The organism is Hymenobacter nitidus (assembly GCF_020447315.1).
In the GTDB taxonomy this organism is placed as follows: Bacteria; Bacteroidota; Bacteroidia; order Cytophagales; family Hymenobacteraceae; genus Hymenobacter; species Hymenobacter nitidus.
The window spans coordinates 460,366-518,036 of record NZ_JAJADQ010000004.1; the positions used below are offsets into that span (position 1 = coordinate 460,366).

Sequence of the window (57,671 nt, forward strand, 5' to 3'; positions counted from 1 at the left end):
TGCGGCAGCATCGGTCTTCAGCGAAGCCGAAAGGCCGCCCAGGTCGGCGGGCGTTTTGAGTACCAGCACCGAGTCCTGCTCATCGGCCAACACGTTCTGGCTGAAGCGCGTGAACAGGCCCGCTAGCTGCTGGTTGATGGCCGACAGGCGGGTTTTGGCCGCGGCGTCGAGCTTGGCGCCGGAGCGCACGAAGTTGTTGTAGTAAATCCAGGTGAGGCGCTGCTGCTCGGGCGTCAGCTTTTTCTTCTCGGGCGCGTTATACACCGCCTCGATGCGCTTGAACAGGGCCTCGTTCTGGTTGATCTGGTCGCCGAAAGCGGCCATGCGCGGGGCCATTTCCCGCTGGATGGCCTGCACGTCGGGCGTGCTCAGGCTACCCGACCAGATGCCGTACACGGTCTGCACCTCGTCGAGGCGCTGGCCGGCCCGCTCCAGGGCGGCAATGGTGTTGTCGAAGGTAGGGGCCTCCTTGCTGCTGGCAATGGCCTGGATTTCGGCCAGGTTCTGGGCCATGCCGGCTTCCAGGGCCGGCTTGAACTGCGAAACCTGAACTTTATCGAAGGCTGGCACGCCGCCGTAGGGCCCTTCCCAGGCCATGAGCAGCGGATTAGCCGCCGCGCTGGAGGCCGGGGCCGGGGTTTGGGCAACGCTGGAAGTGGGAGTCACGAAGGCAGCCAGGCTGAGGGTGAGAAAGGTATTGGCCAGTAAGAATTTACCGGAAGCAGACAGTTTGGGCATGGGCAACGGGCCGGTGGAGGGTGAATTAGAATTGGGAAGATAACACGGAAAGCCGGGTTGAGTTGCGCAAGGGGGGCAAGTCTGGAGACTTGCCGCGTGGGCCGGTGGGCCGACGCGGCTGCGCCGAAGTCTGTCGCCAGTGTAACCAGTGTACAGCAGCAACACACCGGTTTATCAATTATTGTTCCGGCCCGCCAACTGCCCTGGGTGTGGCGCTCCTGTCAGGTTCCGGGTCGGAAAAGTATGTCAGTCCGGCCGCCCTTGCCGACCTTTGCCCGCATGCACACCCTCGAACAGCTGCGCAGCGGCGCTTTAGTTGGCGCCACCCGCCTCGACCTTTCCTGCGGCCTGAGTGAATTCCCCCGCGAGATTTTTGAGCTGGCCGATACGCTGGAAGTCCTGAACCTGACCGGCAACCAGCTCGCCGCCCTGCCCGCCGATTTGCCCCGCCTCCATCGGCTGCGCATCCTGTTCTGCTCCGACAACCGCTTTACCGAAGTGCCCGAAGTGCTGGGTCAGTGCGAGCAGCTGAGCATGGTCGGCTTCAAGGCCAACCAGATTCACACCCTGCCCGGCGCGGCTCTGCCCCGGCATCTGCGCTGGCTGATTCTGACCGACAACCAGCTGCGGGAGCTGCCCCCGGAAATTGGGCAGTGCGCCCGGCTGCAGAAGCTGATGCTGGCCGGCAACCAGCTCACCAGCCTGCCCGAAACTCTGCGCCACTGCACCAGTCTGGAGCTGCTGCGCCTGGCCGCCAACCGCCTGCCGGAGTTGCCCGCCTGGCTGCTGGAGCTGCCCCGCCTGACCTGGCTGGCCTACGCCGGCAACCCATTCAGCGCCGCTGCCGAGGCCGAGGCCGAAGCCCGGCATCCCATCCGCCGCATTCCCTGGCCCGAGCTGGCGGTGAGCCGGGTGTTGGGCGAAGGCGCTTCGGGCGTGATTTCGCAGGCCCGCTGGCAACCGACTGCCGCCGCCGCCCGGGAAGTGGCCGTGAAAGTGTTCAAGGGCGCCGTAACCAGCGACGGACTGCCCCACAGCGAAATGGTGGCCTGCATCAGTGCCGGCGCCCACCCCCAGCTCACGACGGTGGAAGGCCGGATTACAGAGCACCCCGGCGGGGCCGAAGGGCTGGTGCTGGAACTCATAGCGCCCGAATTCCGGATTCTGGCCGGCCCGCCCAGCTTCAGCAGCTGCACCCGCGACGTGTATGCCGCCGGTACCCGCTTCAGCTTGAGCACCGTGCTCAATATTGCCCGCGGCATTGCCTCGGCGGCCGCCCACCTGCACCAGCGCGGTATTCTGCACGGCGATTTGTACGCCCACAATATTCTGACCACCGCCGCGGGCGAGTGCCTGCTCAGCGACTTTGGCGCGGCCAGCTTTTTCGACCCGGCTGAGGCGGCCGTGGCCCAGGCGTTGCAAAGTCTGGAAGTGCGGGCCTTTGGGTGCCTGCTGGAAGAGCTGCTGGCCCACTGCGAAGCCTTGGGCGAAGCGGAAACAGCCCCGCTGCAGGCGCTCGGCCAACGCTGCCTGGCCCCGGCGGCGCAGCGGCCCCGCTTTGCCGACATCCACCGGATGCTGGCCGCGGGGGTATAAAATGGCCGGGCGCCCGTAATCTGTTCTTTGCAACGCGCTGCTTGTCCTATCTTTGCACTATGAAATCCCCCCTGTTTCACGTTGGCCAGCCCGTGGTGTGCACCAACGACGACTTTATGCTGCTGCAAGTGCAGAACCCCAACATCCAGACGCCCAAGCGCGGCCCCATCTACACCGTGCGCCGCCTCTACGACACGCACAAAGGCTTTGGTATTACGCTGGCCGAAATCAGCAACGCGGAAGTGGCCCCGGGCTTTCCCGAGGCCAATTTCCACGAGAGCCGCTTTATGGCCCTGCCCCCGGTAGAAGAGCTGGAGCTGGCCGAGCTGCTGGAAGAAACCGTGCCCGCCTACTAGGCAGAAGCGTAGCGGCGCAGGAGCCAAAACCGGGAACAATCTGCTGCGGTGCCTACGTATGTAAAGGACTATCCTTAACATTCCGTAGACCCGATACGATGAAGCTGCCCGGCTTGAAGCTCCGACCCAAACGGGACGACGTTCCCGAAGACAATTACAGCAAATGGGGCTGGTACGCCATGGCCGTCCTTTCCCTGCTCTGGATTATCTATAACCTGATGGACGGCAAGTAGCTTTGCCCGAACTACCCGAAAAAAGCCCCGCTCATGCCCGTGAGCGGGGCTTTTTTTTGGGCGTAGCGCAGAAGGGCAGGCCGACGGGAAATCAATTCTGAATAAAATTCGGGCCGGGCTGTAACCTTTCGAAAAGCGGGCGGTGTCCAGGCGCAGAACCCCCACTTTCTCACGCTTCACACGCTTGCCTCGCGGCTGGCAGCGCCACCCCGGACTGGCGCCGCCGCTGCCCTTCAACTCCTGGCTTCAGAATGCTTCAGCGCCGCTTTTGCGGCTGCCGGGCTGCGCTTTGCCCTTGCGGCAGGGGCTTTCTGGGGCGCCCATCCACGACCAGCCTCTACTCACTTTCGCTATGACTCTCCCTTCTACGCTGCGGCTGTTGCTTTTCCTGCTGGGCTGCTTGCTCGGACTCATCTTGCCGGCTCAGGCCCAGAGCACAGCTCCGATTGCTGCGGCCGCGGCTACGGCGGCTCCCAAGCGCCAGCTGCAGGCTGTGCGCATTACCGAGGTCATCAAGCTCGATGGGGTGCTCGATGAGACGGTGTGGCAGCAGGCGCCCGTAGCCACCGACTTTGTGCAGCAGCGGCCCAACCCGGGCGTGCCCGAGCGCCACAAAACCGAGGTGCGCGTGCTCTACGACGACAATAACCTCTACATCGGGGCCGCGATGCACGACGTGTCGCCGGACTCGATTCTGCGCGAAATGACGGCCCGGGACCAGTTTGGCAACTCCGACCTGTTCTGCATCTTCCTCGATACCTACCACGACCAACTCAACGGCTACAACTTCGGCGTGACGCCGGCCGGCGTGCAGTACGACGCACGCTACTCGCCGGCGGGCGGGGAGGATTTCAACTGGAACGCCGTCTGGGATGCGCGCACCACTATTCGCGGCACCGACTGGTACGCCGAAATGCGGATTCCCTACTCGGCCATTCGCTTCAGCAAGCAGGCCGAGCAACTCTGGGGCCTCAACTTTGCCCGGCAGCGCAAGCGCGACAACGCCCAGTACTTCTGGAACGAGGTGAAGCCGGCCGTGAACGGCTTCGTGAACCAGTGGGGCGACCTGCGCGGCATCCGGGACGTGCAGCCGCCGTTGCGCCTCTCGCTCACACCCTACGTGAGCAGCTACGTGAACCACAACCCGCTCAGCGCCGAGGGCACGCGCCGCACGACTACCAGCTTCAACGGCGGGGCCGACATTAAGTGGGGCATCAACGAGAGCTTCACCCTGGACGCCACCCTGGTGCCCGACTTCGGGCAGGTGCAGAGCGACAATCAGGTGCTCAACCTCTCGCCTTTCGAGGTCCAGTTTGCCGAAAACCGGCAGTTCTTTACCGAAGGCACCGAGCTGTTCAGCAAGGGCAATCTGTTCTACTCGCGGCGCGTGGGCGCCACCCCCATCGGCTTTTATGAAGTGAAGGCCGGCCAGGGCGAAAAGCTGGTGCGCAACCCCTCGGAAACCCAGCTGCTGAACGCTACCAAGGTATCAGGACGGACGAAAAGCGGGCTGGGCATCGGCCTGTTCAACGCCGTGAGCAACGATATGTACGCCACCGTCCGCAACGACGAAACGGGGCAGGAGCGCCAGATAGCCACCCAGCCGCTGAGCAACTACAGCATTGCCGTGCTCGATCAGAGCCTGAAAAACAACTCCTATGTGTCGCTGATTAACACCAACGTCACCCGCTTTGGCCGCACCTACGACGCCAACGTGACCGGCGGCCTGTTCCGCTTCAACGACAAGCACAATGCTTATTCCATCGACGGCAGCCTGGTATACTCGCGCCGCCGCGGCACTGTGTTCGGCAAAGACGAGCAGGTCAGTGACCAGGACGGGTTTAAGTATGCCGTGGGCCTGGGCAAAATCAGCGGCAACCTGACCTGGGGCCTGAACCACACCATCGAGTCGGACCGCTACAACCCCAACGATTTGGGCATCCTGTTCGGCAACAACAAGATCAGCCAGGCCGCCGACGTGGCCTACCGCATCTATAAGCCCTTCTGGAAGGTGAACAACATGGCCTTTTTTGGTCAGGTAGGGCAGGCCCTGCTCTATAAGCCCACGCGCTACCAGAGCCTGTATTTCTATAATGGCTTCAACACGACCTTCACCAAGAGCTTCCTGCAAATCGGCTACGACTTGAGCTACAACGCCAAGACCCACGACTTCTTCGAGCCCCGCACCAGCCCGCTGGGCGAGTACTTCGTGCGGGTGCCGGCCTACACCGATTTCGTGGCGTTCCTGAACTCCGACACGCGCAAGCGGTTTTCCTACGGCCTGAATGCCGGCATCCAGCACTTTGCCCAGGACGCCCGCCTCGACCGGCCGCGCCGCATGCGCTACAGCTTCGGGGCCTACCCGCGCTACCGCGTCAATAATCACCTGACGTTTCGCTACAGCCTCGACTGGAGCCGCAGCAACAACCAAGTGGGCTACGTGAACGGCGGCCTCGACGAGGCGCAGCCCCTGGACCGGCCGTTTCTGGGCCAGGTGCTGCTGGGCCGCCGCGCCGTGAGCACCGTGGCCAACGTGGTGTCGGTGGCCTATACGTTCACCAACCGCATGTCGCTCACGCTGCGCACCCGCCACTACACCAGCAACGTGCGCTACTTCGACTTCGTGACCCTGGCGCCCGGCGGCCAGGAAACGCCCGCCGACTACCGGCGCACCCGCGACAATACCTACAATGCCTTCAACGTGGACGCGGTGTACGCGTGGTGGTTTGCGCCCGGCTCCCAGATCAGCGTGGTCTGGAAAAACGCCAACAGCCCCGACATTCAGGCCAACGAGTTTACGCCCCTCTACTTCAGCAACCTGAGCAACACCATCAACACGCCCCACAACAACTCGGTGTCGGTGAAAATCCTCTACTACCTCGACTACCTGGCGTTTCGGAAGCGGCGGGGGTAGAGTGAGGGTAGGAGGGTAGGAGGTGCCCGTTGTTGGAGTAAAAGCAGTATCTAGCAAGTAGTTTCCGCTGTGCTTTCCACGCCGCATTTTTGGGCGCTACTACCAACCTATTGTTTAACTCCTACTCCGAATTCGTATGCCCAACCTCTACTTCCCGGCCCGCTTCCTGCGCGGGCTGCTGCTTACCGCGCTGCTGACTCCCGGCGCGGCGTTTGGGCAAAGCCCGACGTGGCACCGGGCCGCGGCCGTAGTTCCGGCTACCCGCAGCTGGTCGCGGGTGGACGCCACAGCCGCCGACGGCCAGGGCTTCGTGTATCTGGCGGGCAGCTTTAGCGGCACCATTCAGCTCGACGGCACCACCCTCACCAGCAGTGCCCAGGCCGACGTGTTCATTGCCAAATGGAACAGCACGACCAACACCTTCGTCTGGGCCCAGCGGGCGGGCGGCCGCGGCAACGACAACGTCAGGGCGCTGGCCGTGCAGGGCAGCAGCGTGTACGTGGGCGGCAGCTTCGACACGGGCCGGGCCGGGTTCGGCAGTGATTCTCTCGACTGGGCGGGCGGCAAGGATGGCTTCGTGTGCAAGCTCACCGATGCGGGCACCAACGCTAGCTTTGCCTGGAGCAAAGGAGTGGGCAGCACCCGCGACGAAGAAGTAACGGCCCTGGCGGCCACTCCGACGGGCCTCTACCTGACGGGTATGTTCTCCAGCCCCACGCTAAGCCTGGAAGGCCGCTTGCTGACCAACGCCGCGCCCGTGAGCAGCCTGATGGCGCCCGATTTGTTTGTGGCCAAGCTCACCGACGCGGGCACCAGCGCCACTTACGCCTGGGCCGAGCGTACCGGCGGGCCCAGTACCGATGAAGTGTCGAGCATGGCCGTCGAGGGCAGCAACGTGTATCTGCACGGCTCCTTTTACGGCCTCACCAGCATTATCGGCACCACTACGCTCACCAACTCAGCCTCGTCATACGCCACTACCGCCGACCTATTCGTGGCCAAGCTCACCGACCAGAGCAGCGCCGCCGCCTGGGGCTGGGTGCTGCCCGTGAGCGGGCCAGAGTGGGAATATTCGGGCAGTATCGCCGCCTACGGCTCCAGTGTGTACGTTACGGGCACCTACGCCAACAAGAATACCATCCGGTTTGGCAACAGCAGCCTGACCGGCACCAACAACATGAACTGCTACGTAGCCAAGCTCACCGACGCGGGTGCCCAGGCCAGCTGGCAGTGGGTGCAGGGCCCCCGCGGCGACAGTAGCTGGGGCAATGCCATACAGGCTTCGGCCGCCGGGGTTTTCGTCGCGGGTATGTTCTCCGACGGAGCAGCGCGCAGCATCACCCTGGGCTCTACCGTGCTGGCTAGTCCTTGCTTCGGGTGCCGGGGCACGTTCGTTGCGGGGCTCACCGATATGGGCAGCTCCGGCCGCTTCAGCTGGGCCGTACAACCCGCCGGGGCTTCCTACTCCAGCGCCGCCGGCCTGGCCATCAGCGGCAATGAGCTGTATATCGGCGGGAATTTTCAGGCTCCGTTTGTGCAGTTCGGTACGCTCGGCCTGGCCGTTCCCCTCGCCAACGAACGGCCCAACGTCGGCTACGTGACGGTCCTACGCTCTATTACCACGTCCATGAAAGCCCCGGCCTGGGCAGCTGGCCTGGAGCTAACCCCGAACCCCGCCCACGGCCGCGCCATGGTGTCGTTGCCGGCGGTGCCCGGCGCTACCCGCGTTACGCTGCTGCTCACCGACGCCCTGGGCCGCACGGTACGAACGGCTACGGCCGCGCTGCCCGCCGCCGGCCTGCGCCACGAGCTGAATCTGCAGGGCCTGGCGCCCGGGCTGTATTCTTTGCGCGTGCAGGCCGGGCAGCAGCAGGCCGTCCGGGCGCTGCTGGTGGAGTAGTTACTCAGCTGTTGCGGTGGTGGGCGGAGCCGGGCAACGTTGCCTAACTCCCGTCCGGTTGCCCCTTTTTTACGTCAAAAAGCCCTTTGCTACGTTGCTGGCAAAGGGCTTTTGGGTTGTAAAGACTGCAGTAGGATAAGCCGTGCCGGGCTGTAACAGGCGCCACTGAGGCCGGGCGACAACCGCCACCGGGCAGTGGCGCCGCCCGGCAGGCAGTTTCGTGGTGGCCCGGGGAAGGAGGCCAGCGGGTTTTGCGTAGGTTTGAATTCCCGTCCCACCCTGGAAAGCCCACCTTTCCGTCCTACCCGCCGTTCTTCTTGCCACTACCCACTTCCCAACCCCGCCCCTGGATTCTGCCGGTTATCGTGCTGGCACAGTTTGCCGGCACCTCGCTCTGGTTTGCCGGCAACATCGTACTGCCCGATCTGCTGCGCGACGCCCACCTGGCCGGTACCTCGCTCAGCCTGATGGTGTCGGCCGTGCAGCTGGGCTTCATCGGGGGCACGCTCGGCTTTGCCCTGCTCACGCTGGCCGACCGGGTGCCACCGGCCCGCCTGTTTCTGCTGAGTGCCGTGGCCGGCAGCCTGGCCAATCTGGGCTTGCTGCTGCCGGGGCCCACGCCGGCACTGCTGCTGGGGCTGCGGTTTTGCACGGGGCTATGTCTGGCCGGCATCTACCCCGTGGGCATGAAAATAGCGGCCGACTACTACGCCGACGGGCTGGGCAAGGCGCTGGGGTTTCTGGTGGGCGCGCTGGTGCTGGGCACGGCTTTGCCCCATGGCCTGCGCTGGCTCACGGCGGGCGTGGCCTGGCAGCTGGTGGTGCTGGCTACCTCGGCCCTGGCCCTGGGCGGCGGACTGCTGCTCTGGCTGCTGGTACCCAACGGTCCGTTCCGGCGCGTGGGCAGCCGGCTGCAGCTAAGTGCGGTGCGCGGCATCTGGCAGGACCAGCCGTTTCGGGCCGCGGCCTTCGGGTACTTTGGCCATATGTGGGAGCTGTACACGTTCTGGGCTTTTGTGCCCCTGCTGCTGGCTACCTACGGCCGGCTGCACCCCGAAATAACGCTGTTGGGACCCGCTTTGGCTTTTTTGCTGATTGCGGCCGGGGCGCCGGCCTGCGTGGCCAGCGGCTATGTGGCCCGGCGCCTGGGCACGCTGCGCACGGCCCGCTTGGCTTTGTGGGTATCGGGCCTTGGCTGCCTGCTGAGCCCGGTGCTGCTGCTGTTGCCGCTACCGTACTTCGTGGCGGCCCTGGCGGTGTGGGGCATGGCCGTCGTGGCCGATTCGCCCCAGTTTTCGGCCCTGGTAGCCCAGCAGGCCCCCGCCGCCCTCAAAGGCACCGCCCTGACGATGGTAACCTGCCTGGGTTTCGCCCTGACCATTGTGAGCCTGCAAAGCTTTGCCGCGTTGCAGAATGTAGTGGAGGCGCGCTACCTGTTTCTGCTGCTGGCGCCCGGCCCGCTGCTGGGCCTGTGGGCCACGCGCAGCACGGGCCGAAGCGCCACTACGTAAGAAGCCCGGTCTGCTTATTTGCCGTGCGTTAGTTTTAGCACCTCACTGGTCTTGGCATTCAGAATAATTTCAAAAACGCCTCCATCACAGCCGGCCGGCAACGTTCCGCTGATGTACCAAAACCCGTCAATCCGATACACTTCGTAGGGCCGCTGCCGCACAATGTTGGCCTTGCCATACACCCTGAATACAATAGGCTCGGCTACGGCAACGGCCGTGGCCTGGTCGGGCAACAGAACGGACGAAAATCCGGATTTCTCCTGCCGCAGATACTGCACTCTTGCGCGGGCCTCGGCTTCCCCGGTTAGGGAGCGGCCCGGCAAGCTTTGGGCTGTGCAGTGAAAGGATAGCAAAATCAGAGCACAAATTCCTCGTGGCAGGCTTTTCATAGGGGCGAAATATAGGAAGTTTACTCCCTGTAGCCGCAGTTGCCTGACACCGTCACGGGAGCAGGCATTGGGCTATGGGCAAAGCCTCTCGCAAAAGGTTTTGCCCGCGAAGCCGCGCCCCGCGTAGTACTTTGCGTGGCCAACGGGAGACGAAGCGCACTGCTGCGCTGCACTGCCGGGGCCATTCATCCGTATTGTCTGCCATGAGCCTCGACCCCGCCACCTTCTTCCACCACGCCGCCGATAATGAGAAAACCATTGTCTATACCCAGACAGTGGACGGCGACATGGAGCCCCACGATGCGCTGCTCATTGCCCAGACCAACCGCCAGCGCCTATTCGTGACCCTGGAAAAGCGCCGCCGCTACGTCACCTACACCTTCGTGGATGACGCCACGGACGACGTGGAGCTGGACTTCGTGCAGGATTATCAGGAAGTGGAAGAGCTGCTGGAAGACGCCGGCCTCTACGGCAGCCACGACGGGGAAGTGGGCATTCTGTACCACAACCTGCTGTTTTTGCTGATGAACCCCTAAGCCGGTTGGTGCTTCGATGCTGCGCTGGATTGACGTGCTGACCTTCGCCAAATACGGCAACCCCGAGCCTAGCCACCGCGTGGAGAAAACCGAGGACGAGTGGGCCCGGGAGCTGCCGCCGGCCCGGTTTCGGGTCTTGCGCCAGCAGGCCACCGAGCCGCCCTACCGCAACGCCTACTGCCGCAGCTATGAGCCCGGCCTCCACCAGTGCGCCGGCTGCCACAGCCCCCTGTTCGACTCGGCCACCAAGTACCACGCCATATCCGGCTGGCCCAGCTTCACCCAGCCCCTGGCCCGCAATGCCATCCGCTACCTCTTCGACGAGAGCCACCACATGCAGCGCGTGGAGGTGCGCTGCAACGTGTGCGGCGGCCACCTGGGCCACGTGTTTCCGGACGGGCCCGCGCCCGGTGGGCTGCGCTACTGCATCAACTCGGAGAGCCTGGTGCGGGTGGCGGAAAACACAGGTTAGTCGAAGGGCGCTACGGACAGATTATGCGTCTGGCCTGTTATCCACCAACACTTAGGAGTAGCCCCGAAGCTTCCCGTTAACCCGTACGCGGTTTGCGTAGTATAGCCACCGATACACTCTCGGACTTTTTCGCGGCTCATGGCGACACCTTCTTCTGCATCTGATTCCCCCAACTTCACCGGTTTCGTGCGCGTGCGCGGCGCCCGGGAGCACAACCTCAAAAATGTCGACGTTGACATTCCGCGTGATGCCTTGGTGGTGTTTACCGGCGTGTCGGGCTCCGGCAAATCGTCCCTGGCCTTTGGCACGCTCTACGCCGAGGCCCAGCGCCGCTACTTAGAATCCGTTTCACCCTACGCCCGGCGCCTGTTTCACCAGATGGCCGTGCCCGAGGTGGATAGCATCGACGGGCTGCCCCCGGCCGTGGCCTTGCAGCAGCAGCGCGGCACGCCCACCACCCGCTCGTCGGTGGGCTCGGTCACCACGCTTTCCAACCTGTTGCGCATGCTCTATTCCCGGGCCGGCGACTATCCGGCCGGTCAGAGCATCGTGTACGCCGAAGGCTTTTCGCCCAACACGCCTGAGGGTGCCTGCCCGCAGTGCCACGGCCTGGGCCGCATCTACGAAGTGACGGAAGAAACCATGGTGCCCGACCCCACGCTCACCATCCGGGAAAGGGCCATTGCGGCCTGGCCCCAGGCCTGGGGCGGCCAGAACCAGCGCGACATCCTGGTGACTTTGGGCTACGACGTGGACACGCCCTGGCAGGATTTGCCGCGTAAAGACCGAGACTGGATTCTGTTTACCGACGAGCAGCCCGTGGTGCCGGTGTACCCCGGCTATTCGCCCCAGGAAACCCAGCGGGCCCTGAAGCGCCGCGAGCCGCCGAACTACATGGGTACCTTCACGGGCGTGAAGCGCCACGTGCTGCACACCTTTGCCACCACCCAGAGCGCCCTGATGAAAAAGCGGGTGCTGCAGTACATGCTCAGCACCGAGTGTCCCACCTGCCGGGGTAAGCGCCTGCGGCCCGAGTCCTTGGCCGTAACGTTTGCCGGCCTCGACATTGCCGACATGGCCCGCCTGCCGCTCAAGCGCGTGGCGACCCTGCTACGGCCCTACGCCGAGGGCACCGCCAAACGCCAGCGCCACGACGCGGCCCACCCCGAGCAAACCATCGTGGCCCAGCGCATTGCCGAAGACCTGTGCGCCCGCCTCACCGTGCTCCTCGACCTAGGCCTGGGCTACCTGGCCCTGGAACGCAGCACGCCCACGTTGTCGCCGGGCGAATTGCAGCGCCTGCGCCTGGCGACGCAGCTGTATTCCAACCTGTTTGGGGTGGTGTATGTGCTCGATGAGCCTTCGGCCGGCCTGCATCCTTCCGATACGGAGGCTTTGCTCAAAGCCCTGAAAAGCCTGAAAGCCGCCGGCAACTCGCTGTTTGTGGTAGAACACAACCTGGACGTCGTGCGGCAGGCCGACTGGCTCGTGGACGTGGGTCCGGCCGCCGGGGAGCAGGGCGGAGAAATACTCTACAGCGGGGCTCCGGCCGGGCTGGCTGACGTCGAGGCCTCCCAGACCAAGCGGTATTTGTTCAACGAAGCCGCCGCCGAAGTCCGCACGTCCCGCCAACCCACCGGCTGGCTTAAGCTGCAGGGCGTCACGCGCAACAACCTCGATAACCTGGCTGTAGCGTTTCCGCTGGGCGTTTTTACCACCGTCACGGGCGTGTCGGGCTCGGGTAAGTCGAGTCTGGTGAGCCAGGTGCTGGTGGAGCTGGTGGCCGAGCAGCTGGGGCAGGAGGTAGGTGCCGAGGAAGAAGAAGCCGACCCGCTGGAACGGGCCGCACCGCTGCCTACCGGCGGCAACATCGTGAGCGGTATGGAGCACATCAAGCGCCTCGTGCGCGTGGACCAGAAGCCCATCGGCCGCACGCCCCGCTCCAACATGGCCACCTACACCGGCCTGTTCGACCACGTGCGCAAGCTGTTTGCCGCCACGCCCGCCGCCAAAAAGCGCCGCTACGACGCCGGCCGGTTTTCCTTCAACGTAGCCAAGGGCCGCTGCGAAAACTGCCAGGGTGAAGGGTTCGTGATGGTAGAGCTGCTGTTTCTGCCCAGCGTGTACGCGCCCTGCCCGGTCTGTCACGGGGCCCGCTACAACGCCAAAACCCTGGAAATAACTTACCGCGACAAGAACATTGCCGAGGTGCTGGCCCTGAACGTGGACGATGCCTGGGCGTTTTTCGACGAGGAGCCGGCCGTGCAGCGTGCCCTCACGGTGCTGCGCGAAGTGGGCCTGGGCTACCTGCGCCTGGGCCAGCCGGCCACCGAGCTGAGCGGGGGCGAGGCCCAGCGCATCAAGCTGGCCACCGAGCTGCAACGCGCCCAGCGTGGCAATTCGCTCTACATTCTCGATGAGCCTACCACCGGCCTGCACCCCTCCGACGTGGAAAAGCTGCTCACCCAGCTCGACGGCCTGGTGGAAGCCGGCAACACGGTCATCGTGGTGGAGCACGACATGCGCGTGGTAGCCGCCTCCGACTGGGTGATGGACATCGGCCCCGGCGCCGGCGACGAAGGCGGCCATGTAGTAGCGGCGGGCACTCCGGCCGAGGTTGTGAATGTAAAGGAAAGCCGCACGGCCCCGCATCTGAAGCGGTTTTTGGGCGGCGAGAAGTAGCGGAGAAATTCAGAACAGTATGTTGTTGTTTATTCTGACATACGCAAAGCGAAGGACCTTATACCAATGGAACGACTTGCTTCCATGTGATAAGGTCCTTCGCTTTGCGTATGTCAGATGACAGATAACGAAGCGGTAGAGATGCTTCGACTGCGCTTTGCTACGCTCAGCATGACGGGCGTTTTCCAGCAACGACGCCCTGCGAAAGACCTCGGCTTGGCTTCTTGCTAACGTTCACCAAGGCTTATTTGCCAGCTTTGGCTTTGCCATGCGCGGTTCGGCAGTATCTTCCGTGTCCCATAGCACCCCTAACTGTCCCGAATGCCCGAGCTGCCCGCGTCGTCGAATCCCATTCTCATTATCGGGGCCGGTATCGGCGGCCTGAGTGCGGCTATGCGGCTGGCCCGGCTGGGCTACCCGGTGCGGCTGTTGGAGGCGCGGGAGCAGGGCGGCGGCTTGGCGTCGGGCTTCACGCTGGAGGGCTTTTCTTTCGATTCGGGCCCGTATATTCTGCTGGATCAGCCGGGGCTGGCCTGGGCGTTTGAGCAGCTGCAGATTTCGGCCGAAACCCTGCCGCTGCGGCCCATCGAGTCGGTGTACCACGTGCTGCAGGAAGACGGCAGCACCACCGCATTCGACCGTAGCCTCGCGACCACGGCGGCACGGTTTGAAGCCCAGCAGGCCGGCAGCGGGCCGCGCTACGAAGCCTTTGTGGCGCGCACCTTCAAGATTCACCAGGTCATGAAGCCGCTTACCTTCACCAACCACCCCACGCCGCTGGCGGTGCTGCGGGCCGGCGGGTGGCGCTACGTGCCGTTTTTGCTCAGCTCCCTGGGCTCGGTGCTGGAGCGGGCCCGCCTGCCGCTGGCCGTGCGCAAGGGCATCAGCATCTGGACCCACATTGCCGGGCAGCCCGTGGAGCAGGCCCCCAGCCCGATGGCCTTTGTACCGGGCCTGTTTCACCACGTGGGCTCGTTTTACCCCGTGGGCGGCATGCGCGCCATTCCCGAGCTGCTGGAAAAAACGGCGCGAGCGGCCGGCGTCAACATCTCCTACGGTACTAAAATAGCCCGCATCTGCACTAGCGCCGGCGCCGTAACCGGGGTCGAAACTACCGCCGGCGAGTTTATCCCGGCCCAGGCTATTATCTCCAACGCGGCGGGCATCGGCACTTATACCGAGCTGACGCAGGATATTGCCCCCAAGGAAAAACAGAAGCTCGAAGCCCTGCCGCTCCAGTCGCCGGGCGTGTGCGTGTACCTGGCCGTGAGGGGCCTCAATCCGCCGTACTACATTCGCTTCAAGCTGCGCGGCACCGGCTGCACCGCCTTCGTGCAGCCCGGCCTGATGGCGCCCGAGCTGGCCCGGGAGGGTTGGTATCCGGCCCGCCTCATTGCCCCGCTCGACCACGCCACGGCCGCCGCGCTGGGCCCGGCCGGGCAGCGCGAGCTGATGGATGAGCTGCTGGCCGACCCGTGGTGGCAGGACAATATTCAGGAGTACCGCGTGCTGCACCGGCGCACCACTTTCGAGTGGGGCCGGGAGTTCAACCTCTACCACGACAGCATGAACCCGGTGATGACGGCCAAATTCATGCGCCAGGGCCGCATTGCCCACCGCAGCCTCCTGGTGCGCGGCCTTTACCTAACCGGCAGCGCCACGCACCCGGGGCAGTGGGTGAGCTTCTGCGCCATTTCCGGTGTGCTGGCCGCCAACTGTCTGGCCGAAGATTTCCCGCGCCATGCTTGAAACCACCGAAGAGCAGCCCCGGCCCGGCAAGCGCCTGCGCGTGGCCCGGCTCGGGCAGGGTGAGGCCGTGCTGCTGCTGCACGGCTACCCCGATAATCTGCAGGTGTTCAGCCAGCTGGCTCCCGGTCTGGCCCCCGACAAGCGCGTCATCGCCTTCGACTGGCCCGGCATGGGCGACAGCGACGACTGGGGCGGCGGGGCCACGCCTTTGCTGGTGGCCCGGCGCCTGCTGCAGCTGCTCGATGCCTGGCAGCTCGACAAAGTACACCTCGTGGGCCAGGATATGGGCGGGCAGCCGGCCCTGGTATTCGCGGCCGTGTACCCCGAGCGGGTGCGCAGCGTGGTGGTGATGAACTCGCTGGTGAACGGCGACGCGGATACATCGTGGGAAATCAAGTGGCTGCGGCGCTTCGGGGTGAATAAACTGCTGCTGGCCCGGTTCCCGTGGCTGGTGTTTCAGCGGGCCCGCTACACGTTTCTGCCGCGGGGCGTAGCCATCGACGCGGCGGTGCAGCGGGATATGTGGCGCACGTTTCGGCAGCCGGCGGTGCGGCAGTTTATCGTGCGCATGTGCGCCGGCTACGAAGGCCAGCTCAAGCGCCTGCCCGAGTGGTACCGCCAGATTACCTGCCCCGTGCTGATTCTGTGGGCCGAGAAAGACAAGCATTTTCCCGTGTCGCAGGCCCGTTCCCTGCAGCAGCACATTCCGCACGCCCGCCTGCGGATTCTGCCCGGTGCCGGCCACTGGATGGTGCTGCACCAGGCCGCCGAAACAGCCGCTGCCATCCGTGAATTTTACCGGGAAGTAAAAACCGGCGAAACATTCTGAACGGGGTAGAGACGCATACTTGCGTCTCAATCGTTGAATGATAATCGTTGCAGCGGCGCATGCAATTGAGACGCAAGTATGCGTCTCTACTCTGTGCTAAGGATGTTAAAAGTTCAGGGTGTACACCCGCCGGAACTGCTGCTCGATGATGAAGGAAGGCGTGGTGCGGATAATGAAGTTGCGCAGGGCAGCCGGGGCGTGCTGCAGATAGCCTACCTGCCCCATGATGCGCGAGGTGCGCACGATGTGCAGGGCCTTGGCCCGGCGCAGGCGCTGCATGGCGGCAAAGGCCCGCTCCACGGTGGCTTCCTGCTCCAGGCACTGGGCCAGGGCAAAGGCATCTTCCACGGCCTGGCAACCACCCTGGCCCATGTAGGGCGTCGAGGCGTGGGCGGCGTCGCCAATTAGGCAGACTTTGCCCTGGCTCCAGCTCGGAATCGGGTCGAAGTCGGTTATTTCGTTGCGGATGATGCGGGGCTCGTCGGCCGCTTCCAGAATGGGCAGAATGGGGTAGGCGAAGTTGCGAAACGTGTCGAGCAGGTGGGCTTTCAGCCCGTTGGGGTACGTCGTCACGCCTGGGGCGTATTCGCCCACAAACCAGTCGACCACATCATCGGCAATTTCCGAAAACCCGAACCGCACCCCCTGGGCCCAGGCCTCCATGATGGACTGCTGAAACTCGGGCCGCAGCCGTACCTCCGAGATGCCGCGCCACACGATGTGGCCCGTGCTGGCAAACCGCGCCCCGGGAAACAGCTGCCCGCGCACGGCCGAGTGAATGCCGTCGGCGGCCACGAGGTAGCCCGCCTCCAGGGTGGTGCCGTCGGTGAACGACACGCGCACGCCGGCGCTGTCCTGGGTGAAGCCGGTCAGGGTTTTATTGAGCAGCACGGTGCCGGGCACCAGCTCGGCCAGCAGCGCATCCTGCAGCCGGGCCCGCCGGATGGCCGTAGTGGTGTAGCCAAACCGCTGCCGCACCCGCTCCTGGTCGGTGCGCATAATGGGCCGCATCTGCGCATCCACCACCTGAATGTTGCGCAGGGGCACGCCGGCCGCGTTTATCTTGTCGGCAATGCCCAGGCGGTGAAATACCTGCATAGCGTTGGGCGCCATCCAGATGCCGGCGCCCAGGGGCTTTATTTCCGGCGCCGACTCGCACACCGTTACTGCCAACCCCCGCCGCTGCAGGGCCAGCGCCGCCGTCAGGCCCGCAATGCCACCACCAATAATAAGTCCGGGAAGCTGCATAGCAAGTGAAATCAGGGCGTAAGGATGCGGGGTGCGGGGCGGCGTGAGGGCTAAAAATACGGCACAATCCGGTAACGGCAGCACGTTTTTGGTTGCCATTGGCCGGCCCAATCTGATTATGATCAGGCCGTATTCGTCTGAGAAATACATTCCCCACCGATGTCAGGCTCACAATTCAATCGGTGCTGTGGACCCTTCCAGGCTCAACCCCGTACAGATAACGGCTGGCACTGCCGGGCCGCTGCCATCCTGTTACCGCTTTTCTGAGCATGACCTTCCTCGAAGAATTTATCCGCAACCCCGCCACCGTGGGTTCTCTGGTGCCCAGCTCCCGCGAGCTAACCGATAAAGTAATGGAGCCCATCGACTTCACCCAGGCCCGCTGCATTGTGGAGTACGGCCCCGGAACGGGCGTTTTTACCGATATTCTACTGGCCCGCCGCCAGCCCGGCACCACCATCGTGCTCATTGAGGTGAGCCGCCGCTTCTGCCAGCTGCTGCAGGCGCGCTACGCGGCCCATTCCGATGTGCACGTTATCCACGGCTCGGCAGCCGAAACTGGAGAATACCTGCGCCAGCGCGGCCTCGACCAGCCCGACTACGTGGTGTGCGGCCTGCCATTCTCGTCGTTGTCGCGGCGCCTGGGCTGGCGTATTCTGGAGCACACCCGGCAGCTGCTGCAGCCCAATGGCCAGCTGATTCTATTCCAGTATTCGCTGCGCAACACGCGCCTGTTCGAGAAGTTCTTTCAGCCCCTGGGGCAGGAATATGTGCTCCTGAACCTGCCGCCCGCCTACGTGCTGACGTATGCGCCCCGGCCCGTGGCAGCTGCCAGCCGCGCAGCTTAGCCTGCGCTGGTCGCCACGCGGTACTCGGGGTCTTCCAGAATGTTGACCTCGATGAGGGCACCAGCGTTGCGCAGCAGCAGGCGGCAGTCGGGGCTGAGGTGGCGCAGGTGCAGGGTTTTGCCCAGGCGCTGGTAGCGGTCCGTGAGCTTGTGCAGGGCATCGATGCCCGACATATCGGCCACGCGGCTTTCCCGGAAATCGATGATAATTTTGGCCGGGTCCTGGGCCACGTCGAACTTCTCGGTGAAGGCCTGCACCGACCCGAAAAAGAGCGGGCCGTAGATTTCGTAGTGCTTCACGCCGGCCGCGTCCACGTACTTGCGGGCCCGGATGCGCTTGGCGTTTTCCCAGGCAAAGGCCAGCGCCGACACCACCACGCCCAGTAGCACGGCCAGGGCCAGGTTCTGCGAAACGGCCGTTACCAGCGTCACGAGCAGCATCACCAGCACGTCGGTGAGCGGCATGCGGCGCAGAATCCGCAGGCTGGCCCACTCGAAAGTGCCGATGACGACCATGAACATGACGCCAACCAGGGCCGCCAGCGGCAGCTGCTCAATCAGGGAGGAGCCCACTACCACGAACAACGCCAGAGCCACCGCGGCCACTACGCCCGACAGCCGTCCGCGCCCCCGCGACTCCAGGTTCACCATCGTCTGCCCAATCATGGCGCAGCCGCCCATGCCGCCCATAAGGCCCGAGGTAATATTGGCCAGACCCTGGGCTACGCAGTCCTGGTTGCCCCGGCCGCGGGTGTCGGTCATTTCGTCTACCACCGTCAGGGTCAGCAAGCTTTCGGTGAGGCCTACCAGGGCCATAATCAGGGCGTAGGGCAGCACCCGGGCCAGCGCATCCCAGGTGAGTGGCACCAGCGGCAGATGAAACCGGGGCAGGCCGCCGGCAATGGAAGCAATATCCCCCACCGACTTAGTTTGCAGCCCGCCCCCAATGACCAGCGCCGACACCACCACAATAGCCGTGAGCGAGGCGGGCACGGCCTTGGTAAGCTTGGGCAGAAAATACACGATGCCCATCGTGAGGGCCACCAAACCCAGCATCAGCCCCAGCGCCGGACCCGAGAGCCACTGCTCGTGGCCCCCGGCGTCACGCACTTTAAACTGCTCGAGCTGAGCCATGAAGATGATGAGGGCCAGGCCATTGACGAAGCCGTACACCACTGGCTGGGGCACCAGCCGGATAAACTTGCCGAAGCGCAGCAGGCCGATGGCCACCTGAATCAGGCCCATCAGCACGACGGCCGCAAACAGGTATTCGACGCCGTGCTGTACCACCAGACTCACAATCACCACGGCCACGGAGCCGGCCGCGCCGGAAATCATGCCGGGCCGGCCGCCAAATACGCTGGTGATAAGGCAGATAATAAAGGCCGAGCCGATGCCGACCAGCGGGCTGATGTGGGCCAGCAAGGCAAAGGCCACTACCTCCGGCACCAGGGCTAGGGCCGTGGTCAGGCCGGCCAGAATTTCGTTTTTGGCGTTGACTTTATACTGGGCCAGATACGACCCGAGTGAAAAAGAGGAAAGCATAGCAAGCTGAGCGAAAGGCAACAAAAAAGCCGCCCGCTTCGGTCAGGAAGCGGCGGCGCGGGCAGGAGCGGGGTGGGCCTCAGGGTGGGGTGAGCGGGAAAACGGGAGCGGAGCAAAACGGCGTAAGCAGCCGCAAAAGTACGCCGGCCCGCGGGAACGGGCGGCGCCGAATGCCCGGAGAGAAGGGCCTAATCAAAGATGATGGTCTTGTTGTGGTGCACGAAGACCTGCTCGGCAAACACGAGGCGCAGGGAGCGAGCCAGCACGATTTTCTCCACGTCGCGCCCGGCCTGGGCCATTTCGCTGGCGCTCTGGGTGTGGTCGACCGGAATAACGCTCTGGGCAATGATGGGGCCCTGGTCGAGCTGCTCGTTCACGAAGTGGGCCGTGGCCCCGATGATTTTTACGCCCCGCGCGTAGGCCTGGGCGTAGGGACTGGCCCCCACGAAAGCCGGCAAAAACGAGTGATGAATATTAATCAGCCGGTTGGCATAGCGGGCCACAAAGTCGGAGGACAAGATGCGCATGTACTTGGCCAGCACCACGAATTCCGGCTCGTACTGGGCCAATACGGCCAGCACCTCGGCCTCGTGGGCCTCCCGGGTTTTGCCTTCGTGGCTGAGGTAGTGAAACGGCAGGTCGAAGCGGCGGGTCAGGTCGCCCAGCAGGGGGTAGTTGCTGATGACGGCCACGATGCGGGCATTCATTTCCCCGAAGGCGTGGCGCACCAGCAGCTCGCTCAGGCAGTGGTGCTCTTTGGTGGCCATCAGCACCACGTCTTTGGGGCGGTTGTCGCTCAGCCTGATTTCAGCCGCCGTGGGCAGCACGCGCGTCAGCTCCTGCAGCAGGGACTCAGCCTCGAAGCTGCCGGAAAACTCGGTGCGCATAAAAAAACAATTGTCGGCCCGCTCCACAAACTCGCCGTTGCGCAGGATGTTCAGCCCGTGCCGAAACAGCACGCCGGTGATTTTGAATACCAGCCCTGGCTCGTCGGGGCAGCGAATTAGAAGGATATGAGCAGCAGGAGCGGAGACGGAAGGCACGGCGCGGAAAGGTTTGGTGATACTAGGGCAAGACCGCAAAAGTAACCGGCGGGCGGTTGTTGCTACTGCTGGCTACGTAGCAACGGGGCCGATGGCCAGGTCGGCCGCGGGCGGCTTGCGGGCCGGATACTGCTTTTATGCGTAACTAGTAGAGCTTACCGCCCCGCCATTCCGGCGCTGCGCCCTTTCTTCGGGCCCTTCCCATGATTTCTACCTACCAGCCCCCGGCCGCGCTTCTGCAGGCATTTGGCTTCACCCGCTACTCGGCCCCGCCCCGGCAGGCGCGCTTCAGCCGCCCCAGCGAAAGGGGCCAGGAAACCATCGTGCTCTACGACGACGACGAAATAACCCTGCTCGAAACCGTGGATAGGCAGCTGCTCTACAGCTTTCAGGGCCGCCTGGCTTCCGAAGCCGAATTCCGGGTACTGCTGCGCCAGGTCAACTGGCCCGCGGAAGTGCTGCCCGGCCCGGGCTAGGCGCCGGGGCTTTGGTTCGTTGCCCACTGACTAAGAGTGGGCAAAACCCGGGCAATGATGCTGCTACGGTACATTGGCCGCGCCGTAGCGGCAACCGCTACTGCTAAAGCGCAGTATAGGCAGGGGGCGCACCGGTGCCCATCAGCAGTAGCATAAGTATAGTATGACCAGTCTGGAGCGTAATAATGTCAAGGTGTTGGGAGCGGGGGAGCAGGCCATGGTATTCGTGCACGGCTTCGGCTGCGACCAGCACATGTGGCGGCTGGTGGCCCCGGCCTTCGAGAGCTACTACCGCACCGTGCTGCTCGACTTAGTCGGGGCCGGGCAGTCGGCGCTGGCTGCTTATGACCCGGCGCGCTACGCCACGCTGCAGGCCCACGCCGACGATATCCTGGCCGTGCTGGCCGAGCTGAACCTGCGCGACGTAGTGTTGGTGGGCCACTCCGTCAGCGCGATGATTGTGATGCTGGCCGCCATCGAGGAGCCCGAGCGGGTAGCCAGGCTGGTATTCGTGGCGCCTTCCCCGCGCTACCTCAACGATGGGGGCTATACCGGCGGCTTCGAGCCTGCCGACATCGACGAGCTGCTCGAAGCCATGGACAGCAACTACCTGGGCTGGTCGGGCAGTATCACGCCCGTTATCATGGGCCACCCCGAGCGGCCCGAACTGGCCCAGGAGCTCAACAACAGCTTCTGTCGCACCGACCCGACCATTGCCCGGCACTTCGCCCGCGTTACGTTCCTCTCCGACAACCGCGCCGACCTGCCGCGCCTGCGCCGGCCCAGTCTTATTGTGCAGTGTGCCTACGATGCGCTGGCCCCGCGGGCCGTGGGCGACTACCTGCACCGGCAGCTGCCCGGCAGCACGCTGGTCGTTATCGATACCTCCGGCCATTGTCCTCACCTGAGTGCCCCAAAAGCTACCATCGGGGCCATCGAGCACTTTTTGGCCGTCGAGCCTGCCTAACTGCATGAGCACCGACGACAAAGAGCAGCTGCCCGCGCTAGACCTGCGGCTGACGGAGGAAAACGTAGACGAGCTGTACGAGAATGCGCCCTGCGGCTACTGCTCCTGCCTGCCCGATGGCACGCTGGTGAAGCTCAACCAGACCCTGCTGGGCTGGCTGGGCTATGCCCGCGAAGAGCTGGTTGCGCGCCGCTGCCTGCAGGAGTTGCTCACCGTGGGCGGACGCCTGCACTACGAAACCCACTGCGCGCCCCTGCTGCTGATTCAGGACCAGGTGCGGGAAATCAGCTACCAGCTGCTGCGCCACGACGGCACTACCGTGCCGGTGCTGATGAACGCCATCCTGCTCCGCGACGCCGACGGCCAGCCCCTGGTCATCCGCGTTACCCTGTTCGACATCACCGACCGGCGCAAGTACGAGCAGGAACTGTTGCGGGCCAAGGCCGAGGCCGAAGACCAGCGCGAGCTGCTGGCCGTGAAAAACGAAGAGCTGATGCGCATCAACGCCGAGCTGGACAACTTCGTCTACACCGCTTCCCACGACCTGAAGCAGCCGGCCAGCAACATGGTGGGCCTGTTTGAGGAGCTCAAGCGCACGGCCACCTTCCACGACCCCGAGGCGTCCGGGATGGTAAGCATGTTTGAGGATGCCCTGCGGCAGATTCTGGGTACCATTGAGGGCATGACGGATGTGGTGCAGCTCCAGCGCCAGCCCGACCAGCTGGCCGTAGAGCCCATCGGGCTGCAGTCTTTCACCGAGGATATTATTCGCAGCCTGCAGCCCCTGGTCGTGCCGCCCGCCGTCTTCACCCTCGACTTTGCGGCCGTGCCCACCCTGCGCCTGCCCCGCACCAGCCTGCACAGCACCCTCTACAATCTGCTGAGCAACGCGCTGAAATACACGGTTTCCGGCCGGCTGCCCCAGGTGTGGGTCAGCACCAGCCTGGAGGCGGGCTCGGCCGTCCTCACCGTGCGCGACAATGGCCGGGGCATCGATTTGCAGCGCCACGGGCAGGAGGTATTTCAGCTCTTCCGGCGCTTTCACCCCGAAGTAGATGGCTCCGGCATGGGGCTATACCTGGTCAGGCGCCTCGTGCAGCAGGCCGGGGGGCGCGTGGAAGTCGACAGCGTGGTGGATGAGGGTACCACTTTCCGGTTGTATCTGCCCGTATAAGCTGGCGGCCCGTTATTGCCGGCCCGTCGGGACCGTTATGGGGCATACTACAAAACGGTAAATTACGACAGGCAGCGGGGGTAGAGCGGGGCTGGCCGCGGCGGAAAAACTCCGCTATGTTTGCTGGCTATGGAAACCAATCTGCCCAATCTGCAATACCCCATCGGCCGTCCCACGCTGCCCGAAGCGCCACTCACGCCCGCTGAGCGCACCGCCTACATCAACGAGTTGGCTGCGTTGCCGGCCCAACTCACGGCGGCAGCCCGCCAAGCCGGTGGCGTCCGGCTCGAAAACCCCTACCGGCCCGGGGGCTGGAGCGGCCGGCAGGTGCTGCACCATGTGGCCGACGTGCACCTGAACTTTTACCTGCGCTTTCGCCTGGCCCTGACGGAAGACCACCCCACCATTTGCCCCTTTGACATGAATGCCTGGGCCGAGCTGCCCGATGTGGCCGCTACGCCCGTCACCGTGTCGTTGCAGCTGCTCGAGGCCGTGCATACGCGCTGGGTCAATCTGCTCTGGCACCTGAGCGAGGAGCAGTGGCAGCGCACGTTTTACCACCCCACCTACCAGCGCGACTACTCCCTCGACCAGGCCCTGGTGCAATACAGCTGGCACGGGCGGCATCATCTGGCCCACATCGGGCTGTTGAGCAGGGAGTAGAAGCGGCGTTAGCCGACGTAGATGTTGGCCGGCACCCCGGCCACGCCGGGCTCCACGGCAAACAGGCTACCGCTGAGCGGGTAGTGCCGCAGTTGCTCGGGGCTCAGATCCTGGCGGGCAGTGGTGATGAACAAGGTGCGCAGGTCCGGCCCCCCGAAGGCGCAGGACGTGGTTTGGGGCGCCGGCACCGGAATGCTGCGCTGCTTTTGGCCGGTGGCCGGGTCGTAGCACACCACCTGGCCCCCGCCCCACAGCGCAATCCAGAGGTGGCCCTGGGCGTCGATGGTCATGCCGTCGGGGTCACCGTCGGCCTCCGGAATCCGGATAACCGGGCGGGCGTTGGTAATGGCACCGGTGGCATTGTCGTAGTCGAAGGCCTGCACCACGTGGGTGGGCGTGTCGATGTAGTACATCGTTTTCCGGTCCGCCGTCCAGGCCAGGCCGTTGGAAATCGTGATGTGCGTACGCATCGTGTGCAGGTGGCCGTCGGGGTCGAGGCGGTAGAGGGCCGCGCGCCGGGGCCGGTCGTCCATGTCCAGCGTACCCACCCAGAAGCGCCCGGCCGGGTCGCACTTGCCGTCGTTGAAGCGCAGGCTGGGCTCGGTCAGCGGATTTACCAGCAGGGTACTGGCCCCGGTTGTCGTGTTGAGCCGGTGCAGCCCGTTTTGCTGCGCCACCACCACCTCACCGCCCCGGGCCGGCACCACCGTTCCGATACGGGCCGTGGTGGGCAACTGGCGGCACTGGCCGGTAGTGGGGTCGAAAACGTGCAGTTGCTGGCCTTCGATATCTACCCAGTACAGCTTGCTGTCCAGCGGGTTCCAGATGGCGCCCTCGCCCAGCTGGTTCTGAGCGGCCAGGGCCACACGCACGGTGGAAGAGTCGGTTGCGGAAGGAGAAGCCATGGTTTTTACGCTTTGGGAGAAGTCAGCTGCCCCAGGTCTATGGCCCGCTGCAGCACGGCGGCCTGACCGCGCAACGTCACTTCCTCCGCGCCCTTCACCGTGACGGACGCCACCCGGTCAGTAATTCCCAGCAGGCGCAGGGCCACTTCGTAGCTGCTGATCAGTGCTGCTTCGCCGGCCAGCACTACCGGGCCGGTGAAGTCGGTGGGGAAGCTGCTCAACTCGTAGCCGATGAGCAGGCCGCTGAGGTAATGGAAGTTTTCGGGGGCGCTGAGCTTGTCGAACAAGCCATTGGTGCGCACCAGAAACGCGTTGTGCAGCAGGTTGCCTTGCCGGCTGGCCTGCACGCCCTGCGTAAAGGCTTTGCGGTGGGCGGGGTGCTCAAAATCGTCGTTTTTTTCCACGGCCGAAGCCAGGATGCTTTTGCCGGAAAGCAGGGCGAATACTTCCCCGGTCATAAAGGTTTTCAGGGCTATAGCCTGTCCGTGCTGCACCACCACATGCTTGGCGTGCGTGCCGGGGTGCAAAAACAGCTGGGGCTGCTCAGAGGTGGCAAACCCGCAGCCCACCAGCTGCACTTCCTCGCCGCGCATCACGTCGTCGGCCGTTTGTGCGCCCGAAACCAGCAGCACCGGATGGTCGAAATCCGGGCGGGCCGGCAGCAGCTCGGTGGTCAGATCGGAGCCGTCGGCGGCGAAAGGCAGCGGTTTGTAGGGCAGTTCCAGCATGCCCACAGTAGAGGAAGCCATGCCCGACACCACCACCGGCAGACCCGCCAGCGGCCGGCCAGCTTGCTGCTCCAGGGAGGCAAGGTGCTGGCGCAGGATGCGCAGGTAGAAGCCCAGCCGCTGCTCTGGGGGCTGCCCGGTTTGCTGCCACTGCTCAAACGTAGCCGCGTTGCCCTCATCCGATTTTTCGGTGGCTACCACCCGCAAGCCCGGCAGCTCCACCAGCTTCAGGCGAAACGAGGACGTGCCCCAGTCACAGCTTAGAAAGTGCTTTAGCTCCTGCATATATCCGCTGAAATCCGAATTAGTGTCTTCTGGTACTACGCAAGCCGCCTACCATTCGGCCACGCTGCCGTCGGGGTTGCGCCAGATGGGGTTTTTCCAGTCGTGGCCCTGCTGGGCGCGCTGTATCACGTATTCCTCGTTGATCTGAATGCCCAGCCCGGGCCCGTCGGGAATGTTGGCGTAGCCGCTGTGGTACTCAAACACGGTCGGGTCCACGAGATAGTCGAGCAAGTCGTTGCCTACATTATAGTGGATGCCCAGGCTTTGCTCCTGGATAAAGGCGTTGTGGCAGGTGGCATCTACCTGCAGGCAGGCGGCCAGCGCAATAGGGCCCAGCGGGCAGTGCGGCGCAGCGGCCACGTCGAAGGCCTCGGCCATGCTGATGATTTTCTTGCACTCCGTAATGCCGCCGGCGTGGCTCAGGTCGGGCTGAATAATGTCGACGTAGCCATCAATGAGCAGCTGCTTGAAGTCCCAGCGGGAATACATCCGCTCACCCGTGGCAATGGGAATGGCCGTGTGGCGGGCAATGTCGCGCAAGGCCTCGTTGTTTTCGGCCAGCACCGGTTCCTCGATGAACATGGGTCGGAATGGCTCCAGCTCCTTAGCCAGAATCTTGGCCATAGGCTTGTGCACCCGCCCGTGAAAGTCGACGCCGATGCCCAGGGCCGGACCCCCGGCTTCGCGCACGGCCGCAATGCGGGCCACGGCCGCGTCGACTTTGGCGTAGGAGTCCACGTAGCTCATTTCCTCGGTGGCATTCATTTTCACGGCCGTAAAGCCCTTTTCGACCATGCCGCGGGCCGCCAGCCCTACGTCCACCGGCCGGTCGCCGCCAATCCAGGAGTACACGCGCATGGTGTCGCGGGCTTTGCCGCCCAGCAGCTCGTAAATCGGAGCATTGAAAAACTTGCCCTTGATGTCCCACAGGGCCTGGTCGATGCCGGCAATGGCGCTCATCAGGATGGGGCCACCGCGGTAGAAGCCGCCCCGGTACATCACGTTCCAGTGGTCTTCGATGTGGCGCGGGTCTTTGCCCAGCAGGCTGCCCATCAGCTCCTGCACGGCCGTGGCCACGGTGGCGGCCCGGCCCTCAATGACCGGCTCGCCCCAGCCCACCAGGCCCTCGTCGGTTTCAATCTTGAGAAACAGCCAGCGCGGTGGCACCTGATACAGCTTAAAACCGGTGATTTTCATGGCCGATGCAAGTTAGTTAGCGCCGGATACGGCCTGCACAAACTGCTGGGCTTTCTGGGTCAGCTGCCGCAGATAGGCCTCGGAAACCGGCTGGCTGGTATCGACCAACGAGCTGCCCAATCCGAAGGCTGCCGCTCCGGCCTGCTGAAACTCGCGGATGTTGTCCAGCTTCACGCCGCCGGTGGGCATCAAGGGAATAAAGGGCAGCGGCCCGCGAATATCCTTCAGAAACGTGGCGCCCTGCGAGGCCGGAAACACCTTCACGATGTCGGCGCCATGCTCGTAAGCCGTCAGGATTTCGGTGGGCGTGAAGCCACCCGGAATGCTGACGGCCCCGTAGCGCTTCGTCAGCCGGATGGTTTTCACGTTCAGCGTCGGCGAAATGATAAACCGGGCCCCGGCATTCAGGGCCAGCCGGGCCGTTTCGGGGTCCAGCACGGTGCCGGCCCCCACCAGCATTTCCTCGCCCATGGCCTCGGCTACCTGCTCAATTCCCGGCAGCGCCTTGGGCGAGTTCAGGGTGATTTCCACCGCCCGGATACCGCCCGCGTGCAGGGCCCGCACGATGCTGACCAGCTCCGCGGGGTTGGCGCCGCGGATAATGGCAACGAGCTTGTGCTCCAGCAGGTACGATAAAACGGAGGTCGTCGTCATAAGGCAGGCGGATATAGTGGTAGCAACAGTTGGGAAGGTTAACGCAACTCCGGCCGACCGCGTTGGGTACCCTCACGGCCCAAGACTACAACCGGCCCTGGCTCCGCCACCAGTCGGGCTTGCTCTGAGTGGGGCACCAGGCCCGGGCTTTCGAGCGGCCTTCGTAGTTTTGGCGGGGCTGCGGCTCCTGTCCTGATTATGTATTTGGCGCCCCGGCGGGTGCTGTTGTTCTCCTTCCCAATGAAAAAATCCCTGTATCTACCCATTATGCTGCTCTTCGGTGGTGCTTTGCTGGGCAGCTGTGAGCAGAAAGCCGCTTCCAAGACGGTGGCAACCCCAGAAAGCACCGTTGCTCCCAAAGCCCGCGAGGCGGTGTACGAGTGCCCTATGCAGTGCAAAGGCAGCCAAAGCACGGCGCCCGGCAAGTGCCCCGTGTGCGGCATGGACCTGGAGAAGAAAAGCTAGGCCGCTCCACGTCACCGCCTCGACTCAGCCGGGGGCTGGTCCGGGAAATACCGCCGTATTTCCCGGACCAGCCCCCGGCTTTTGATTTTAAGAAAAAGAAAGGGTAAAATGAGTAGGTCGGCCCGCGCTTGGCCTTTCCGCAAACGTTTGCGGAAAAAGACGCGTCAGTAGCACTATTTGCAGGTTTAGAGCCGCCGAAACAGCCGGCATGTAGTGTTTTTAAAGCACTGAAAGGGTAAATCGTGGTGCTGCTAACTATTTGCATAAGTGCAACAAACTCATTACTTGCAACCGCTTAACATTTTCTTAACATGGAAGTCGAAACGTTGAAGTATCCCGCGGTCCGCAATTATGTGGCAGGCCAGTTTGTCGAAGGCAGTGAGGCGCGCAGCCTGGAGGTGTTCAGTCCGCTGAGTGGGGCCGTCATTTCCACGGTTCCGCTGTCCGGCGCCGCGGCCCTCAACGCGGCGGTGGAGGCGGCCCAAGCGGCTTTCCCGGCGTGGTCAGCCATGCCCATTAAGGAGCGCGTGCAGATTTTTTACCGCTACAAAACCCTGCTGGAGCGGGAGATGAAAGCCCTGGCCGACCTCGTGCGCGAGGAAAATGGCAAGACCTACGACGAGGCCCGGGCCGAAGTGGAAAAGGCCATCGAGCTGACCGAGTTTGCCTGTTCCATGCCCCAGCTGATTCAGGGTGAATTCCTGGAAGTAAGCAAAGGCGTGGAGGCCCGGGCGGAGCGCAAGCCCCTGGGCGTGGTGGCCAGCATTGCGCCCTTCAACTTTCCCAATATGGTGCCGCACTGGACGATTCCCAATGCCCTGGTGCTGGGCAATACGATGATCCTGAAGCCCTCGGAAGTAGTGCCGCTGAGCGCGGGCCGCATAGCCGAGCTGCTCAAGGAAGCCGGCCTGCCCGATGGTGTCCTTAACATTGTGCACGGCGACCGGGAAATTGTGGAAGCCATCTGCGACCATCCGGCTATTCAGGCCGTGTCATTCGTGGGCTCCACCAAGATTGCCAAACTGGTGTATATCCGGGCTACCAGCAACCTGAAGCGCTGCGTGGCCCTGGGCGGGGCCAAAAACCACCTGATGGTATTGCCCGACGCCCACCCGGAAATGACGGCCTCCAACGTAGCTGCCTCCATGTCGGGCTGCGCGGGGCAGCGCTGCATGGCCGGCTCCACCATGGTCGGGGTAGGAGCAGTGGACGCTATTGTGGCCAAAATCGTGGAGGAAGCCCGCAAGATCGTGCCCGGCCAGAACCTGGGCTCCGTTATCAGCAAGGAAGCCAAAGAGCGCATCGAGCAGCACATCACCGAAGCCGAAGCGGCCGGGGCAAAAGTCCTGCTGGATGGTCGCAACGCCCGCGTAGCCGGGCAGGAAGAAGGCTACTACGTGGGAGCCACCGTCGTCGACTTCGTGACGCCCGACATGCGCATCGCGCAGGAAGAAGTGTTCGGTCCGGTGCTGGCCATTATGCGCACCAACACGCTGGATGAGGCCCTGGCCATCGAAAATGCCAACCCCTACGGTAACGCCGCCGCTGTATTCACCAGCAGCGGCAGCTCGGCCCGCTACGTGATGGACCACGCCAACGCGGGCATGATTGGCGTTAACATCGGCGTGCCTGTGCCCCGGGAGCCGTTCTCGTTCGGCGGCTGGAACGAGTCGAAGTTTGGGGCCTGCGACATCACCGGTAAAAGCTCCATCGAGTTCTGGACCCAGCTCAAGAAAACCACAACCAAGTGGAACCCCGAGTCGCGGGTGAACTGGATGAGCTAACCGGTTTTTCGCCCCGGAACGCCATGCCGGGCGAAGCCGGGGCAGCTCGCGGGCCGGCGGATGAATAGTACTCCGGCCGCAGTTCGCCAGGCGCTTCGGCCGGGTTCAATACGACGCCCCGTTTTCCTGTAGTTCGTTCTTAATCAGTGCCGTCCGGCGCTGAAGTGGTGGCTTTTTGCTACCTTTTAAGACTCCAACCCACGTTCTTCCGCTTGCCAATACTACTACCCTCCGAATGGAAACCTACACCGACACCGATAAAGACCAGATTCTGCAGGACAACCTGGAGCACACGTTGTTTTCCTGGTCGAAGCAGGCCGGCCTGAACCCGATAAACGCCGAACGCGCCGAGGGCGTGTACCTCTACGACCGGGACGGTAAACGCTACATTGACTTCTCGTCGCAGCTGATGAACGTGAATATCGGCCACGGCGACCAGCGCGTAACCGAGGCCGTGGCCGCCCAGATGCGGGAGCTGAGCTACGTGTATCCGGGCATGATAACCAAGGCCCGCGGTGATTTGGGCCGGAAGCTGGCGGAAATAACGGCCCCCAATCTGACCAAGGCCTTCTTCACCCTGGGCGGCGCCGAGGCCATCGAAAATGCCATCAAGCTGGCCCGCGTCTACACCGGCCGCCACAAAATCGTGACGCTGTACCAATCGTTTCACGGTGCCAGCTACGGGGCCATCAGCGCCGGCGGCGACCCGCGCAAGTTCGCCGTCGACAGCCAGGCCATGCCGGGCGTGGTGCACGTCGAGAACCCCTATTTCTACCGCTGCCCCTGGTACAGCAGCACGCCGGAAGAGTGCGCCGAGCGCGCCGCCGCCGCCATGGAGCGCATCATTCAGTATGAAAACCCGGGCAGCGTGGCCGCCATTATCCTGGAAGGGGAGTCGGGCACTTCGGGCTGCATCAAGTACCCGCCCACCTACTGGCAGCGGGTGCGCGCCATTTGCGATAAGTACGGCATTCTGCTCGTGGCCGATGAGGTGATGAGCGGCTTCGGGCGCACCGGCAAGTGGTTCGGCTCCGACCACCACGGCGTGAAAGTCGACCTAATGTGCATGGCCAAGGGTATTACCGCCGGCTACCTGCCCCTGGGCGCGGTGATGGTGGACGAAGCCATTGCCCAATCGTTCGACGACAAGCCCCTGCCGCTGGGCCTCACGTACTCGGCCCACCCGGTGTCGTGCGCGGCGGCCGTGGCGGTGCTGGGTATTTATGAGGAAGACAACCTGCTCGAAAACACCGTGACGCTGGGCCGCTACCTCGATGAGCGCATGTGCGAGCTGATGGCCCGGCACCCCAGCATCGGCGACTGGCGCAACACGGGCCTGTTTGGCTGCATCGAGCTGGTGAAGAACCGCGCCACCAAAGAGCCCATGGCGCCCTGGAACGCAGCCCCCAGCCAGATGGAAATGATGAACAAGGTGGCGGCCAAGATCAAGGAGCTAGGCATGTACACGTTCGTGCGCTGGAACTACATTTTCGTGGCCCCCCCGCTGAGCATCACCAAGGACGAGCTGGATGAAGGCCTCGACATTATTTCGCAGGCCCTCCGCGTGGCCGACGAGTACGTGACGGGCTAACTGCGCGGCCCGCGGCCCGGTCTATCCTGGGTGGGGCGGGCTGCTTTGGTGGATAGCATACCGGGGTTTAGTAGCGCAAAACTCCCTGATGGTCCCTGCGCCGCCAGGTTGCATAGGATAGGAGGTCGAGCCGGGCCTAGTTTAGGGCTCTGAACCGGTCGTCTACCGCCTCCCGCTATCCTGTTGCTACTCGATTGTACTGCCCGCCAAGGCCGGAAGATTCGGCTTGGCATCCCTGCTTTATCGGTGCGAAAAGAAGCTGCCTCCTTTGCTTGCTATTCGGGGCTTAAAACGCTATTTTTTCAAACTAAACCTCTTTCACTCTTCTAGTTGAATGGCGTCTTTGCTTCTTAAAAATGGCCGCGTTGTTACGGCCGATTCCGACTCCGTGTGCGACATCTTGGTAGAAGGGGAAACCATCGTAGCCCTGGGCCGCAACCTGCCGGTGCAGGCCGACCACACCATCGATGCCACAGGCAAGATTATCGTGCCCGGCGGCATCGACCCGCACGTGCACCTGGAGATGCCGTTTATGGGCACCTTCAGCTCCGATACCCACGAAACCGGCACCCGCGCCGCCCTGCACGGCGGCACCACCACCGTCATCGACTTCGTGCTGCAGAAGCAGGGCCACAGCCTGCGCGAAGCCCTGACCGAGTGGCAGGGCCGCGCCACCGGCACGGCCGTCGGCGACTACTCGTTCCACATGGCCGTGACTGACTTCAACCCCAATACCCGGGCGGAAATCAAGGACATGATAGCCGAGGGCATTACTTCCTTTAAAACCTTCATGGCTTATAAGGGTGCGCTCATGATCGACGATGCGCAGATGGTGGGCCTGATGCAGGAAGTGAAAAAGCACGGCGGCCTCGTGACGGCCCACGCCACCAACGGCGACATGATTGACACGCTCATTGCCCAGCACCGGGAGCAGGGCAAGCTCACGCCGCTCTACCACTATTTGTCGCAGCCCGAAGTGACGGAAGCCGAAGCCTCGGGCCGCTTCGCCGATATTGCCAACTACACCGGCGTCAATGCCTACATCGTGCACCTGACCTGCGAAGGCGCTCTGAACCAGGTGCGGCGGGCCACTGAGCGCAACCAGCGCGTGTTCGTGGAAACCTGCATTCAGTACCTGGTGCTCGATGCCTCGCTTTATGAGGACGAGGTGAACGGGGCCAAGGTGGTGATGTCGCCGCCGCTGCGCGAGAAAAAGGACCAGGCCACGCTCTGGGCCGGCATCAATCAGGGGCTGGTGCAGGTGGTGGGCACCGACCACTGCCCCTTTATGTGGGAGCAGAAGCTGCTGGGCAAAGACGACTTTTCGAAAATTCCCAACGGGCACCCCGCCATTGAGCACCGCATGGAGCTGCTGTTTTCGGAAGGCGTGACAACCGGCAAAATCAGCCTGCAGAAGTTCGTGGAAGTAACCAGTACCAACGCGGCCAAGATCTTCGGCATGTTTCCGCGCAAAGGCACCATCAGCATCGGCGCCGACGCCGACCTGGTGCTGCTCGACCCCGAAAAAAAACACTCAATTTCGGCCGACACCCACCACATGAACTGCGACTACTCGGCCTACGAAGGCTGGGAGCTGACCGGCAAAATCGACACGGTGATTCTGCGCGGGCAAGTAGCCGTGCAGGGCGGCGAAACGAAAGTCGGCCGGGGCTACGGGCAGTTTATCAAGCGCGGTAAAACGGCTTTTTAAAATCCATGGCATGGCGAGCAAAGCGCGGCTGTGCGTTGTCTGCGCAGCACCTCCGGGCCTTTTACCAGCTAATTCCAACGTTAGGCTCGCCACAGAAGCCAGGCAGGCACATTTCAGAGGACGAATGGCTTCGGTTACTGCCCTGCAAGGACCCAGAAAATCAACACACTCCCAAACCCTTTTCTTTTCTCTCCCATGCCACGAATTATTAAATCTGGGCTGATCCAGATGAGCCTGCCCATTAGTGAGGGCGAAGGCTCCATTGACGAAATCAAGGAAGCCATGGTGCAGAAGCATATTCCGCTCATTGAAGAAGCCGGCCGCCAGGGCGTGCAGATTCTGTGTCTGCAGGAAATCTTCAACACCCCGTATTTCTGCCCCGGCCAGGATAAAGCCTGGTACGCCTCGGCCGAACCGGTGCCCGGCCCCACGACGGAGCGCATGGCCGAGTACGCCAAGAAGTACAACATGGTAATGATTGTGCCGGTGTATGAGCGGGAGTCGGCGGGCTTCCTCTACAATACGGCCGCCGTTATCGACGCCGACGGCACTTACCTGGGAAAGTACCGCAAAAACCACATTCCGCACACGTCCGGCTTCTGGGAGAAGTTCTTCTTTAAGCCCGGCAACATGGGTTACCCCGTGTTTCAGACCAAATACGCCAAGGTGGGGGTGTACATCTGCTACGACCGGCACTTCCCCGACGGGGCCCGCATCCTGGGTTTGAACGGGGCCGAAATTGTGTATAACCCCTCGGCTACGGTAGCGGGCCTCTCGCAGTACCTCTGGAAGCTGGAGCAGCCGGCCCACGCCGCCGCCAATGGCTACTTTATGGGCTGCATCAACCGCGTGGGCACCGAGAAGCCCTGGAACCTGGGCAAGTTCTACGGCACCAGCTACTTCGTGGACCCGCGCGGCCAGATTCTGGCCCAGGCCTCGGAAGACAATGATGAGCTGCTGGTAGCCGAATTCGACCTCGACATGATTGAGGAAGTGCGCAACACCTGGCAGTTCTTCCGCGACCGGCGCCCCGAGACCTACGAGAAGCTGGTCGAATTATAAGCGTATCTTACTAAGTACTTGAATAGCAAGGATTGGCGGTAAAACGTCAGTTCTTGCCCGCACCTGTAGTGCCTGGTAGTAGGCGTGCCTGCTGCTTATTTTCTGTCTTTCCCTTTTGCTTATTGCCCCACCGCTACCCTCTCCCTCCAGTACCATGGCCGAGTATAAAACGCCGACTTCCGAGCCGGAATTTCACGCCAACTTCGCGCAGCTCAAGCCCCGCATGAACAGCACCGAGGCGCTCTACGAAAGCTCCCGCTGCCTTTTCTGCTTCGATGCTCCCTGCATCAAAGCCTGCCCTTCGGGCATCGACGTGCCGCAATTCATCCGCCAGATCAACACCGGCAATACCACCGGGGCGGCCCTTACCATTTACGAAGCCAACTACTTCGGCAACGCCTGCGGCAAAGTGTGCCCCACGGAAGTGTTGTGCGAGGGGGCCTGCGTGTATACCGAGCAGGATATGAAGCCCATCGAAATCGGGCGCCTGCAGAGCTACGCCACGCGCGAGGCCATCGAGCAGAACAAGAAGCTCTTTGGCCCTGGCGCCCCCAACGGCCGCAAAGTCGCTATTATCGGGGCCGGGCCGGCCGGAGTGTCGGCGGCCTGCGAGCTGCGCAGCCTAGGCTACGAAGTGGACGTATTCGAGGCCAAGGGCAAGCCCTCGGGCCTGACGGTGTACGGCGTGGCGCCCTACAAAATCACGAACGAGGAAGTGCTGGCCGAAATGGCGTATCTGGAGGCCCAGTTCGGCTTCCGGGTGCAATACAACCAGCCCATTACCTCGCGCCGGGAGCTGGAGGCGCTGGAAGAGTCCTACGACGCGGTGTTTCTCGGCATCGGCCTGGGCCTGACCAACCCGCTGCGCCTGCCCGGCGAGGAGCGCGCCAACTGCGTGGGAGCCGTAGAGTTTATCGAGCAGCTGCGCCAGCGCCACCACCAGATGCCCGTGGGCCGCAAGGTAATCGTGCTGGGCGGCGGCAACACGGCCATGGATGCCGCCTCCGAGTCGGCCCGCCTCGGCGCGGAAGATGTGATACTGGCCTACCGGCGCGGCAAGGAAGAAATGGGGGCCTATGACTTTGAGTACGACTTGGCCAAAGGCGTGGGCGTGAAAGGCCTGTTCAACGTGGCCCCCCTCGAGATTGTGGGCAACGGCAAAGTCGAAGGCGTGAAGTTTATTCGCACGGCCACGCTCAACGGGGAAGTGCAGCTGCTGCCCGGCAGCGAGTTTGTGGAGCCCTGCGACATGGTCATCAAAGCCACCGGGCAGTCCAAGCAGCTCCCGTTTCTGCGTTTGATTCCCGGCCTGCAGATTGACAGCAAAGGCCGCATCGTGGCCGATGAGCGCACCGGCCAAACCACCAACCCCAAGTATTTCACTTCCGGGGACGCCCGCAACGGCGGCGCGGAAGTGGTAAATGCCGCCGCCGAAGCCAAAGCCACGGCCCGCGGCATCCACGCGTTTTTGAGTGCCGGTTTGTAGTTGTCGGCTTTTCGGAAGGCAGCCTACTAACAACCAACAACTAACAACCAACAACCAATGCCAGATCTGTCGATAAATTTTGCCGGTATCAAGTCGCCCAACCCGTTCTGGCTAGCCTCGGCGCCGCCCACCAACTCGGGGTATCAGGTGATGAAAGCCTTTGATGCGGGCTGGGGCGGCGCCGTCTGGAAAACGCTGGGCGTGCCGGTCGTGAATGTGTCGAGCCGCTACGGCGGGGTGAACTACCGGGACAAGCGCCTGATTGGCTTCAACAACATTGAGCTGATTTCGGACCGGCCCCTGAGCGACAATCTGCGCGAGATTGAGGAAGTAAAAAAGCGCTTTCCCCACCACGCCGTCATTGCCTCCCTCATGGTGCAAAGCCGGCAGGAATGGCACGACATCGTGCGCGACGTGCAGAACGCCGGCTCCGACGGCATCGAGCTGAACTTCGGCTGCCCGCACGGCATGTGCGAGCGGGGCATGGGCTCGGCGGTAGGGCAGGAACCGGAAGTGCTGCAGACTATTGTGGAGTGGGTGATGGAAGTGGCCAAGATTCCGGTCATTGTGAAGCTCACGCCCAATATCTCGGACATTACCGAGCCCGCCATGGCCGCCCGCCGGGGTGGGGCCGATGCCATTTCGCTTATCAACACGATTCAGAGCATTGTGGGCGTCGACCTGGATTTGTTTGCGCCGTACCCCATCGTGGACGGCAAGGGCTCGAACGGGGGCTACTGCGGTCCGGCCGTGAAGCCCATTGCCCTGAACATGGTGAAAAACTGCGCCCAGCACCCCGAGGTGCAGCTGCCCATTTCCGGCATTGGCGGCATCGAAAACTGGCGCGACGCGGTAGAGCACATTCTGCTGGGCGCCAGCAGCGTGCAGGTGTGCACGGCCGCCATGCACTTCGGCTTCGGCATCATCCGGGAAATGACCAGCGGCCTGGAGCAATACATGACCGATAAAGGCTTTCACACAATATATGACATGGTGGGCAAGGCCCTGCCGAACGTGAAGCACTGGGAGGACCTTAATTTGAAGTATAAGGTGACGGCGGCCATCAACGAGGAAAAGTGCATCGGCTGCCAGCTGTGCTACACGGCCTGCGAAGATGGCGCCCACCAAGCCATCCGGTTGCAGGAAGGCACCCGCGTGCCGGCCATTATCGAGGAAAACTGCGTGGGCTGCAACCTCTGCTCCCTGGTGTGCCCCGTGGAGCAGTGCATCACGATGGAGCGCCAGGACGACGGCACCGAGCACCTCACCTGGAAGGAGCGCACCGAAGCCGGCACTATCCCGACGGAGTTCAACGACGAGCGCGCCGGTGGACGCCACCACTGGGTACCCGAGCCAGCGGCGGCGCTGGGCAAAGAGAAGGATAAAACGCTGCCCGGCAAGGCCCGGCAATATGCAAAAGTGGATAGGGCCCCACTGGAAACTACTTCGGCTACTAGTTCCGAATAGAGCCGGTTTTTTGTCGTCGCCTGAGCTTTTATCAGGTAGAAAGAGCCATTAGCAGTCCGGTTATCGGATTACTAATGGCTCTTTTTTAGCTTTTGTGGGGGCAGATTTGAAAATCATTGTCGCGTTTTAGGAGAACAAAATATTGAGTAAGTACCAGTAAATGAATATGTGATGCTCCTATTAAAATAAAAGTTATATTTATTATTGCTTAAACACCAAATTATACGTTACTTGGTATCGATCTACTTCTACATCCCACCAGCTGGTAGAAATTACCTCCAATTGGGCTCTTTTACACACATAGTTTATGGAACGGTACAGACATTACTCCGACGCCTCGCGCCTAGTACTGCCAGTGATTGATGTACTCCTCATCTTTGGCGCGTTCCGCCTCGCCGGCCGCATGATCTGGGGTACCTGGCATTTCACGGGGTACGCTCCCTTCTGCTTCGTGATATTTGGCCTGCTCTGGTGGCTGCTTTCCGGGCAGTTTGCCAATATCTACCGGGTCGATAAGCTGATAACCTACCCGGAGAAGCTGCTCTACCTGATGCGCACCTTCCTGCTGCACGCCTGCCTGGTGCTGGCCGTGGTGCTGGCCCTGGAGCTCGACTGGTTGTCGTTGCGCTACATTTTTGCCGTGTACAGCTTCGCCGTTACGGGCGTCGTAGGGGCCCGCTTCCTGATTACGTTCTGCTACCGCGCCTACCATAAGCACGTGGCCCGGGCCCATTCCCGCTTTATCATTGTGGGAGCAGGGGAAAGCGGGCAGGAGCTGTACCGGTTTCTGGCCTCCCACGACCCGATTGGCAACCAGTTTCAGGGCTTTTTTGCCGATGAGCCCGTAGCCGATGGGCTGCGGCCCTACGTGCGGGGCCCCCTGGCCGAGCTGAAAAGCTACTGCCTGCGCACCACCATCGATGAAATCTACTTCACCCTGCCCCTCGACCGGCACGAGCTGATTGAGGACCTCTCGCAGTTTGCCGACGACCATTTCCTGTCGTTCCGCATCGTGCCCGATTTCAGCGGTACCGTACGGCGGGAGGTAAACGTGTACTTCTACGACCACATGCCCATCCTTACCATCCGGCACCAGCCCCTGGGCATTCGTACCAACCAGGTGCTGAAGCGAGTGTTTGACATTGCTTTTTCCCTGGCGGTCATCCTGCTGGCTTTCCCCTTCATCATGCCCATCCTGGCCCTGCTCATCAAGCTCGACTCGCCCGGCCCGGTATTCTTCAAGCAGATGCGCCCTGGCAAGCGCAACCACCTGTTTCCGTGCTACAAGCTGCGCACCATGCGCGCCGACCACCGTCAGACCGAGCTGCAGGCCACCTTCGCCGACCCCCGCGTAACGCGGGTGGGCCGCTACCTGCGCAAGTACAACTTGGATGAGCTGCCCCAGTTCTTCAACGTCTTTCTGGGCCACATGTCGGTAGTAGGGCCCCGGCCCAATATGGTGTCGCAGCTGGAAGAATACTCCAAGCACATCCGCACTTACCAGATGCGCCACGCCGTGACGCCCGGCATCACGGGCTACGCGCAGGTGAACGGTTACCGGGGCGAAACCCGGGCCCCCCAGGCCATGCGCAAGCGCGTGGAATACGACCTGAAATACATGGAAAACTGGTCGTTTGGCCTTGATATGAAAATCATCGGCCAGACCGTCTGGAATATGATTCGGGGTGAGAAAAACGCTTACTAGCAGTGAAATAGGGCAGGAGTGTGTGCGGGTAAGAGGGTAGGAGGCTTTGCTCTGCTGCCACGTGTAGCAACCATGCGGGCTCACCCCAGCCGCTTTCCGTCTCTGCTGTTATAGCCCAACCGCCCGCCCCTCCTAAACGCATACCCCATCCCCTCATACCCCAAAAGATGCTTCCCAAACGTCTTGTGCTGGATTCGTGGATTTCGACCGGAACCTTCACCGAATTTACGGATACCATTCTGCGGCTGGGAGCGGCGCGGGCATCGGCCTACGTGTGCTGCGCCAACGTGCACATGCTGGTGGAGGCTCATCACCACCCCGATTTTCGGCGTATTCTGGATGAGGCCAACCTGGTGGTGCCCGACGGAAGCCCGGTGGCCGCGGCCGTGGGCCTGTTCCACCGGCAGCGCCAGGAGCGCGTGGCCGGGATGGACCTGCTGCCCGCCCTGCTGACAGAAGCCGCCAAGCGGGGGCAGTCGGTATATTTCTACGGGACTACCGACGAAATACTGGGGGCCATGGTGGCCCGTGCCCAGCGCGAACTGCCCGCCTTGCGCGTTGTCGGGGCTTATTCGCCGCCATTCCGCGCCCTTACCGCCGAGGAGGATGCCGCGGAAACGGCCGCCATCAACGCTGCCGACCCCGACCTGCTGTTTGTGGCCCTGGGCTGCCCCCGGCAGGAGCGCTGGATGGCGGCGCACCGGGGCCGGGTACGGGCTTGTATGCTGGGCGTGGGACAGGCGTTTCCGGTGTATGCCGGTCTGGAGCCGCGCTTGCCACGCTGGGCCCGGCAGCTGTGGCTGGAGTGGGCCTACCGGCTGTGGCTGGAGCCTAAGCGCCTGTGGCGCCGGTACCTGCACACCAATACCCGGTTTGTGTACTTGATGGGGCGCCGGTTTCTGGCTTCATGGGCCGGCCGGCCGCAGGCCTCCGCCTGATTAGCTCCTGGGTCCGGCTAGCCGTAACTGAGCCAGGCGAGTAAACCCATAATCCTGTATTTTACTGGTATTTATCTATTTACAGCTGGCCGTTTACATGGTTAGATGGCTACCTGTGTTTGTATGTAAAAGAATAATATCAATGTATAATTGATTTTTATTAAAAATATTTAATAATTTTTATCGATAATATTATAATTACTTCTATATTTCTGTATCTAAGTGCCAGCGTGGAGCTACACGCCTACTGATTCTTCAGTCTTCACTTCTTCTCTCTCTTCTTGGTAACACATCAACTCATTTTGCACCTATGAAAGCAGTTATTCTGGCGGGTGGCTACGGAACCCGAATCAGCGAAGAAAGTGGCGTGCGGCCTAAACCGATGGTAGAAGTCGGCGGTCGGCCCATCCTGTGGCACATCATGAAAATATACGCCCACCACGGCATCCGGGACTTTGTCATCTGCTGCGGCTACAAAGGGCATATGATAAAACAATACTTTTCCGACTACTTCCTGCATAATTCCGATGTGACTTTCCGCATGGACCGGAATGAGATGCAGATTCACCGCAGCAACGCCGAGCCTTGGACCGTGACGCTGGTGGACACCGGCCAGGAAACCATGACCGGTGGCCGCCTGCGCCGGGTGCGGGAGCATCTCGACAATGAAACATTCTGCCTGACGTATGGCGACGGAGTAGGCGACGTCGACATCCGGGCCGCCATTGAGCACCACCAGCAGCAGCAGGCCGTGGCTACGCTTACGGCGGTGCGCCAGCCCGGTCGTTTCGGGGTTTTCTCGCTCAGCGACGAAGCAACCCGCATTTCCAGCTTCACTGAAAAGCCCGAAGGCGGCGAAACACCCTGGATAAACGGCGGCTTTTTTGTGCTGGAGCCCGAGGTGTTCGACTACATCGACAACGACAGCACCGTGTGGGAAAAGGGCCCGCTGGAGCACCTGGCCGCCGAAGGCAAGCTGGCCGCCTACCGCCACACCGGCTTCTGGCAGCCCATGGATACCCTGCGCGACCGGAACATGCTGGAGGAAATGTGGAGCGCCGGCAAAGCCCGCTGGAAAGTGTGGGATGCGGTAACCGAAGCCGCCACCGCCGACCCGGTACTCACCCAGATTATGACCTCGGCCGTGACGGCACCCGTTGGGCAGCGCGTAGCTGCACCCACGCTGCTGCCCAAAGACTAAGTCGGCTTCACAGGACCACGCACTTTTCCTCAATAAAATCCTCATTTCTGACTTTTATACTATGCAGCGCATCCTCATTACCGGCAACATGGGCTACGTAGGGCCCGGCGTGGTGCGGCACCTGCGGCAGCAGTTTCCGCAGGCCGAGCTGATCGGCTACGACATGGCCTATTTTGCCCACTGCCTCACCGGCGTGCAGCGCCTGCCCGAGGCGCGCCTCGACCGCCAAATCTTCGGCGACGTGCGCCACCTGCCCAGCTCCCTGCTGCAAGGCCTCGACGCCATTGTGCACCTGGCCGCCATTTCCAATGACCCAATGGGGCAGACCTACGAGGCTGTGACTCTGGAAATCAACCACCAGGCCGGTATTTCGCTGGCCCGCCGCGCCAAGGCGGCCGGCGTGAAAGCCTTCGTGTTTGCCAGCTCCTGCAGCATGTATGGGGCCGGGGGAGAGGGAGCCAAAACCGAGCAGTCGGACCTGAACCCGCTGACAGCCTACGCCCGCTCCAAGGTGCTGAGCGAGCAGGACCTGGCCCCGCTGGCCGATGACAGCTTCCAGGTGACCTGCCTGCGCTTTGCCACGGCCTGCGGCTGGAGCGACCGGCTGCGCCTTGATCTGGTGGTGAACGACTTTGTGGCCGGGGCCGTGGCCACGGGCCGCATCAGCATCCTGAGCGACGGCACGCCCTGGCGCCCCCTGATTCACGTGCAGGATATGGCCCGGGCCATCGAGTGGGCCATTACCCGGACCGCCGAATGCGGCGGCAACTTCCTGGCCATCAATGCCGGCTCGGAGCAGTGGAACTACCAGGTGCGCGAGCTGGCGGCGGCCATTGCCGAGGCCATTCCCGGCACCGAGGTGCAGCTCAACTCCAGTGCGCCCCCGGACAAGCGCTCCTACCGCGTCGACTTTAGCCTGTTCCGCGAATTGGCGCCCAACCACCAGCCCCGGCGCACCCTCGCCGATACGATTACGGAGCTGCACGCCGGTCTGCTGGGCATGGGCTTCCGCGACCCGGAGTTCCGCTCCTCGCAGCTGATGCGCCTGCGGGTGCTCACGGCCCTGCGCGACACCGGCCAGCTCGATGCCAGCCTGTGCTGGCAGGACGCGGCCGCCATTGCCGCCCCCGCTGCCCAGCCCGAACTGGCTTTATCCTGATTCTTTTCCGTCCTGATTTCCCATTTTCTACCATCGAAACACGCTGAATCCTATGATTTTCACCGAGACCGAACTGCCAGGTGCCTTTATTATTGATGTGGACCGCATGGCCGATGAGCGGGGCTTTTTTGCCCGCTCCTGGTGCGAAGACGAGTTTGCCGCCCACGGTATTCTGATGCCGCCGCTGCAGGCCAACGTATCGTCGAACCCCAAGCGCGGCACCCTGCGGGGCATGCACTACCAGCTGGCGCCCTACGAAGAAACCAAGCTGGTGCGCTGCACCCGCGGCGCCATCTACGACGTGATTGTGGACCTGCGCGAAGAGTCGCCTACCTACGGGCAGTGGCTGGGCGTGGAGCTGACGGCCGACAGCTTCCGCATGCTGTTTGTGCCGGCGCGCTTTGCCCACGGCTTTGTTACGCTGACCGATAACACGGACGTGTGCTACCAGGTGTCGGCCAAGTACGCCCCGGGCTCGGAGCGGGGGCTGCGCTGGAACGACCCGTCCATCAATATCCAGTGGCCCCTGGAGCCGGTGCTCGTCTCGGAGAAAGACCAGAATCACCCCGATTACCACCTGCTGGTGCCCTCCTCCGAAGGCCAGCTCAGCGAATAAACCACTGCGGCCAATCCTGCTTTTCCTCTCATCCGCATTCTGACCTGCTATGCTTATCATCGATACTGCTCTGGCTCAACGACAACGCCTCGGCCAACCCATTCGGGTGGCGATGGTAGGAGCCGGTTTTATGGGCCGCGGCGTCGCGCTCCAGATTTGCCGCTACGTGCCCGGCATGGAGCTGGTCGCCATTGCCAACCGCACTTTGTCGCAGGCCCGCCGGGCCTACGAGGAGGCCGGGGAGCACGGCGCCCGCGAAGTCGGCACCGTATCGGCCCTCGAAGCCTGCATTCAGCTGGGCCAGCCCGCCATTACCGACGACGCGCTGCTGCTGAGCCGGGCCGAGGGTATTGATGCCATTATTGAGGTAACCGGCGCCGTGGAGCACGGGGCGCACGTGGTACTCGAAGCCATCCGGCACGGCAAGCACATCGTGCTGCTCAATGCCGAGCTCGACGGTACGGTGGGCGCTATTCTGAAAGTGTACGCCGACCGCGCCGGGGTGGTATATACCGTTTCGGACGGCGACCAGCCGGGCGTGACGCTCAATCTGGCCCGCTTCGTGAAGGGCCTGGGCGTGAAGCCGGTGCTCTGCGGCAACATCAAAGGCCTGCACGACCCCTACCGCAACCCGACTACCCAGGAGGGCTTTGCCCGGCAGTGGGGCCAGAATCCGAGCATGGTAACCAGCTTCGCCGACGGCAGCAAAATCAGCTTCGAGCAGGCCGTTATTGCCAACGCCTTGGGCATGGAAGTGGCGCAACGGGGCATGCTGGGCCCTACGGTGGCGCCCGGCACGCCCATCAGCAAGGCCGCCGAATGGTATCCGCAGGAGCGCCTGCTCAGCGGTGGCCCTGGTATCGTGGACTACGTGGTGGGGGCCGAGCCGGGTCCCGGCGTCTTTATCCTGGGCACCCACGACGACCCCATTCAGCAGCACTACCTCAAGCTTTATAAGCTGGGGCCAGGGCCGCTCTACTGCTTCTACACGCCCTACCACCTCTGCCACTTCGAAACGCCAACCTCGGTGGCCCGGGCCGTGCTGTTTCAGGATGCGGCGCTGGCGCCCCAAGGCGCGCCCTGCGTGGAGGTCGTGACGACGGCCAAAATTGCGCTGCGGGCCGGCGAAACCCTCGACGGTATCGGGCACTACATGACCTACGGGCTGGCCGAAAATGCCGGGGCCGCCCGCGCCGAAAACCTGCTTCCGTTGGGCGTGGCCGAAGGCTGCGTGCTGCGCCGCGACGTGCCCAAAGACCAAGTGCTGACCTACGACGACGTCATTCTGCCCGAAGACCGCCTGATTGACCAGTTGCGCCGCGAGCAGGAGGCCCACTTCGGGCCCGCCCACGCTCCGAAGCCAACCCCCGAGTTGGCGGCCACCGATTAATCCCCGGTCCCCTGCCCAGTATCCCACCTACTGCACCACCGTCACATGAACTCTCAACAGCTTAATCTGTTGGAATATACGGGAGCTAACCGGCATATTCCACTCATTCTCACGCCCAGGCCCCACGTAACACCCACCCCGGTTGCCCCGGAAACCACGCCGCCGCTACCCCGGCGCGAAGGCGACGCCTGGACGGTGCTGGTACTGGAAAGCAACTACCGCCTGACCGGCGCCATGCTGTTCTGTCTGAGCCGGCAGAAGGGCATCCGGGTACACCTGCTCTCCCGGGATGCGGCCAGTCCCTACCGGTTTTCGCACTACATCCACGACTGGCATTACTTGGCGCCCGAAAAGTCGGATGCGGAGCTGCTGGCCTACACCCGGCAGGTCGCCCAGACGACGAAAGCCGACGTGTTTCTGCCCATCGATGTGGCCGGAATGCGCTTTGCTATTGCCTACCAGCAGGTGCTAGCTACGTTTGTGCGGCTGCTACCCCTGCCCGAGGCGGAGGCCTACGAAATTGCCACCGACAAAAGCAGGCTGGGCGGCTTTATGCAGCAGCACCGTATTCCGGCCCCCGATACCATCCTGAACGTGCGGCACAACTTGGAAACCCAGCTCAAACACTTTCGGTTTCCGGTGCTGCTCAAGCCCGTCGATGGTATTGGGGGAGGAGGTATCGAGCTGTTTCAGGACCGCCCCACGCTGCTGCAGGCGGTAGCCAGACTGCCCGAAGGCAGCAACTACATCATTCAAAATTGCATCGAAGGCTACGACATCGACTGCAACGTGCTCTACCGCAACGGCAAGCTGGTAGCCTATTCCATTCAGAAGGGAATTCTGCCGGCGGCCTCGGCTTATGCACCCACCGAGGCCATCGAGTTTGTGCGCAACGAAGCAGTGCTGGCCGTAGCGCACCAGGTGATGAAGGCGCTGCGCTGGAATGGGGTAGCCCACTTGGATCTGCGCTACGATGCCCGCACCCGGCAAGTGAAGGTCATTGAAATCAATACCCGCTTCTGGCTGACCGTCGTCGGCTCGGCCGTGCGGGCCCAGGTGAACTTCCCCGTGCTGGCCTGCCGCGCCGCCCTGGGCCAGAACCTGCCCCCCGCCTCCTTTGCCCTGGGGCGCTACATTCCCTTCGCCAACTTTGTGCGCTACAAGCTCTGGGGCCGCAGCACCAACAAAGTGCCCTTTACCCTACGCGACACAACGGCGCTTAGCATGCTCGGCGACCCGCTGCCCAAACTATACCGGTTCCTTAAATCCCTATAATCAGCTGTTTATCGACGTGTATTCCGGCCAGCTCACTCTGGAGCCCACCGAGTCAGCTGGCCTTTACGTGTGGTACGCAGGCCTTCAATGGATGGGAATAGAATGCTCCTGATCAGAACAGAAAGGAATAGAATCGACTACTGTTTAGAAAAATAATTATTTTAATTAAAGAAATAATTACATAAATTAGAGCTTTACCGTATAGCGCACTATCGGTAGAAACCACAGATTGAAGTTGACCAGAAGTAGCTGCCTTGTAAGGCGCACGGACTGGTTGTGGCCCTGAGTTTCCGGCTCTTCGCTTCGCTGCCCAGGTCTAGTAGCCGGTTGCGGGCCTGCATGTTGTACCCACCACTTTTGTTCTACGCCTATGCATCCTATTGCGTACCCACCCCGTTTTTTTTCGGCCCGTTCAGCACCCTGGCAGTGGCTGATTCTGCTCGGATTGTTTGCCCTGATACCCCGGTTCAGCCTTGCTCAGGTCCGGATTATGCCCTTCGGAGCCTCCACCACGCAAGGCAGTGAAACTCAGAACTCCTACCGGCGAGCCCTGTGGCACAAGCTGGAGGCGGGCGGCTACAGCGTCGACTTCGTGGGTTCGTTGCGCACCAATTACGGCGGGCCGCCACCAATTCCTGACTTTGACTTCGACCACGAAGGCCACTGGGGCCTGCGCGCCGACGAGCTGATGGCGGGGTCCCGGGCTTGGGCCGCCGCCAGCCGCCCCGATGTGGTACTGATACACGCGGGCTCCAACGACGCCTTCCAGAATCAGAATGTGGTGGATATCCGCAACGAGCTGGGCCAGATTATTGACGAGCTGCGCCTGGGCCAGCCCACCGTGAAGGTGATTCTGGCCCAGCTTCTCCCCACCTCGCTCAGCCCCGGCAACAGCAACATCACCGAGCTCAATGCCCTGCTGCCGGGCCTGGCCCAGCAGAAAAGTACCTCGCAGTCGCCAGTCGTTATTGTCGATCAGAACACGGGCTTCAACCCCGGCACCGATATGTACGACGGCGTGCACCTAAACGATGGGGGAGAAGAAAAAATGGCGGCCCGCTGGTATGCGGCCCTGCAAAGCTTGCTGGGCCCGCCGCCACCGCCCGTGTATGCCCTGACCGTGGCCACCACCGGAAGCGGCACGGTGGCCAGAAGTCCGGAGCTGACCAGCTACCCCAGCGGCGGCAACGTGACCCTGACGGCCACGCCCGCCGCGGGCTACCTGTTTCTGGGCTGGAGCGGCGACGCCGGCGGCACAGCCAATCCGCTCACCATCACGATGAACAGCGCGAAGAGCATCACTGCCAACTTTGCCTCGGCCATGATCAGCAGCTTCACGCTGGTAAATGCCGATACCGACCAGGATATTCAGACCCTGACCAACGGGGCCACCCTCAACCTGACCTCCCTGCCTACGCGCAACCTGAACGTTCGGGTCAATACTAACCCCAGCACCGTGGGCAGCGTGCGGCTGCGGCTCGATGGCGCCGAACAACACGGGCAAACCGAGTCGGTGGCGCCCTACGCCTTATTTTCCGACGCGGGCGGCAACTACAACTCCTGGACGCCGATAGTGGGCACCTACCGCCTCGAAGCCACGGCCTACAGCGAAGCGGGCGGCAATGGCGCGGCCTCGGCCCCACTGGCCGTTAACTTCACGGTCATCGACCAGGTCAGCACCGATATCTACTCGCTCACGGTCAGTACCACCGGGCAGGGAACGGTCAGCAAAAGCCCGGAAAAGCCGGCATACGCCCAGAACGAAAGCGTCGTGCTGACGGCCACGCCCGCCTCGGGCTACCTGTTTCTGGGCTGGAGCGGCGACGCCGGCGGCACGGCCAATCCATTGGCGCTGACCATGACGGGCAACAAAGCCGTGACGGCCACCTTCGCGCCCGCCCCAACCGATGAGCCCGGCGCGGCCAGCTTCACGCTGGTTAATGCCACGACCGACCGGGATATTCAGACCCTGACCAACGGCTCGACCCTGAATCTGGCGCTGCTGCCCACCCGCAACTTGAACATCCGGGCTAATTATGACCCCGCCGCCGTGGGCCGGGTCGTGTTCGAGCTGAGCGGGGCCCAAATGCATAGCAGCACGGAGAGCGTGGCGCCCTTCGCGCTGTTCAGCGACGCGCAGGGGGACTATTTCGGCTGGGTTCCGGCCGTCGGCAGCTATATCCTGACGGCCACACCCTACGCGGCAACTAGCAACGGCACGGTGGGCGCCGCCGGCCCGCCGCTCACGCTCCGGTTCAGCGTGGTGAATACGGCCCCCATCACCGTCGCCGGCTTCACGCTCGTCGATGCCGATACGGACAAGGATATTCAGGTGCTGACGCCGGGCCTGACCGTCAATTTCATTTCCCTGCCCACGCGCAACCTGAACATCCGGGCCAATACCATTCCGGCCACGGTGGGCAGCGTGGTGTTTACGCTAAACGGCAAGCAGCTGCACCAGCAAACCGAATCGGTGGCGCCCTACGCCCTGTTCAGCGACAGTAACAGCGACTACAACGCCTGGGCGCCGTCGGTAGGCACGTATTCTCTGACGGCTACGCCCTACGAGCAGGCCGGGGGCAGCGGCCCCGCCGGCCAGGCCCTGACCATCAGCTTCATCCTGATAGACCAGGCCGAGGCCCGGCCAGCCGGCGGCGGCAAAGAAACCGGGTTGGGTATTGCCGCGCCCCAGGCTGTGCGGGCGCATCCCAACCCTTCCGAAGACGGCCGCTATGTTCTGGACGTGCCCCGGCAGCAAACCCCCGAACCCATCAGCTACACCCTGCTTTCGGCGCTGGGTGCCACGGTGGCAACCGGCCAAGTAACGGGCAGCGCGCCGTCGGGTGAGTTTCACCTGGATTTTTCCCGGTATATGCCCGCTGCCGGTATCTACTACCTGCTGCTGGAAAGCCCGCACTTTACTTCCCGCGTGAAGCTGATACGCCGCTAGGCGCTTACGCTAGCCACGCCGTTCTGCTCCACCATCCGGACCCTGTAGGGCCGGGCGGTGGAGCATTTTCGTGAGCCATAATCAGCCGCCGGACTAAAGCGCCCGGGAGTTGATTGGGATGATAATAGCTTGAATGCCAGATAGGCAAACGAACAGTTCGTCGCCGGAAGCTAGGCGTGGTCAGGGTACGCAAGCCGGTTACCAGGAGAAAGGAAGGCCACCGGTTGGGCCGCTACGCGTAAGCAACAGGGCCGGCCCTCACGGATATGAGAGCCGGCCCTGTGCAGTAGCCGTAGCTGGATAGATAATGAATCAGGGTAGAATAAAACGGTTGGTGAACGTGCCTTCAGCAGATGTGTAGCGCAGCAGATAGAGGCCGGCGGGCAACCCCTGCGTGGAGATGGAGCCGGCACTGATGGTTCCGGTAGACTGGTACGGCACGCGCTGGCCCTGCATGGTAAATAGCTCCAGTAGCCCGGCGGCGGCATTTTCACTGCTAATTTCATAGTATACCCGGCCATCTGTCACGGTGGTGGGGTAAAGCTGCAGGCGCTGGCCGTTGGTTGTGGGCGAGAGAGTGCGCACGGGAGAAAAATGAGTGGTGCCGTCGGTATCTATCTGGCGCAGGCGGTAGTAGAGCACCACGCTGCCGGCCGGAAGCTGCTTATCCAGGTAGGTGTAGTGGTGCGTGGTGCTGGTGCTGCCCTGGCCAGCCACCGTGGCGAGCTGGGAAAATGTCTTGCCGTCGGTACTGCGCTCCACTACAAACTCGCGGTTGAATTCCTCAGAAGCAGTAGTCCAGCGCAGCAGCACCCCGGCGCTTTGGGCCTGGGTGGTAAAGGAGGTGAGCTTGACGGGCAGCGGGTTGGCTTGGTCGATAACCCGGAAGCTGATGGCCAGCCCTTCGCCGGCGGCCCCGACCCCATTGGCCGCTGGAAACGGCGTAGCCGTGATGGTATACGAGCCCACTGCGGGGTTCCACACGTTGTAGTTGCCCTGCATGTCGCCGAACATGGCGTAGGGCAGCACGCTCTCCGTAATGCCGGCGCTTTGCTGCCCACTCATGGCAAACACGACGCTGCCCACGGCGGCCGGGGCCGTATTGGCCCGGATGTTCAGGTTGCGCGTGGGCAGCCCATACAAGTTGAGCACCGCGCCGGCCGTCAGGGTTTGAATATCCTGGTCGGTATCGGCATTTACCAGCGTGAAGCTGGTGACGGTGCCGGAAGGATCGATGACGCTGAAGTTGATGGTCAGCGCCGCGCCGTTGTCGCCGGTACCGTTGGCGCCCACGTACGGGGTTGCCGTCAGGGCGTACGTTCCCGGCGTCGGCGTCCAGGCATTGTAGTTGCCCGTGTCATCCGAAAACAAGGCGTAGGGGGCCGTATTCTCCGTTACATTCTGGGTTTGAGCCCCGCTGAGGGCAAAGACTACGCTACGCACCGGCGACGAATTCACATTGGCCCGGACATTCAGGTTGCGGGTCGGTAGGGTGCTTAGGTTCAGCGCAGTGCCCGTGGTCAGGGTTTGAATGTCCTGGTCGGTGTCAGCATTCACCAGCGTGAAGCTGGTGACATTGGCGGGCGGATCCAGGACGCTAAAGCTTAGGGTGAGGGGCGTGCCGGCCGTGCCCCCGCCGCCCGCCTCGGAGTAGGCAGTGGCCGTGAGCGTGTAGCTGCCGGCCGCGGGAGTCCAGTTGAAATAATCCCCCTGAAAGTCGCTGAACAGCGCGTAGGGCGCCACGCTCTCCGTAATGCTCTGCGTTTGGGTCCCACTCAGCTCAAATACTACGCTGCCGGCTACGGCCGGGTCGGTGGTAGCCCGAATATTCAGGTTGCGGGTCGGTAGCAGTGCCAGATTCAGCGTAGCCCCATCCGTTAAGGTCAGAATATCCTGGTCGGTGTCGGCATTCACCAGGATGTAGCTGACTACGGCCGGATCAGCCAGGAGAGTGGCAGAAATGGGAGCAACCGCGCCTGCGGGCAGCCCGGCAGGCGCGGCACACAGGGCCGGGCCCCCGAGCATTGTACCGACAAAGAGTGCCGCCACCCAGAAGGCCTTTAATGGTAAGCCACAAGAAAAGAGAGAAAGATCTTTCATAGGTGAGCCTTTTAAAGTCCAATGATATAGTCCCCTCACTAAAGCTACTTGATTTATGATTAATAGCAAATTTTAAATTTAAAATTGTACTAATATATTTTTTGAAGGAAATTTATATAGTAAAAAAATTATATTATGTAATTATCTCATACCTGACTGGCGCCTTGCTAATTTTTCGCCTAAACAGAGTAGTGAAAGGATTTAGCTTTAAATGCAATTACAGACCAAGGTAGATTTTGGACCCTGCTATTACCTGTTGCATCAGCAGATGGGAAGCCACCAACTGGCTTAGCTACAACCCAGAAGAATAGCTTACGGACTACTAACTACTACAGGTTAGGCGCCAAAACGCCGCCGCGCCCCGGCCGCTCTGGGCAAGTGCCAAAGCAGCCGGGGCGCGGCGCGAAACGGTCAGGGAAAACTTACACTAGGTCAGCCCTCATTTGCCGGGCTGCCGGGTCGGGGGGTGGGGTAGCGGGCAATGGCAGGCGGAAACCCCGCTGCTCCCGCTCCCGAATACGGCTCTGAATCAGGTGGCGGGCCTGCTGAATGCTGCCCCACTGCTGCCATACGTAGCGGTAGGCCCGCAGCGAAGGGCGCTCCAGCAGCAGGCAGTACAGCAAAATGCCGAGCTGCCGGGGCAAAGCCCGCAGCCAGATACCGGGCAGCTCCCGTCGCGGTGGGTTCTTGAGCAGCAGCAGCCACTGGTTTTTCACCGCATCGGCTTTGATGTTGCCGCTCAGGCGCAGGCGCACCCGTAGGTCGGCGGGCCGGAACTCGCGGGGGTGCAGGGCCCGGCAGGCTGGGTCGAACACTGTGAGCCAGCCAAATAGCCGCCCGCGCCAGGCAATGTCCCAGTCTTCCTTGTGGGCAAAAAAACGCTCGTCAAAAAACTGCCCTTCCACCCGCAAATCGTCGATGAAAGCCCGGCGGTAGAGCGGCAGGGCCCCATCGGCCCCATCGACGGGGCCCGCGGTGAGGGGCGTGTCCTGCAGAAACTGAGCGTGGTGCCGCAGCCGGAAGCGCCCGTCGGGCAGGGCCTCCATGCCGGTGCTGTCGATGCGCGGATTCTCGTCCTGACTTTGCAGCAGCAGCCCGCACACCGTGCCGATGCGCTTATCGGTATGTAGGCGGGCCATGGCGCAGGCCAGGTAGTCGGGCTGCATCTCAATGTCGGGGTTTACCAGCAGCACGGCTTCCGAGTGGGTGCGGTCCAGGGCGTAGTTGTGGCCGCCGCAGAAGCCAGTGTTGCGCGGCAGGCTGTGGAGCTGCACGCGGGCATCGGTAGCGGCAATGGCGGCTACGCGGGTCCGGGTATCGTCGGCCGAGGCATTATCTACCACCCACACCTCAAAGTCGGTATACGTTTGGGCCAGCACCGAGGCCAGGCAGGCCTCGATTACAGCAGCACTGTTCCAGGTAACGATAGAAAGCAGAACGGAAGCCATGAGAAGAAAGCTGGATACGGGCGGGGAAAAATGGAACGGCAACGCTGGCAACAACCGCCGCTAGGCCTCGGTGGGCTGCAGCGAGGCCGGCGCCAGCGCGTGCTGCAGCGCCTGGCGCAGGGCCGTCAGGTCTACCGTCAGGTCGTCCTGCCGGTCGGCGGTGGCTTTCTGGGCCGAGGCGTCGTCGCGGGAACTGATGAGCGGGTAGTGGGGCATCTGCAGGCGAGAGGTCAGCTCCAGGTAGTCGCCCACAACCAGGTTGCGGGGTAGAAACTCGATGAGGGGCGTGCCGGGCGCGCAAAACAGGATGTTGATCAGCCCGGCGCCTACGGGCCCCACCACCAGGCGGGCCCCGGAAAACAAGGCCGCTTTTTCGCGCAAACTCAGCTCGCTCAGGGCGTAGCTCTCAAAGCCGTAGGCGGCCAGCAGGGCTTCCACTTCGGCCTCGTTGCGCACCCGCCGAAACGCGGCATCGCGCCGGCTTACGTACACAAACGGGCTGAAGCGGCGCCCGGCCGAAACTGCGGCGGCAGCCGGCAGGTAGGCCTGCTTCATAAACTCACTGGCCCAGACCGGCGAGTGGTGTCCGCCCCCGCGTACCGGTGAGGTGACGACCAGGTGCTCGGCCCAGATATGCGCGTTGGGCTGCACGTCGATAATCTGCTCGTCGCGGATGCCCAGCTCCAATAGCGTTTCCACGGCAAAGCGGTGGCGGCGGTCATAAATCAGGAAGTAATCGATAGTGTCCCAGAGCCCAGCTTCCTGCACCAGGTGCAGACGGGGCAGCGAGTCGAGCAGCCAGTGGTAGTAGTTGCCGATGGCCGCCCCGCCCCCCGACAGCAGGCTGCATACGGTGCCCTGCACGCGGCGCGGAGGCTGAAAGTAGCGCTGCCGCAGCACCGGATTGGCCGTGGCGGGCGTCACGGAAAAGCGGCCGGGCAGGTACTGCAGCGAAGCATCGCCCACGAGGTGGTTGTCGGCCGCAATGACGGCCACGCTGCTGCGGTTGTCCACATTGATGCGGCCCCCGGGCAGGGTCAGCACGAAGGCCGCCGGAATCTGCTCCTGGGCGGGCACTTTGTCATAGTAGGAAGGCAGCAGGGCGTTGAAGTCGTCGGAAACCGCGAGGGTAGAGTGGTAGGCCGGATATACTTCGGTGTAGGCGGCGCCACTGCCGGCACGGGCGGCCAGGGCCCGGGCGCTGGCATGCACGCCCACGGGCCGGTAGTGCGCGTTGTAGGGCACCCACTCGCGCAGCACATGGCCAGTGCGGCGCCGCACCCGGGACAGAAGATCTTGCATAGACATCGACAATTGCGGTCAAAAGCGGCTAGTAGGAATAAGAATCGGAATGCACGGGGTGCTGGGCAGGGCTGACCGGTTTGGCGGGGGCCAGGGCCTGCTGCAAGCAGCGGTCCAGCGCGTCCAGATCAACGGTGAGGTCTTCCTGCCACCCATCCCGGCGCGAGTGCAGCTCCCCTTTGGCCGCTTCCGACACCAAAAACTGGTGGGGTAGCCCCAGGCGGTAGCACAGCTCGGGATACTCAATGACGGTGAAGTGCTTGGGAAATAGCTCGATGACTGGCGTGCCGGGTGGCGCAAACAGCAGGTTGGTGAGGCCTGCGCCGGTGGGGGCAATGACCATTTTGGCCCCGGCAAACAAGGCAATCTGCTGAGCCAGCGTGTAGTGCCCCAGCACATGCGTCTCAAACCCATAAGGCCGCAGAAATTCTTCCACCGCTTCCTCATTCAGCACGTGCCGGGCCGGGGCGTCGCGGCGGCTCAGGTAGATGTAGGGGCTGAACGACTCGGGGGCCGCGGCCGGCAGCAATTCCCGCCGCAGAAAAGTGCAGGCCCATTCTGGCGTGTGGGTAGGGCGGCGCACGTGCGAAGTCACCAGCAGGCGGTCGGCCGTCAGGTGCTGGTGGGTGCTTACGTCGAGCAGCTGCTCCCTACGGATGCCCATGGCCAGCAGCGAGTCGACCACGAAGCGCCGGTTGCAGTCATAAATCAGGAAGTAATCAACCGAGTCCCATAGGCCGGCCTCTTTGAGCAGGTGCAGGCGGGGCAGCGAGTCGGTGAGCCAGTGGTAGTAGTTGCCCGAAGCCGCCCCGCCGCCCGAGAGCAGGCTGAAGACCGTGCCGCGCACCACTACCGGCGCGGAAAACCACCGCAGCCGGAAGACGTTGTTGTGCTCGGGCTGCGTCACGTTGGAGTAGCGCGCATCGTACTGGAAGGAAACGTCGCCCACCAGCCGGTTGTCGGCGCTGATGACGGCCACGCTCTGGCTGTTGTCGGCCAGCAGCCGGCCGTGCTCCAGGCAAAGCAGAAAAGCCGCCGACGCGTCTTCCGTCCGGATGGGCTTGGCGTGCAGGCCGCCGTAGTCGCAGGTGTGGGCGTACAGTTCCTCGCTGATGTCCAGGTAGGTGGTTTCCGGGGCGTATAGCTCCACGTAGGTAGCGCCGCTGCGGGGCCGGGCCGCCAAGACTTGGCTGCTGGCGTGCACGCCCACGGGCCGGTAGTGGCCATTGTAGGGCACCACTTCCCGTAGCCGCCGGCTCGCCCAGCGCCGGCCCTTGTGAATAAGTTCAGACGTAGCCATTGAGCCAGAATAGAGTAGAAGGGAGAGGATAGGAGGCCGGGCTAAGCCGACTGTGGCACCAGGGTCAGCCGGGGCGTAGCGGCCCGCCACTCTTCCGAGTCGAGCACCATGCGCAGACCTTCTTCCAGCCGGATGCGGTGGTGCCACCCCAAGGCGTGCAGCTTGCTTACGTCTAGCACCTTACGCATGGTGCCGTCGGGCCGGGAGAAGTCGAACTCGATGGCGCCCGTGAAGCCTACCAGCTCGGCAATCAGCTCGGCCAGCTCCTGAATCGTCAGATCCTGGCCGGGACCGATGTTGACGGGCTCGGGCTCGTTGTAGTGCAGCAGCAGGTGCAGGCAGGCATCGGCCAGGTCATCGACGTGCAGAAACTCGCGGCGCGGCGTGCCCGTGCCCCACACCTGCACCCGGTCGTGGCCGTTGACGACGGCCTCGCTGAACTTGCGCAGCAGCGCCGGCAGCGCGTGCGAGCTGTGCAGGTCGTAGTTATCACCGGGGCCGTAGAGGTTAGCCGGCATCACCGAAATAAAGTTGTCGTTGTATTGGGCCCGGTAGGCCTCGCACATCTTCAGGCCCGCAATTTTGGCTACTGCGTAGGGCTCGTTGGTATACTCCAGCGGGCCGGTCAGCACGTAGTCTTCCCGGATGGGCTGCTGGGCCTGCCGCGGGTAAATGCAGGAGGAACCCAGAAACAGCAGCTTTTTTACGCCGTGCACGTGGCTCTGATGAATGACGTTGGTCTGAATCATCAGGTTTTCGTAGATAAACTCGCCCCGGTACGTATTATTGGCGATGATGCCTCCCACCTTGGCGGCGGCCAGCAGCACGTAATCGGGCTTTTCCTGGGCAAAAAACTGGGCTACGGCCGCCTGATTGCGCAGGTCCAGCTCGGCCGAGGAGCGCGTGATTAGATTCGTATAGCCTGCGCGAGTCAGACGGCGCACCAGCGCCGCACCTACCATGCCCCGATGGCCGGCCACGTAGATTTTGGCATTTTTTTCCATAAACAGAAGGAAGATGATAAAGTGAGACAGCAGGCGGGCAACTCAGCATCAGAGCCTGAGGCCCGACAAAGGCAGCCTGTTGCCAGTAGATGTGTAGCGGAATGATTGAAAAGCCGGCGGGCGGGGAGCAGGGGTAGGAACGGAAGCAGAAGCAACTACTCGTCGTGGTAGCTGAGCACCTGGTGGCCGGCCTCCACGAGCACGGCATCGCGCTGAAACAGGCGCAGGTCGTTCTGCACCATGTCGCTCACCAGGGCGGGCAGGTCGTAGGTGGGGTGCCAGTCGAGCTCGGTCTGGGCCCGCGTGGGGTCGCCGATGAGCAGCTCTACCTCGGTGGGCCGGAAGTAGGCGGGGTCGACGGCCACCACCACTTTGCCGATCGGGAGCTGGAAGTCGGGGTTGTGGCAGGCTACCACGTGGCCCACTTCGGCCACGCCCTCACCGCTGAAAGCCAGCTCGACGCCCAGCTCGGCAAAGGCCAGGCGGACAAACTCGCGCACCCGGGTGGTCACGCCGGTGGCAATGACGTAGTCGCGCGGCTCGTCCTGCTGCAGCATGCGCCACATGGCTTCCACGTAGTCTTTGGCGTGGCCCCAGTCGCGCTTGGCGTCCAGGTTGCCCAGGTACAGCTTTTCCTGGAGGCCCAGGGCAATGCGGGCGGCGGCGCGGGTAATTTTGCGCGTCACGAAGGTTTCGCCCCGGCGCGGCGACTCGTGGTTGAACAGGATGCCGTTGCAGGCGTAGAGGCCGTAGGCTTCCCGGTAATTTACCGTAATCCAGTAGGCGTACAGCTTGGCCACGGCGTAGGGCGAGCGGGGGTAGAAGGGCGTGGATTCGCGCTGGGGCACTTCCTGCACCAGCCCGTACAGCTCGGAGGTGGACGCCTGGTAGATGCGCGTTTTCTTCGACAAGCCCAGAATGCGCACCGCTTCGAGCAGGCGCAGCGTGCCCACGCCGTCCACGTCGGCCGTGTATTCGGGCATGTCGAACGACACCTTCACGTGTGACATAGCACCCAGGTTGTAAATCTCATCGGGCTGCACTTCCTGCACGATGCGGATTAGGTTGGTGGCATCCGACAGGTCGCCGTAATGCAGGCGGAAACGTACGTGCTCCTCGTGCAGGTCCTGGTAGAGATGGTCGATCCGATCCGTGTTGAAAAGCGACGAACGGCGCTTGATGCCGTGAACTTCGTAGCCTTTGGAAAGCAATAGCTCGGCCAGATACGCTCCGTCCTGCCCTGTGATACCGGTAATGAGTGCGCGCTTCATACAAACTGGTGTGAGTAGATTAATTACATTCTTGACGGAAAGCCCTTAGTAGAACTTTATTGTCAAATTATTGTATTAAAATTGACAATAGCAACAGTTGAGTTGAAAATACTTTACCTATTTAAATAATTAATTGAATAAACCTTAGTTTGCGTACCTATAGTAATAGGAGTGGCCTGAACAGGGAAAGCGGCGGCGCTTCTGCGCCGGCGCTAGCCTACAACGCAACGCAGGCCTGCCCCCTCGCGGGAACAGGCCTGTGGTTGAAGGTTAAGCGGCGCGCCGCTTATACCGGTACTAGGTGATTAGGAAAGCTGGGGCTGCACTGCCTGCGCGCCGTCCGAGTATCGGGGCTCCAGGCCAGCAGATGGCTGCTGCACGGCTACCTGCTTGGCAGCTGCCACTTTCGTAGCTGCTACGGCCGGGGTCAGAGCTGCCGCGCTGCGCTGGCTGAGTGGAGCTACCAGCGTAGCTGCCGCCTGCGAAACCATGGCGGCCGAAGCCAGGCCCTGTACTGCCGAGGCAGACTGGGCCGATACGCTGGCCGTTGACTTCAGGGTAGCCGAGGTGGAAGTGGGCAGGGTGAAGGCCGTACCCGTGTTTTTCTTCCATACTTCTACGCCCGAGATGTTAGCCCAGCCACCGCTGGTAGTTACGCTGATGGTGCCGTTGGTGACGTTGGCGGCATATGGGCCGAGCTTCTTCCAGGTACCGGCCGAGCCGCTGTTGTAGTTGCTCACGGCCGTGGTGCCATTCACAGCCACGTTGAATACTTCGGCTTTGTCGTCTTCCCAAACGTACACGAACAC

The 57,671-nt window shown here is 62.6% G+C and carries 47 protein-coding genes (2 of these 47 only partly in view); 31 read left to right on the forward strand and 16 right to left on the reverse strand.

All coding sequences use genetic code 11. From position 1 onward, the window contains the following. Positions 1-738, reverse strand: partial view of a M3 family metallopeptidase gene (locus LGH70_RS10335; protein WP_226185186.1) — the beginning only. 1,491 nt of this gene lie to the left of the window's left edge; 738 of the gene's 2,229 nt are visible here — the first part of the coding sequence; it begins with the start codon at positions 736-738; the stop codon falls past the left edge of the window. A 279-nt stretch (positions 739-1,017) separates the two neighbouring features. Between LGH70_RS10335 and LGH70_RS10340 the strand changes: the two genes are divergently transcribed. The 6 genes from LGH70_RS10340 to LGH70_RS10360 all read left to right on the forward strand — a co-directional run bounded on the left by LGH70_RS10340 (position 1,018) and on the right by LGH70_RS10360 (position 9,248). Further along, positions 1,018-2,334: a leucine-rich repeat-containing protein kinase family protein gene (locus LGH70_RS10340; RefSeq protein WP_226185188.1), complete on the forward strand. Its 1,317-nt coding sequence runs from the start codon at positions 1,018-1,020 to the stop codon at positions 2,332-2,334. 59 nt (positions 2,335-2,393) lie between these two features. After that, entirely contained in the window at positions 2,394-2,690 is a 297-nt protein-coding gene (locus tag LGH70_RS10345; protein ID WP_226185190.1) for a hypothetical protein, read from the forward strand. 98 nt (positions 2,691-2,788) lie between these two features. Then, complete coding sequence (locus tag LGH70_RS23615; protein ID WP_262905299.1) at positions 2,789-2,923, forward strand: hypothetical protein; 135 nt, start codon at positions 2,789-2,791, stop codon at positions 2,921-2,923. Between the two features lie 352 nt (positions 2,924-3,275). Further along, entirely contained in the window at positions 3,276-5,837 is a 2,562-nt protein-coding gene (locus LGH70_RS10350; protein ID WP_226185192.1) for a DUF5916 domain-containing protein, read from the forward strand. A gap of 136 nt (positions 5,838-5,973) precedes the next feature. Beyond that, positions 5,974-7,737, forward strand: coding sequence for a T9SS type A sorting domain-containing protein (locus tag LGH70_RS10355; RefSeq protein ID WP_226185195.1), 1,764 nt, complete (start codon positions 5,974-5,976; stop codon positions 7,735-7,737). Between the two features lie 317 nt (positions 7,738-8,054). After that, a complete protein-coding gene (locus LGH70_RS10360; RefSeq protein WP_226185197.1) occupies positions 8,055-9,248 on the forward strand; it encodes an MFS transporter in 1,194 nt (397 codons plus the stop codon). A gap of 14 nt (positions 9,249-9,262) precedes the next feature. Here the strand turns inward: LGH70_RS10360 and LGH70_RS10365 are convergent, their stop codons facing one another. Further along, positions 9,263-9,571 (reverse strand): NTF2 fold immunity protein, encoded by a 309-nt coding sequence (locus LGH70_RS10365; protein WP_226185199.1) that lies wholly within the window; start codon positions 9,569-9,571, stop codon positions 9,263-9,265. A gap of 269 nt (positions 9,572-9,840) precedes the next feature. Between LGH70_RS10365 and LGH70_RS10370 the strand changes: the two genes are divergently transcribed. The 5 genes from LGH70_RS10370 (at position 9,841) to LGH70_RS10390 (ending at position 15,905) form a co-directional block, all read left to right on the forward strand. Continuing rightward, positions 9,841-10,173, forward strand: coding sequence for a hypothetical protein (locus LGH70_RS10370; protein WP_226185202.1), 333 nt, complete (start codon positions 9,841-9,843; stop codon positions 10,171-10,173). Between the two features lie 16 nt (positions 10,174-10,189). Continuing rightward, entirely contained in the window at positions 10,190-10,645 is a 456-nt protein-coding gene (gene msrB, locus LGH70_RS10375; protein WP_226185204.1) for a peptide-methionine (R)-S-oxide reductase MsrB, read from the forward strand. A gap of 138 nt (positions 10,646-10,783) precedes the next feature. After that, complete coding sequence (uvrA, locus tag LGH70_RS10380; RefSeq protein ID WP_226185206.1) at positions 10,784-13,327, forward strand: excinuclease ABC subunit UvrA; 2,544 nt, start codon at positions 10,784-10,786, stop codon at positions 13,325-13,327. 321 nt (positions 13,328-13,648) lie between these two features. After that, positions 13,649-15,076 (forward strand): phytoene desaturase family protein, encoded by a 1,428-nt coding sequence (locus tag LGH70_RS10385; RefSeq protein ID WP_226185208.1) that lies wholly within the window; start codon positions 13,649-13,651, stop codon positions 15,074-15,076. Then, on the forward strand, positions 15,069-15,905 hold the full coding sequence (locus LGH70_RS10390; RefSeq protein WP_226185210.1) for an alpha/beta fold hydrolase: 837 nt from the start codon (positions 15,069-15,071) through the stop codon (positions 15,903-15,905). Before LGH70_RS10385 ends, LGH70_RS10390 begins: the two co-directional genes overlap by 8 nt. A gap of 105 nt (positions 15,906-16,010) precedes the next feature. On the opposite strand, the gene LGH70_RS10395 is transcribed toward LGH70_RS10390, so the two are convergent. Next, positions 16,011-17,153, reverse strand: a complete 1,143-nt coding sequence (locus tag LGH70_RS10395; protein ID WP_226185213.1) for an FAD-dependent oxidoreductase — start codon at positions 17,151-17,153, stop codon at positions 16,011-16,013. Between the two features lie 269 nt (positions 17,154-17,422). Here LGH70_RS10395 and LGH70_RS10400 point away from each other — a divergent pair, with 269 nt between their 5' ends. Continuing rightward, positions 17,423-18,001: a class I SAM-dependent methyltransferase gene (locus LGH70_RS10400; RefSeq protein WP_226185215.1), complete on the forward strand. Its 579-nt coding sequence runs from the start codon at positions 17,423-17,425 to the stop codon at positions 17,999-18,001. Here the strand turns inward: LGH70_RS10400 and LGH70_RS10405 are convergent. Continuing rightward, on the reverse strand, positions 17,998-19,545 hold the full coding sequence (locus tag LGH70_RS10405) for a SulP family inorganic anion transporter (protein ID WP_226185217.1): 1,548 nt from the start codon (positions 19,543-19,545) through the stop codon (positions 17,998-18,000). The two genes, LGH70_RS10400 and LGH70_RS10405, sit on opposite strands and share 4 nt — an antisense overlap. A gap of 188 nt (positions 19,546-19,733) precedes the next feature. Then, positions 19,734-20,588, reverse strand: a complete 855-nt coding sequence (gene purU, locus LGH70_RS10410; RefSeq protein ID WP_226185218.1) for a formyltetrahydrofolate deformylase — start codon at positions 20,586-20,588, stop codon at positions 19,734-19,736. 203 nt (positions 20,589-20,791) lie between these two features. Here purU and LGH70_RS10415 point away from each other — a divergent pair, with 203 nt between their 5' ends. The 4 genes from LGH70_RS10415 (at position 20,792) to LGH70_RS10430 (ending at position 23,868) form a co-directional block, all read left to right on the forward strand. Then, a complete protein-coding gene (locus tag LGH70_RS10415) occupies positions 20,792-21,064 on the forward strand; it encodes a hypothetical protein (RefSeq protein ID WP_226185219.1) in 273 nt (90 codons plus the stop codon). Positions 21,065-21,227: 163 nt separating this feature from the next. Continuing rightward, positions 21,228-22,031 (forward strand): alpha/beta fold hydrolase, encoded by an 804-nt coding sequence (locus LGH70_RS10420; protein ID WP_226185220.1) that lies wholly within the window; start codon positions 21,228-21,230, stop codon positions 22,029-22,031. 4 nt (positions 22,032-22,035) lie between these two features. After that, entirely contained in the window at positions 22,036-23,205 is a 1,170-nt protein-coding gene (locus LGH70_RS10425; protein WP_226185221.1) for a sensor histidine kinase, read from the forward strand. Between the two features lie 129 nt (positions 23,206-23,334). Next, positions 23,335-23,868, forward strand: a complete 534-nt coding sequence (locus LGH70_RS10430) for a YfiT family bacillithiol transferase (protein ID WP_226185222.1) — start codon at positions 23,335-23,337, stop codon at positions 23,866-23,868. Between the two features lie 8 nt (positions 23,869-23,876). On the opposite strand, the gene LGH70_RS10435 is transcribed toward LGH70_RS10430, so the two are convergent. The 4 genes from LGH70_RS10435 to LGH70_RS10450 are packed head-to-tail and all read right to left on the reverse strand — an operon-like array spanning position 23,877 to position 27,637. Beyond that, positions 23,877-24,773, reverse strand: coding sequence for an SMP-30/gluconolactonase/LRE family protein (locus tag LGH70_RS10435; RefSeq protein ID WP_226185223.1), 897 nt, complete (start codon positions 24,771-24,773; stop codon positions 23,877-23,879). A gap of 5 nt (positions 24,774-24,778) precedes the next feature. Then, positions 24,779-25,786 carry a 2-dehydro-3-deoxygalactonokinase gene (locus tag LGH70_RS10440; RefSeq protein ID WP_226185225.1) on the reverse strand — a complete coding sequence of 336 codons (1,008 nt, stop codon included), beginning with the start codon at positions 25,784-25,786 and terminating at the stop codon, positions 24,779-24,781. Positions 25,787-25,834: 48 nt separating this feature from the next. After that, positions 25,835-26,983 (reverse strand): galactonate dehydratase, encoded by a 1,149-nt coding sequence (gene dgoD / locus LGH70_RS10445; protein ID WP_226185227.1) that lies wholly within the window; start codon positions 26,981-26,983, stop codon positions 25,835-25,837. A gap of 12 nt (positions 26,984-26,995) precedes the next feature. Continuing rightward, entirely contained in the window at positions 26,996-27,637 is a 642-nt protein-coding gene (locus tag LGH70_RS10450; protein WP_226185229.1) for a bifunctional 4-hydroxy-2-oxoglutarate aldolase/2-dehydro-3-deoxy-phosphogluconate aldolase, read from the reverse strand. Between the two features lie 240 nt (positions 27,638-27,877). Here LGH70_RS10450 and LGH70_RS10455 point away from each other — a divergent pair, with 240 nt between their 5' ends. The 15 genes from LGH70_RS10455 (at position 27,878) to LGH70_RS10525 (ending at position 48,437) form a co-directional block, all read left to right on the forward strand. Beyond that, entirely contained in the window at positions 27,878-28,102 is a 225-nt protein-coding gene (locus LGH70_RS10455) for a heavy metal-binding domain-containing protein (protein ID WP_226185231.1), read from the forward strand. A 311-nt stretch (positions 28,103-28,413) separates the two neighbouring features. Continuing rightward, positions 28,414-29,886 carry a CoA-acylating methylmalonate-semialdehyde dehydrogenase gene (locus LGH70_RS10460; protein ID WP_226185233.1) on the forward strand — a complete coding sequence of 491 codons (1,473 nt, stop codon included), beginning with the start codon at positions 28,414-28,416 and terminating at the stop codon, positions 29,884-29,886. Positions 29,887-30,121: 235 nt separating this feature from the next. Beyond that, positions 30,122-31,477, forward strand: a complete 1,356-nt coding sequence (locus LGH70_RS10465) for an aminotransferase class III-fold pyridoxal phosphate-dependent enzyme (protein ID WP_226185235.1) — start codon at positions 30,122-30,124, stop codon at positions 31,475-31,477. A gap of 334 nt (positions 31,478-31,811) precedes the next feature. Beyond that, positions 31,812-33,188, forward strand: a complete 1,377-nt coding sequence (gene hydA / locus LGH70_RS10470) for a dihydropyrimidinase (RefSeq protein ID WP_226185237.1) — start codon at positions 31,812-31,814, stop codon at positions 33,186-33,188. Between the two features lie 195 nt (positions 33,189-33,383). After that, complete coding sequence (locus LGH70_RS10475; RefSeq protein WP_226185239.1) at positions 33,384-34,250, forward strand: nitrilase-related carbon-nitrogen hydrolase; 867 nt, start codon at positions 33,384-33,386, stop codon at positions 34,248-34,250. Between the two features lie 154 nt (positions 34,251-34,404). Next, positions 34,405-35,736 (forward strand): FAD-dependent oxidoreductase, encoded by a 1,332-nt coding sequence (locus LGH70_RS10480; RefSeq protein ID WP_226185241.1) that lies wholly within the window; start codon positions 34,405-34,407, stop codon positions 35,734-35,736. Positions 35,737-35,793: 57 nt separating this feature from the next. Continuing rightward, positions 35,794-37,203 (forward strand): NAD-dependent dihydropyrimidine dehydrogenase subunit PreA, encoded by a 1,410-nt coding sequence (gene preA / locus LGH70_RS10485; protein ID WP_226185243.1) that lies wholly within the window; start codon positions 35,794-35,796, stop codon positions 37,201-37,203. 307 nt (positions 37,204-37,510) lie between these two features. Next, positions 37,511-38,908, forward strand: coding sequence for an exopolysaccharide biosynthesis polyprenyl glycosylphosphotransferase (locus LGH70_RS10490; protein WP_226185245.1), 1,398 nt, complete (start codon positions 37,511-37,513; stop codon positions 38,906-38,908). A 167-nt stretch (positions 38,909-39,075) separates the two neighbouring features. After that, positions 39,076-39,846 carry a WecB/TagA/CpsF family glycosyltransferase gene (locus LGH70_RS10495; RefSeq protein WP_226185248.1) on the forward strand — a complete coding sequence of 257 codons (771 nt, stop codon included), beginning with the start codon at positions 39,076-39,078 and terminating at the stop codon, positions 39,844-39,846. Positions 39,847-40,156: 310 nt separating this feature from the next. Beyond that, positions 40,157-41,047, forward strand: coding sequence for a glucose-1-phosphate cytidylyltransferase (gene rfbF, locus LGH70_RS10500; protein WP_226185250.1), 891 nt, complete (start codon positions 40,157-40,159; stop codon positions 41,045-41,047). Between the two features lie 61 nt (positions 41,048-41,108). After that, on the forward strand, positions 41,109-42,206 hold the full coding sequence (locus tag LGH70_RS10505; protein WP_226185252.1) for an NAD-dependent epimerase/dehydratase family protein: 1,098 nt from the start codon (positions 41,109-41,111) through the stop codon (positions 42,204-42,206). A gap of 52 nt (positions 42,207-42,258) precedes the next feature. Beyond that, on the forward strand, positions 42,259-42,822 hold the full coding sequence (gene rfbC / locus LGH70_RS10510; RefSeq protein WP_226185254.1) for a dTDP-4-dehydrorhamnose 3,5-epimerase: 564 nt from the start codon (positions 42,259-42,261) through the stop codon (positions 42,820-42,822). 49 nt (positions 42,823-42,871) lie between these two features. Next, complete coding sequence (locus LGH70_RS10515; protein WP_226185256.1) at positions 42,872-44,212, forward strand: NAD(P)H-dependent oxidoreductase; 1,341 nt, start codon at positions 42,872-42,874, stop codon at positions 44,210-44,212. 45 nt (positions 44,213-44,257) lie between these two features. Beyond that, on the forward strand, positions 44,258-45,487 hold the full coding sequence (locus LGH70_RS10520) for an ATP-grasp domain-containing protein (RefSeq protein WP_226185258.1): 1,230 nt from the start codon (positions 44,258-44,260) through the stop codon (positions 45,485-45,487). A 370-nt stretch (positions 45,488-45,857) separates the two neighbouring features. Further along, positions 45,858-48,437, forward strand: a complete 2,580-nt coding sequence (locus LGH70_RS10525; protein WP_226185260.1) for an InlB B-repeat-containing protein — start codon at positions 45,858-45,860, stop codon at positions 48,435-48,437. A 312-nt stretch (positions 48,438-48,749) separates the two neighbouring features. Here LGH70_RS10525 and LGH70_RS10530 read toward each other — a convergent pair whose 3' ends face one another. The 7 genes from LGH70_RS10530 to LGH70_RS10560 all read right to left on the reverse strand — a co-directional run. After that, the gene (locus LGH70_RS10530; RefSeq protein WP_226185263.1) at positions 48,750-50,462 is read right to left on the reverse strand and encodes a T9SS type A sorting domain-containing protein; all 1,713 of its coding nucleotides are present in this window, start codon (positions 50,460-50,462) and stop codon (positions 48,750-48,752) included. Between the two features lie 497 nt (positions 50,463-50,959). Further along, positions 50,960-51,985 (reverse strand): glycosyltransferase family 2 protein, encoded by a 1,026-nt coding sequence (locus tag LGH70_RS10535; protein WP_226185265.1) that lies wholly within the window; start codon positions 51,983-51,985, stop codon positions 50,960-50,962. Between the two features lie 60 nt (positions 51,986-52,045). Next, positions 52,046-53,287, reverse strand: a complete 1,242-nt coding sequence (locus LGH70_RS10540; RefSeq protein WP_226185267.1) for a glycosyltransferase family 61 protein — start codon at positions 53,285-53,287, stop codon at positions 52,046-52,048. A gap of 28 nt (positions 53,288-53,315) precedes the next feature. After that, on the reverse strand, positions 53,316-54,587 hold the full coding sequence (locus LGH70_RS10545) for a glycosyltransferase family 61 protein (protein WP_226185269.1): 1,272 nt from the start codon (positions 54,585-54,587) through the stop codon (positions 53,316-53,318). Between the two features lie 41 nt (positions 54,588-54,628). Continuing rightward, positions 54,629-55,591 (reverse strand): GDP-L-fucose synthase family protein, encoded by a 963-nt coding sequence (locus tag LGH70_RS10550; protein ID WP_226185271.1) that lies wholly within the window; start codon positions 55,589-55,591, stop codon positions 54,629-54,631. A 155-nt stretch (positions 55,592-55,746) separates the two neighbouring features. Further along, positions 55,747-56,862, reverse strand: a complete 1,116-nt coding sequence (gene gmd / locus LGH70_RS10555) for a GDP-mannose 4,6-dehydratase (protein WP_226185273.1) — start codon at positions 56,860-56,862, stop codon at positions 55,747-55,749. A gap of 305 nt (positions 56,863-57,167) precedes the next feature. Beyond that, positions 57,168-57,671: part of an Ig-like domain-containing protein coding region (locus LGH70_RS10560; RefSeq protein WP_226185275.1), annotated on the reverse strand (this coding region is incomplete at its 5' end). Its footprint extends 1,812 nt past the window's final position; the window shows 504 of its 2,316 annotated nt.

Coding starts and splice junctions, on each gene's coding strand:
- LGH70_RS10340 (WP_226185188.1), top strand. CDS start 1,018: ATGCACACCCTCGAACAGCTGCGCAGCGGCGCTTTAGTTGGCGCCACC.
- LGH70_RS10345 (WP_226185190.1), top strand. CDS start 2,394: ATGAAATCCCCCCTGTTTCACGTTGGCCAGCCCGTGGTGTGCACCAAC.
- LGH70_RS23615 (WP_262905299.1), top strand. CDS start 2,789: ATGAAGCTGCCCGGCTTGAAGCTCCGACCCAAACGGGACGACGTTCCC.
- LGH70_RS10350 (WP_226185192.1), top strand. CDS start 3,276: ATGACTCTCCCTTCTACGCTGCGGCTGTTGCTTTTCCTGCTGGGCTGC.
- LGH70_RS10355 (WP_226185195.1), top strand. CDS start 5,974: ATGCCCAACCTCTACTTCCCGGCCCGCTTCCTGCGCGGGCTGCTGCTT.
- LGH70_RS10370 (WP_226185202.1), top strand. CDS start 9,841: ATGAGCCTCGACCCCGCCACCTTCTTCCACCACGCCGCCGATAATGAG.
- msrB (WP_226185204.1), top strand. CDS start 10,190: ATGCTGCGCTGGATTGACGTGCTGACCTTCGCCAAATACGGCAACCCC.
- uvrA (WP_226185206.1), top strand. CDS start 10,784: ATGGCGACACCTTCTTCTGCATCTGATTCCCCCAACTTCACCGGTTTC.
- LGH70_RS10385 (WP_226185208.1), top strand. CDS start 13,649: ATGCCCGAGCTGCCCGCGTCGTCGAATCCCATTCTCATTATCGGGGCC.
- LGH70_RS10390 (WP_226185210.1), top strand. CDS start 15,069: ATGCTTGAAACCACCGAAGAGCAGCCCCGGCCCGGCAAGCGCCTGCGC.
- LGH70_RS10395 (WP_226185213.1), bottom strand. CDS start 17,153: ATGCAGCTTCCCGGACTTATTATTGGTGGTGGCATTGCGGGCCTGACG.
- LGH70_RS10400 (WP_226185215.1), top strand. CDS start 17,423: ATGACCTTCCTCGAAGAATTTATCCGCAACCCCGCCACCGTGGGTTCT.
- LGH70_RS10405 (WP_226185217.1), bottom strand. CDS start 19,545: ATGCTTTCCTCTTTTTCACTCGGGTCGTATCTGGCCCAGTATAAAGTC.
- LGH70_RS10415 (WP_226185219.1), top strand. CDS start 20,792: ATGATTTCTACCTACCAGCCCCCGGCCGCGCTTCTGCAGGCATTTGGC.
- LGH70_RS10420 (WP_226185220.1), top strand. CDS start 21,228: ATGACCAGTCTGGAGCGTAATAATGTCAAGGTGTTGGGAGCGGGGGAG.
- LGH70_RS10425 (WP_226185221.1), top strand. CDS start 22,036: ATGAGCACCGACGACAAAGAGCAGCTGCCCGCGCTAGACCTGCGGCTG.
- LGH70_RS10430 (WP_226185222.1), top strand. CDS start 23,335: ATGGAAACCAATCTGCCCAATCTGCAATACCCCATCGGCCGTCCCACG.
- LGH70_RS10435 (WP_226185223.1), bottom strand. CDS start 24,773: ATGGCTTCTCCTTCCGCAACCGACTCTTCCACCGTGCGTGTGGCCCTG.
- LGH70_RS10440 (WP_226185225.1), bottom strand. CDS start 25,786: ATGCAGGAGCTAAAGCACTTTCTAAGCTGTGACTGGGGCACGTCCTCG.
- dgoD (WP_226185227.1), bottom strand. CDS start 26,983: ATGAAAATCACCGGTTTTAAGCTGTATCAGGTGCCACCGCGCTGGCTG.
- LGH70_RS10450 (WP_226185229.1), bottom strand. CDS start 27,637: ATGACGACGACCTCCGTTTTATCGTACCTGCTGGAGCACAAGCTCGTT.
- LGH70_RS10455 (WP_226185231.1), top strand. CDS start 27,878: ATGAAAAAATCCCTGTATCTACCCATTATGCTGCTCTTCGGTGGTGCT.
- LGH70_RS10460 (WP_226185233.1), top strand. CDS start 28,414: ATGGAAGTCGAAACGTTGAAGTATCCCGCGGTCCGCAATTATGTGGCA.
- LGH70_RS10465 (WP_226185235.1), top strand. CDS start 30,122: ATGGAAACCTACACCGACACCGATAAAGACCAGATTCTGCAGGACAAC.
- hydA (WP_226185237.1), top strand. CDS start 31,812: ATGGCGTCTTTGCTTCTTAAAAATGGCCGCGTTGTTACGGCCGATTCC.
- LGH70_RS10475 (WP_226185239.1), top strand. CDS start 33,384: ATGCCACGAATTATTAAATCTGGGCTGATCCAGATGAGCCTGCCCATT.
- LGH70_RS10480 (WP_226185241.1), top strand. CDS start 34,405: ATGGCCGAGTATAAAACGCCGACTTCCGAGCCGGAATTTCACGCCAAC.
- preA (WP_226185243.1), top strand. CDS start 35,794: ATGCCAGATCTGTCGATAAATTTTGCCGGTATCAAGTCGCCCAACCCG.
- LGH70_RS10490 (WP_226185245.1), top strand. CDS start 37,511: ATGGAACGGTACAGACATTACTCCGACGCCTCGCGCCTAGTACTGCCA.
- LGH70_RS10495 (WP_226185248.1), top strand. CDS start 39,076: ATGCTTCCCAAACGTCTTGTGCTGGATTCGTGGATTTCGACCGGAACC.
- rfbF (WP_226185250.1), top strand. CDS start 40,157: ATGAAAGCAGTTATTCTGGCGGGTGGCTACGGAACCCGAATCAGCGAA.
- LGH70_RS10505 (WP_226185252.1), top strand. CDS start 41,109: ATGCAGCGCATCCTCATTACCGGCAACATGGGCTACGTAGGGCCCGGC.
- rfbC (WP_226185254.1), top strand. CDS start 42,259: ATGATTTTCACCGAGACCGAACTGCCAGGTGCCTTTATTATTGATGTG.
- LGH70_RS10515 (WP_226185256.1), top strand. CDS start 42,872: ATGCTTATCATCGATACTGCTCTGGCTCAACGACAACGCCTCGGCCAA.
- LGH70_RS10520 (WP_226185258.1), top strand. CDS start 44,258: ATGAACTCTCAACAGCTTAATCTGTTGGAATATACGGGAGCTAACCGG.
- LGH70_RS10525 (WP_226185260.1), top strand. CDS start 45,858: ATGCATCCTATTGCGTACCCACCCCGTTTTTTTTCGGCCCGTTCAGCA.
- LGH70_RS10530 (WP_226185263.1), bottom strand. CDS start 50,462: ATGCTCGGGGGCCCGGCCCTGTGTGCCGCGCCTGCCGGGCTGCCCGCA.
- LGH70_RS10535 (WP_226185265.1), bottom strand. CDS start 51,985: ATGGCTTCCGTTCTGCTTTCTATCGTTACCTGGAACAGTGCTGCTGTA.
- LGH70_RS10540 (WP_226185267.1), bottom strand. CDS start 53,287: ATGCAAGATCTTCTGTCCCGGGTGCGGCGCCGCACTGGCCATGTGCTG.
- LGH70_RS10545 (WP_226185269.1), bottom strand. CDS start 54,587: ATGGCTACGTCTGAACTTATTCACAAGGGCCGGCGCTGGGCGAGCCGG.
- LGH70_RS10550 (WP_226185271.1), bottom strand. CDS start 55,591: ATGGAAAAAAATGCCAAAATCTACGTGGCCGGCCATCGGGGCATGGTA.
- gmd (WP_226185273.1), bottom strand. CDS start 56,862: ATGAAGCGCGCACTCATTACCGGTATCACAGGGCAGGACGGAGCGTAT.